Source organism: Acidaminococcus nyctereutis, from assembly GCF_052216985.1.
Lineage (GTDB): Bacteria > Bacillota > Negativicutes > Acidaminococcales > Acidaminococcaceae > Acidaminococcus > Acidaminococcus fermentans_A.
The window spans coordinates 57,447-115,117 of sequence record NZ_JBQOUY010000004.1; the positions used below are offsets into that span (position 1 = coordinate 57,447).

43 protein-coding genes, 6 tRNA genes, 1 pseudogene and 1 other annotated feature (2 of these 51 cut by a window edge) are annotated in these 57,671 nt (G+C 53.7%); of the genes and pseudogenes, 42 read left to right on the forward strand and 8 right to left on the reverse strand.

The annotated features are described in order from the left end of the window. The 28 genes from ACTUHY_RS03550 to ACTUHY_RS03685 form a co-directional block, all read left to right on the forward strand. A protein-coding gene (locus tag ACTUHY_RS03550; RefSeq protein ID WP_442826620.1) for an ESPR-type extended signal peptide-containing protein crosses the window boundary here: on the forward strand, positions 1-112 show its 3' end. 2,705 nt of this gene lie to the left of the window's left edge; 112 of the gene's 2,817 nt are visible here — the last part of the coding sequence; its start codon lies off the left edge, out of view; the stop codon is at positions 110-112. 169 nt (positions 113-281) lie between these two features. Next, positions 282-1,691, forward strand: a complete 1,410-nt coding sequence (locus ACTUHY_RS03555) for a hypothetical protein (protein WP_442826621.1) — start codon at positions 282-284, stop codon at positions 1,689-1,691. A gap of 54 nt (positions 1,692-1,745) precedes the next feature. Beyond that, positions 1,746-2,378: a YSC84-related protein gene (locus ACTUHY_RS03560; protein WP_075578938.1), complete on the forward strand. Its 633-nt coding sequence runs from the start codon at positions 1,746-1,748 to the stop codon at positions 2,376-2,378. Beyond that, positions 2,378-3,079 (forward strand): tRNA (N6-threonylcarbamoyladenosine(37)-N6)-methyltransferase TrmO, encoded by a 702-nt coding sequence (tsaA, locus tag ACTUHY_RS03565; RefSeq protein ID WP_442826622.1) that lies wholly within the window; start codon positions 2,378-2,380, stop codon positions 3,077-3,079. The genes ACTUHY_RS03560 and tsaA overlap by 1 nt, the downstream gene beginning before the upstream one ends. A gap of 179 nt (positions 3,080-3,258) precedes the next feature. Beyond that, positions 3,259-13,497, forward strand: coding sequence for an ESPR-type extended signal peptide-containing protein (locus ACTUHY_RS03570; RefSeq protein WP_442826623.1), 10,239 nt, complete (start codon positions 3,259-3,261; stop codon positions 13,495-13,497). A gap of 178 nt (positions 13,498-13,675) precedes the next feature. Then, positions 13,676-14,296 (forward strand): hypothetical protein, encoded by a 621-nt coding sequence (locus ACTUHY_RS03575; RefSeq protein ID WP_442826624.1) that lies wholly within the window; start codon positions 13,676-13,678, stop codon positions 14,294-14,296. Further along, positions 14,274-15,734, forward strand: a complete 1,461-nt coding sequence (locus tag ACTUHY_RS03580) for a lipase family protein (protein ID WP_442826625.1) — start codon at positions 14,274-14,276, stop codon at positions 15,732-15,734. The genes ACTUHY_RS03575 and ACTUHY_RS03580 overlap by 23 nt, the downstream gene beginning before the upstream one ends. Continuing rightward, a complete protein-coding gene (locus ACTUHY_RS03585; protein WP_442826626.1) occupies positions 15,721-16,614 on the forward strand; it encodes an amidohydrolase family protein in 894 nt (297 codons plus the stop codon). Before ACTUHY_RS03580 ends, ACTUHY_RS03585 begins: the two co-directional genes overlap by 14 nt. Continuing rightward, positions 16,611-17,081 carry a NanQ anomerase/TabA/YiaL family protein gene (locus ACTUHY_RS03590; RefSeq protein WP_442826627.1) on the forward strand — a complete coding sequence of 157 codons (471 nt, stop codon included), beginning with the start codon at positions 16,611-16,613 and terminating at the stop codon, positions 17,079-17,081. Before ACTUHY_RS03585 ends, ACTUHY_RS03590 begins: the two co-directional genes overlap by 4 nt. Positions 17,082-17,287: 206 nt before the next feature. Next, on the forward strand, positions 17,288-18,277 hold the full coding sequence (locus ACTUHY_RS03595; RefSeq protein ID WP_442826628.1) for an ABC transporter substrate-binding protein: 990 nt from the start codon (positions 17,288-17,290) through the stop codon (positions 18,275-18,277). After that, positions 18,274-19,275, forward strand: coding sequence for a FecCD family ABC transporter permease (locus tag ACTUHY_RS03600; protein ID WP_442826629.1), 1,002 nt, complete (start codon positions 18,274-18,276; stop codon positions 19,273-19,275). The genes ACTUHY_RS03595 and ACTUHY_RS03600 overlap by 4 nt, the downstream gene beginning before the upstream one ends. Continuing rightward, entirely contained in the window at positions 19,265-20,044 is a 780-nt protein-coding gene (locus ACTUHY_RS03605; RefSeq protein WP_442826630.1) for an ABC transporter ATP-binding protein, read from the forward strand. The genes ACTUHY_RS03600 and ACTUHY_RS03605 overlap by 11 nt, the downstream gene beginning before the upstream one ends. After that, on the forward strand, positions 20,044-21,780 hold the full coding sequence (locus ACTUHY_RS03610) for an ABC transporter ATP-binding protein (protein ID WP_442826631.1): 1,737 nt from the start codon (positions 20,044-20,046) through the stop codon (positions 21,778-21,780). Before ACTUHY_RS03605 ends, ACTUHY_RS03610 begins: the two co-directional genes overlap by 1 nt. Next, positions 21,777-22,430, forward strand: coding sequence for a MotA/TolQ/ExbB proton channel family protein (locus ACTUHY_RS03615; protein ID WP_442826632.1), 654 nt, complete (start codon positions 21,777-21,779; stop codon positions 22,428-22,430). The genes ACTUHY_RS03610 and ACTUHY_RS03615 overlap by 4 nt, the downstream gene beginning before the upstream one ends. Continuing rightward, positions 22,427-22,849: an ExbD/TolR family protein gene (locus ACTUHY_RS03620; protein WP_442826633.1), complete on the forward strand. Its 423-nt coding sequence runs from the start codon at positions 22,427-22,429 to the stop codon at positions 22,847-22,849. The genes ACTUHY_RS03615 and ACTUHY_RS03620 overlap by 4 nt, the downstream gene beginning before the upstream one ends. Then, positions 22,836-23,618: an energy transducer TonB gene (locus tag ACTUHY_RS03625; protein WP_442826634.1), complete on the forward strand. Its 783-nt coding sequence runs from the start codon at positions 22,836-22,838 to the stop codon at positions 23,616-23,618. Before ACTUHY_RS03620 ends, ACTUHY_RS03625 begins: the two co-directional genes overlap by 14 nt. A 105-nt stretch (positions 23,619-23,723) precedes the next feature. Beyond that, positions 23,724-25,709, forward strand: a complete 1,986-nt coding sequence (locus ACTUHY_RS03630) for a TonB-dependent receptor plug domain-containing protein (RefSeq protein WP_442826635.1) — start codon at positions 23,724-23,726, stop codon at positions 25,707-25,709. An 11-nt stretch (positions 25,710-25,720) separates the two neighbouring features. Further along, positions 25,721-26,248, forward strand: a complete 528-nt coding sequence (locus tag ACTUHY_RS03635) for a flavodoxin family protein (RefSeq protein ID WP_442826636.1) — start codon at positions 25,721-25,723, stop codon at positions 26,246-26,248. Positions 26,249-26,251: 3 nt separating this feature from the next. Next, the gene (gene hutW, locus ACTUHY_RS03640) at positions 26,252-27,655 is read left to right on the forward strand and encodes a heme anaerobic degradation radical SAM methyltransferase ChuW/HutW (protein ID WP_442826637.1); all 1,404 of its coding nucleotides are present in this window, start codon (positions 26,252-26,254) and stop codon (positions 27,653-27,655) included. A 421-nt stretch (positions 27,656-28,076) separates the two neighbouring features. Next, positions 28,077-28,151, forward strand: a tRNA-Asn gene (locus ACTUHY_RS03645). A gap of 3 nt (positions 28,152-28,154) precedes the next feature. Further along, positions 28,155-28,229, forward strand: a tRNA-Glu gene (locus ACTUHY_RS03650). A gap of 10 nt (positions 28,230-28,239) precedes the next feature. Continuing rightward, positions 28,240-28,315: transfer RNA gene (locus ACTUHY_RS03655), tRNA-Val, on the forward strand. 44 nt (positions 28,316-28,359) lie between these two features. Then, positions 28,360-28,436, forward strand: a tRNA-Pro gene (locus ACTUHY_RS03660). Between the two features lie 8 nt (positions 28,437-28,444). Beyond that, positions 28,445-28,518 (forward strand) — tRNA-Gly (locus tag ACTUHY_RS03665). An 8-nt stretch (positions 28,519-28,526) separates the two neighbouring features. After that, positions 28,527-28,603, forward strand: a tRNA-Arg gene (locus tag ACTUHY_RS03670). Positions 28,604-28,743: 140 nt separating this feature from the next. Then, positions 28,744-29,742 (forward strand): permease, encoded by a 999-nt coding sequence (locus tag ACTUHY_RS03675; RefSeq protein WP_442826638.1) that lies wholly within the window; start codon positions 28,744-28,746, stop codon positions 29,740-29,742. Positions 29,743-29,754: 12 nt separating this feature from the next. Continuing rightward, positions 29,755-30,066: an ArsR/SmtB family transcription factor gene (locus ACTUHY_RS03680; protein ID WP_012937784.1), complete on the forward strand. Its 312-nt coding sequence runs from the start codon at positions 29,755-29,757 to the stop codon at positions 30,064-30,066. A gap of 26 nt (positions 30,067-30,092) precedes the next feature. Continuing rightward, positions 30,093-30,323: a thioredoxin family protein gene (locus tag ACTUHY_RS03685; protein ID WP_442826639.1), complete on the forward strand. Its 231-nt coding sequence runs from the start codon at positions 30,093-30,095 to the stop codon at positions 30,321-30,323. A 51-nt stretch (positions 30,324-30,374) separates the two neighbouring features. Here ACTUHY_RS03685 and ACTUHY_RS03690 read toward each other — a convergent pair. Further along, positions 30,375-30,458 (reverse strand): annotated as a pseudogene (locus ACTUHY_RS03690) (transposase); the annotation flags it as partial. A gap of 533 nt (positions 30,459-30,991) precedes the next feature. Here ACTUHY_RS03690 and ACTUHY_RS03695 point away from each other — a divergent pair. The 7 genes from ACTUHY_RS03695 (at position 30,992) to ACTUHY_RS03725 (ending at position 40,576) form a co-directional block, all read left to right on the forward strand. After that, a complete protein-coding gene (locus tag ACTUHY_RS03695) occupies positions 30,992-31,528 on the forward strand; it encodes a 3H domain-containing protein (protein ID WP_442826640.1) in 537 nt (178 codons plus the stop codon). A gap of 162 nt (positions 31,529-31,690) precedes the next feature. Further along, complete coding sequence (locus ACTUHY_RS03700) at positions 31,691-32,143, forward strand: DUF805 domain-containing protein (RefSeq protein WP_442826641.1); 453 nt, start codon at positions 31,691-31,693, stop codon at positions 32,141-32,143. A gap of 135 nt (positions 32,144-32,278) precedes the next feature. Continuing rightward, on the forward strand, positions 32,279-33,193 hold the full coding sequence (locus ACTUHY_RS03705) for an AAA family ATPase (protein WP_442826642.1): 915 nt from the start codon (positions 32,279-32,281) through the stop codon (positions 33,191-33,193). 6 nt (positions 33,194-33,199) lie between these two features. Continuing rightward, positions 33,200-34,924 carry a vWA domain-containing protein gene (locus ACTUHY_RS03710; protein WP_442826643.1) on the forward strand — a complete coding sequence of 575 codons (1,725 nt, stop codon included), beginning with the start codon at positions 33,200-33,202 and terminating at the stop codon, positions 34,922-34,924. 199 nt (positions 34,925-35,123) lie between these two features. After that, positions 35,124-35,323, forward strand: a binding site (T-box leader). A gap of 36 nt (positions 35,324-35,359) precedes the next feature. Beyond that, complete coding sequence (locus ACTUHY_RS03715) at positions 35,360-38,014, forward strand: valine--tRNA ligase (RefSeq protein ID WP_442826644.1); 2,655 nt, start codon at positions 35,360-35,362, stop codon at positions 38,012-38,014. A gap of 19 nt (positions 38,015-38,033) precedes the next feature. After that, the gene (locus ACTUHY_RS03720; RefSeq protein ID WP_442826645.1) at positions 38,034-39,314 is read left to right on the forward strand and encodes a bifunctional folylpolyglutamate synthase/dihydrofolate synthase; all 1,281 of its coding nucleotides are present in this window, start codon (positions 38,034-38,036) and stop codon (positions 39,312-39,314) included. 5 nt (positions 39,315-39,319) lie between these two features. Beyond that, positions 39,320-40,576 carry an O-antigen ligase family protein gene (locus ACTUHY_RS03725; RefSeq protein ID WP_442826646.1) on the forward strand — a complete coding sequence of 419 codons (1,257 nt, stop codon included), beginning with the start codon at positions 39,320-39,322 and terminating at the stop codon, positions 40,574-40,576. A 59-nt stretch (positions 40,577-40,635) separates the two neighbouring features. Here the strand turns inward: ACTUHY_RS03725 and ACTUHY_RS03730 are convergent, their stop codons facing one another. The 5 genes from ACTUHY_RS03730 to citD all read right to left on the reverse strand — a co-directional run bounded on the left by ACTUHY_RS03730 (position 40,636) and on the right by citD (position 46,880). Then, a complete protein-coding gene (locus tag ACTUHY_RS03730; RefSeq protein WP_442826647.1) occupies positions 40,636-41,970 on the reverse strand; it encodes a CitMHS family transporter in 1,335 nt (444 codons plus the stop codon). 327 nt (positions 41,971-42,297) lie between these two features. After that, positions 42,298-43,632, reverse strand: coding sequence for a CitMHS family transporter (locus tag ACTUHY_RS03735; protein ID WP_442826647.1), 1,335 nt, complete (start codon positions 43,630-43,632; stop codon positions 42,298-42,300). Positions 43,633-44,103: 471 nt separating this feature from the next. Next, positions 44,104-45,666, reverse strand: coding sequence for a citrate lyase subunit alpha (gene citF, locus ACTUHY_RS03740; RefSeq protein WP_442826648.1), 1,563 nt, complete (start codon positions 45,664-45,666; stop codon positions 44,104-44,106). Position 45,667: 1 nt separating this feature from the next. Then, positions 45,668-46,579 carry an aldolase/citrate lyase family protein gene (locus ACTUHY_RS03745; RefSeq protein WP_442826649.1) on the reverse strand — a complete coding sequence of 304 codons (912 nt, stop codon included), beginning with the start codon at positions 46,577-46,579 and terminating at the stop codon, positions 45,668-45,670. Position 46,580: 1 nt separating this feature from the next. Next, entirely contained in the window at positions 46,581-46,880 is a 300-nt protein-coding gene (citD, locus tag ACTUHY_RS03750) for a citrate lyase acyl carrier protein (RefSeq protein ID WP_075578914.1), read from the reverse strand. Between the two features lie 240 nt (positions 46,881-47,120). On the opposite strand from citD, the gene ACTUHY_RS03755 reads away from it, so the two are divergent. The 7 genes from ACTUHY_RS03755 to ACTUHY_RS03785 all read left to right on the forward strand — a co-directional run bounded on the left by ACTUHY_RS03755 (position 47,121) and on the right by ACTUHY_RS03785 (position 56,420). Then, complete coding sequence (locus ACTUHY_RS03755) at positions 47,121-48,032, forward strand: LysR family transcriptional regulator (RefSeq protein WP_278676191.1); 912 nt, start codon at positions 47,121-47,123, stop codon at positions 48,030-48,032. Positions 48,033-48,039: 7 nt separating this feature from the next. Next, complete coding sequence (gene citG, locus ACTUHY_RS03760) at positions 48,040-49,419, forward strand: triphosphoribosyl-dephospho-CoA synthase CitG (RefSeq protein WP_442826650.1); 1,380 nt, start codon at positions 48,040-48,042, stop codon at positions 49,417-49,419. 543 nt (positions 49,420-49,962) lie between these two features. Further along, a complete protein-coding gene (locus ACTUHY_RS03765) occupies positions 49,963-51,273 on the forward strand; it encodes a dicarboxylate/amino acid:cation symporter (RefSeq protein WP_442826651.1) in 1,311 nt (436 codons plus the stop codon). A gap of 100 nt (positions 51,274-51,373) precedes the next feature. After that, positions 51,374-52,390: an aminopeptidase gene (locus ACTUHY_RS03770; RefSeq protein WP_270421058.1), complete on the forward strand. Its 1,017-nt coding sequence runs from the start codon at positions 51,374-51,376 to the stop codon at positions 52,388-52,390. A 272-nt stretch (positions 52,391-52,662) separates the two neighbouring features. Next, positions 52,663-53,607: a LysR family transcriptional regulator gene (locus tag ACTUHY_RS03775; RefSeq protein WP_442826652.1), complete on the forward strand. Its 945-nt coding sequence runs from the start codon at positions 52,663-52,665 to the stop codon at positions 53,605-53,607. A gap of 145 nt (positions 53,608-53,752) precedes the next feature. After that, on the forward strand, positions 53,753-55,051 hold the full coding sequence (locus tag ACTUHY_RS03780) for an MATE family efflux transporter (RefSeq protein WP_442826653.1): 1,299 nt from the start codon (positions 53,753-53,755) through the stop codon (positions 55,049-55,051). Between the two features lie 163 nt (positions 55,052-55,214). After that, on the forward strand, positions 55,215-56,420 hold the full coding sequence (locus ACTUHY_RS03785; protein WP_442826654.1) for a DUF401 family protein: 1,206 nt from the start codon (positions 55,215-55,217) through the stop codon (positions 56,418-56,420). Between the two features lie 33 nt (positions 56,421-56,453). On the opposite strand, the gene ACTUHY_RS03790 is transcribed toward ACTUHY_RS03785, so the two are convergent. After that, a complete protein-coding gene (locus ACTUHY_RS03790; protein ID WP_442826655.1) occupies positions 56,454-57,155 on the reverse strand; it encodes a GntR family transcriptional regulator in 702 nt (233 codons plus the stop codon). Between the two features lie 15 nt (positions 57,156-57,170). Then, a protein-coding gene (locus tag ACTUHY_RS03795; protein ID WP_442826656.1) for a C-terminal binding protein crosses the window boundary here: on the reverse strand, positions 57,171-57,671 show its 3' portion. It continues 471 nt past the right edge of the window; 501 of the gene's 972 nt are visible here — the last part of the coding sequence; its start codon lies beyond the right edge, outside the window; it ends in the stop codon at positions 57,171-57,173.

A 57,671-nucleotide genomic window follows, 5' to 3' on the forward strand; every position in this document is an offset into this window, starting at 1 on the left:
GGACAATGACCGGCACAAAGTGGAACGGGTCCGGGTCAACAGCCAAGATAAGAAAGAGAAAAAGGACTATCGAGATGTCTATGGATCCCGGATCCAGCAGGAAGAAAAGTAAAAAGAGAAGTGGCTGCGTAGGCTGCCTAAAGAAAAAAATATACAGAGCGATATATGAAAGCCAGAACTTAAATACCCTTTTCGTGACAAAAGAGTGCCATCGTTTACGGTGACACTCTTTTGCGATATACTATATAGGTAGAAGTTTATACAGGAAAGTAGGGATTCCCATGAAAAGTTCTAAAATCTTAACTTTGGCCGTCCTGGCCTCTTTGCTGACTTCTCCCTGTGCCTGGGCAGCCCATAAGAAAACAGAACCGGCGGCTGAAAAGCCTGCAGCCGTCCAGACGGAAAAAGCGGCCCCTGCCAAAGCGGAAATGGCAGCAGGGAAAGAAGCTCCAGCTGGTGCAGAAGAAACGGCTGCAGAGCCGCTGCCGGCTGATGCCTATGGAGCCGCTAAGATCGTCACGGGAGAAAAGGCAGCTCTGGCAGACAGCTATGCTTCCTTGAAGCCGGATGAAAGTGCTCTGCTGGTAAAAAATGGAGCCGATGTGACACTGTCCCATGGAGCCATCACCAAGAGCGGAGCTACTACAGGCGTGTTGGACAGTAAGTTCCATGGGCTCAATGCTGCTGTCCTGGCTGCAGATGGGGCGCTTTCCATGGATGGCTGTACCATCCGTACGGAAGCGGACGGAGCCAATGCAGTGTTCGCCACTGGAGCTAAGGGAAGCGTAAGGCTCCATGATTCCAACATCCGGACCACCGGGGCTTCTTCCCGGGGCCTGGATGCCACGGAAGGCGGTAAGATCACTGCGGACAACATCAATATCGGTACTGCCGGCCTCCGGTCTGCAGCCCTGGCCACGGAACCTTCCGGAGCCAGTGTCACCGTAAGCAAGAGCACCATCAATACTTCTGGGGAAGGGTCTCCTCTGCTGTATTCCAAGGGAGCCATCAAACTCAGCGAGGCCAAAGGCACGGCTGGGGCCAGTGAAATCGCCGTGGTGGAAGGGAATAATTCCATCCATCTGGAATATGTGGACCTGTCCGGCAACGGAACCCACGGGGTGATGCTCTACCAGAACAAGACCCGTGACAACGGCACCGACGGCAAGGCATTGGGCCGGTTCTCCGCCAAGGGTTCTGCCCTCCGCAGCCTGAAGGAAGGGCCCCTGTTCTATGTGACCAATACTGCAGCCCGGATCTATTCGGAAATGACCACCATGCAGTATCTGGGCGGCACCCTGATCCGGGTGGAAGCCAATCAGTTCGGAGATGAAGGGACCAATGGCGGGGATTTGACCTTCATGGCCAACAACCAAGGACTCTACGGAAATGTGTCCGTGGATGCCAGCAGCACCATCTTGCTGGATCTCCAGAATGGAAGCCACTGGTCCGGCGCCATCAATACGGATAAGACGGCGAAAAAGGCAGATGTGAACCTGGATGCTTCTTCCAGCTGGTCCATTACGGCTGACTGTCATCTGGATGCCTTTACGGACGGGAATCCGGCTATGACCAACCTGAAAGGCAACGGCCATACCATCTATTACAACAGCAGCAATACGGCCAACACATGGCTGGGAGGCAAGACTTACGAACTCCAGGGAGGCGGCTATCTGAAACCGGAGAAGTAAGAGTACAGAGTGTAGAGCGAAGAATGCAGAGTAAAAAGTGAAGAGGGTCAGATCATGAAAAACACGAAAAAAATCACGGCGTCTTTGCTGGCCGCTTTGGCTTTGACAGCTCCCTGCTTTGCTGCGGGGGCGGCCCAACCGGCCAGTGAAAAAACGGCCCAGACGGCCCCTTTGACCAAAGAGGACCGGGAACGGGCGGAACTGCGGACTAAGACCTATAAGGCCCTGCTGGACTTGTACCACAAGAAACCCAAATCCCGGAAGGCCATCCAGAACGCCTTCGGCTATGCGGTGTTCGTGGACACCAGCTACAGCGTGGGACTTTTGGGGGGCGGCCACGGCCGGGGCCGTGCCATCAACCAGCACAGCGGCCGGGAAGTGTTCATGAAGATGGGTGAGATGAAGGTGGGACTGGGCCTGGGGGTCCGGCAGTCCAATATCATCTTTGTGTTCGGCAATGAAGACGCTTTCAATTCTTTCATCACCAAAGGCTGGACCTTTGGGGGCGAAGCGGTGGCTGCTGCCGGCGATGGGGTCAACGGGGATGCCCTGGAAGGATCCTTCCAAGTGGCTCCAGGTATGTGGATGTACCAGGTGACCACCAAGGGCCTGGCTGCGGATCTGACCGTAAAGGGTACCCGGTTCTATGTGGATAAAGATCTGAACGTGGATACGGTGGTCGACTGATGGCGCAAAAGGAACCTGCCGGCCTGCTGACCCTGCGTCCTGTGGCCTGGTACCGGGGCCTGCTGCCGGAAAAATTCGGCCTGCCCAGGCAGAGCGGCTTAGTACCGGAATTGGCCGGACGGGTGGAAATGGCGGAAGGTTTCCGGCAGCGGGAAACCCTCCGGGGCCTGGAAGGCTTTTCCCATGTGTGGCTGATCTGGGGCTTTTCCCAAAACCACACATGGTCGCCCACGGTACGGCCACCCCGGCTGGGGGGCAATGCCCGGCTGGGAGTCTTTGCCACCCGTTCTCCTTTCCGGCCCAATCCTCTGGGACTTTCCCTGGTGGAACTGGACAGGGTGATCTGGGATGGACCTCAGGGTCCGGAACTGTGGGTCAAGGGAGCGGATCTGATGGATGGGACGCCCATCTATGATATCAAGCCTTATGTTCCCTACGCCGATGTCCGGCCGGAAGCCCGGAGCGGCTTTGCCCAGGGAGCGGACAGCACCCTGGAGGTCCAGTGCCCGCCGGAGCTTTTGGCAAAACTGCCGGATTCCCAGCAGGAAGCTCTGCTGGGAATCCTGGCCCAGGATCCCCGGCCCCATTACCAGAAAGATCCTGAGCGGATATATGGGATGGCTTTTGGAGTGTGGAATGTGAAGTTCCAGGTGAATGAAGCAAAAATATATGTCATTGCAGTAGAAAAAATAAACAAATAGATATAAAATGTATAAAAAGACAGCTTCTTACAGCGAATTCTGTACAGAAGCTGTCTTTTTATCTTAATTGAAAGGATTTAGATGATATGTTGAGTTTACAATAAAAGAGAATATAATTTTAATTATTGAGTCATTACATATGCTGACTGGAAAAGTACAGCAGTAAAGGGGCTGTTCGTATGAACAGGATCTTCAAGGTGATTTTTAACCGGAATCGGCACCTGGTCCAGGTGGTTCCGGAATATGCCCGGAACAGGGGAAAAGAGGTGTCTTCTTCTCGAAAAGGGGAAAGCCGAGGATTGTCCCGGGTCCTACTGACATTCCTGGCCACCCTGATGATCGCATCCCCCGGCTATGCGGCGGATTCCACGGAAGGAAACACAGACAGTGGGAATACGACCTATATCACTGATACGAGGACGGACAAGGAGAATATCCAAGCCCTGGACAAGCAGGTGGCCCAGAATGCCCAGGAAATCGCTGCCAGCAGAACCACGACGGATACCAATAAAACCGATATTGCCATAAATAAAGCCGAAATAGAAGCTAACAAAACATCCATTGCTGCCAACAAGACAGCAATAAGCAAGAATACCTCGGATATTGCAAGCAACACAACTTCCATAACTTCCAATAAAACCAGCATTGCCGCCAACGCTTCGGATATTAAGGAACTGAAGGATCTTTCCAATATTACGGATGCCGGGAAAACTGTCATCAAAGAACAGGCCAAACAGGCGGTGAAGGTGGCTGCAGGAGACCGGGTCACGGTAACCCCCGACGGTTCGGAAACTGGGAATGGGACGCTTACTTATACTGTTACTGCTAATAATGATGGGGTAATCTCCATCGGCGATACCAACCTGGTGTCTGGCGGTACACTGTATACGGAACTGCGGCCCTCTGCTGATGGGACCTATCATTACATCAGCACTGCCAATACCACAGCCCAGAACCTGATCAGTCTGGACACCACCCTGAACAAGGCCCTGTCCGCACTGGACATCGATATGACGGACAGTTCTGCCTATAGGTCCAAACTGAGCAAGTATTTCAAAGTCAATCCGGAAGTGACCCCTTCAACGGACGGCAAAACCAAGACGTATGCTCCCGATGCAGCTGCCAACGGCACCAATTCCGTGGCTGTCGGACCCAGCGCCCAAGCCGGGGAAAGCCCCGCCAGTGCCGGGACATCTACAGCCATAGTTACCGGCGGCACCAGCAGTACGGCCATCGGTGACAGTGCCCAGGCAAACGGCAATCAGTCGGTGGCCATGGGGTATCATTCCCAGGTGCTGAATACCACGGATCAGGATGGCAAGACTACCGCAGCCATTGCCGGCAGCACGGCCATCGGCAGCGGAGCCAAAGTAAATGGAGCCGGTGATGCCATGGCTATCGGGACCGGTGCCCAGGTCAATGAAACGGCTGCAGGGGGTATCGCCTTTGGCAAAGAAGCCGTGATCGGCGAAAACAAAGGAACGGTCACTGTGGGGGATACCACCGCCAATGTGGCTGCTGTGGGCGGTGAAAACAGCGTGGCGCTGGGCACTGAGGCCAAGGCCAGCGGCAACACGGCTCTGGCTCTGGGCAATGAAGCCCAGGTCAACAACTATACCACCCAGTCCGGCACCACCGTGACCAAGACGGTGGATTCCGGCAGTACAGCCATCGGCAGTGGGGCTGTCGTTACCGGCGCCAACGATGCTGTGGCTTTCGGGAGCGGGGCAAAAGTCGAAGGTACGGGAACCAATGCTGATGCTTCCCTGGCCATCGGCAAGAGCGCTTCTGTAGCGACGGCCAAAGATGCCATGGCCTTCGGCACCAGTGCGTCCGTTGCCAGCGGGGCAGATAATGCCATAGCATTGGGCAATGCGGCCAAGGCCAATACCTCTAATACCACTGCCATCGGATACAATGCCAGCGCCACCGGCGCAGGAGCGGTGGCCATCGGGGAAAATACATCCACCACCACAGAAGGCGGTATCAGCATCGGCAGCGGTACCAGCGTATCCGGCAGGTCCATTGCCATTGGCTACTCCACCGATGGAGTAACGACGGGGTCTGACAATACTGATGCGGTGGCCATCGGCAACGGGGCCCAGGCTTATGCCAATGATTCCATTTCCATCGGCCACCAGGCAGGAAAGGGAACGAATGAAGGCCGTACCAGCGGTTATGGCTCCCTCATTGCCATCGGCACCAATGCCGGGGGCAATGTGAAAGGCATGCAGAACGTGGCCCTGGGCAGCGGGGCCGGCAGCAACGTCAAGAGCAGCTACAACGTAGCCATCGGATCCAATGCCGGGTCCGGTATCAACTATGCAGCGGCTGCCGATTCCAATCCTCAAAATGGGTTTAACATTTCCATCGGGTATGAAGCCAACTACCAGAGCGCCGATGCCAATGCCAAAAATATTACGGAATCCATTGCCATCGGACACAGTGCCAATGCGGTTTCCAATGCAGCAGCGCTGGGCTATAAGGCCACGGCATCGGGAGATAAATCCCTGGCTCTGGGTTACAGTGCTGCAGCGTCTGATGCGGACAGTATCGCCTTGGGCGACAAAGCCAGTGCCGGAGGCGGCAATATTGCCATTGGCAGCGGTTCCCAAGCCCCAGCTGTCACATCGTATGCCAAAGGATATCTGACCGACAGTTCTTCCGTCAATGGTTATATTTCTGTCGGCGGGTCTGTCAGTGCTGCGGGGACCACGGTCCTGCGCCGGATTTCCAATGTGGCCGATGGGACGGCCGATCAGGATGCGGCTACGGTAGCCCAGTTGAAAGCCGCTTATACGGATCTGGCAGGAACAATCAAGACTACCGATACCAAAATTAGTGATACGTATACGCAGGAAGCCATCAATTCCAAGATTTCTGCGGTGGAAAGCAAGATCACGGCTTCTCAGACCAAGTATTTTTCCATCAACCCATCCGGCGATACCCTGACGGCCAATGTCAATAATGACGGGACCAGTACCAGCGGTGCCGCAGACGCCATGGCCATCGGTCCCAATGCCACCGCTACCAGTGCCAAAGCCGTAGCCATCGGCAACAATGTCTCTGCCAGCGGCAAGGGAAGCATCGCTATGGGTACGGCAGATAACCCGGCCACTACAGGGACAGTGGATGCCGGGAACAATACCAGTGCCAATCCCCATGTGACTTCCGCTGAATGGGCCAACAGTGTTGCTGTCGGTACCTCTGCCATTGCCCAGACGGACAATTCTGTGGCCTTGGGCACCCGTGCCTCTGTTTATACTTCCAACGTGACAGATCCTGCAACCAACACCACAGTCAAAGTGGGGCAGCAGTCCATCGCCATCGGTTACGAAGCAGAAACCCGAAACAGCGCCGCCACCTCCATCGGCAGCGGCGCCAAGGCATACAGCAATGGCTCCACCGCCATTGGTCACAATGCTTATGCCCAGGGAGCTGATTCCGTGGTCATCGGCACGAGTACAGCCTATGGGGCATCTTCCGGCATCGTGGGGAAGAGCAATACCATCAATGGCAGCAATACTTATGCTGTTGGCAGTGAAAACAAGGTCAATGGCAGCTGGGGTGCCGTTACCTACAGCGGGCTTTATGGCAGCAAGAATACGGTGAATCCTGTAGCCGATACGTCCGGCAATACGAAACACGGTATGGACAGCCTTTCCATCACCGGCAACAGCAACACCATCAATCAGGGGTCTTATTCCGATACAGTACAGAATATCTCTATTCTGGGAAACAGCAACAGTGTCACCGGTGCCAGCAGTGATGAAGCCAATGCAGGGACCACGGCCAACATCACTGTGATTGGCGGCAGCAATGCGGTAACCGGTCGTGATGGGACAGGTTCTGATGATATGGGCAAGACCTGGAACCAGCTGACACGGACGATGGTCATCGGCTATAAAAATACAGTCAATCAGGCAACGGCCACCACTTCCCTGGCGGATACCCAGATCCTGGGCAATGATGTGACCGCAACTTTGGGCAATTCCGTTTATCTGGGTACCGGCGCTGCAGCGAAGAATGCCAATGTGGCTGATGCCACTACATTAACGGATGCGGAACAGGCCGCAGTGGATGCGTTGGATACCACAGGCATGACGGATACAGAAAAAGCAGCGGACCAGGCCAAGGCCAAAGCGGCGGCACGGTATGCCACCAATCTGGCAGCCATGAAAAAGAGCGGTACTACGGCAGGCCTACAGTCTCTCAGCACGGATACTACTTACGACGATGGGACCAGCTATACCTATGCCGGCAGCAATCCTACTGGAGTGGTCACCGTAGGTTCTGATGGCAAAGAACGCCGGATCCAGAATGTGGCCGCCGGTCTGGTGAGCGCTGCCAGCACCGACGCGGTGAACGGGTCCCAGCTCTATGCCCTCACCCGGCAGCTCCGGTTCGGCGGGGACGATTCCAGCTTTGGCACTACTACTGTCGATGACAAGAACGTAGTGGCCCGGGGGTCCAATGAAACCCTGTCGATTGTCGGCGGGGCTGCTGCCAGTACGCTTACAGATAACAATATCGGTGTTGTTTCGGATGGCAAAGATACACTGACGGTCAAACTCAGCAAGGATGTGAAGCTCGGGACTGACGGCAGTGTGGTGACGGGAAAGGCAACTCTCGATAACAGCGGCCTCACGATTGCGGGTGGCCCGAAATTCACCAGCAGCGGCATCGATGCAGCCAGCCAGAAGATTATCGGCGTGAAAGCCGGCGAAGCAGATACCGATGCAGCCAATTATGGACAGGTGAAGTCCGCCCGGACCCTGCTGACACAGGGCACCAACACCAAATTGGATGATACGGAAGCAAACGGACACCATACGTATGTGGTGAACGTGGATAATCTGGCGGTGAAAGCCAATGGTACAGGGAATACCACAGTGGAATTGGCCAAGGGCATCAACTTCGTCAATGGCACCAATACTACAGCTGCCGTGGGGACGGACGGCACCGTGACCATCAGTGCCACCCACAACAAGCTCAGTACGGCATCTGCAGCTCCTACAGGGAGGAAGGATGATGTGACCTTGACCTTGACGGATGCAGACGGCCACACAGTTACGTCCATGGGCCTTAAGAATACTTATACCACTGTTACCAAGGACGGGACCAGCCACACCGTCACCTTTGCCCGGAATGATGGGACGAATCAGACTTTGTCACTGAGTGATCTGGATGGGGCTTCCAAGGGGGCCTTGACTGCGGCTGCGGCAAAGGCAAAGGCAACCACGACGGTGATCAAGGGCACCAATGTGGAAAGTGTAGATGATGATACGGTTTCTGCTGACGGGCACCACATCTACAAAGTCAATGTCAGCAACCTGGGGGTCAAGGTGGCCGATGGCCAGAAAAAGAGCGTTGCACTCAGCGAAGGTCTCGTCTTTGGCAATGGAACGAACACCACTGCTTCTGTCGGCGATAATGGCGCCATTACCTTCAATGTGTCCGATGCGGCCATCAAGACGAAAGCCAAAGATGCCATCGATATGGTGAAAGGAAACGATAATGTTACCGTTGGTACTACCACCAGCACCGATGGCACCAAGAAAACTTTTACAATCAGTGCAAAAGACACCTATACTACGGTTACGAAGGATGCTGACAAAAAGACGGTGACATTTGCCCGGAATGACGGAGACAGCCAGATCGTAAGTCTGTCCGATCTGGGCGGTATTACAGCGGCCCAGGACAAATACGTAACTGGCGGCACAGTAACCTATGATGCCAATGGCAACGGCACGGCTGTCCTTACAGGGAACAACGGGCTGACGGCTTCCATCAGAGGCTTGAAAGATACGAAGATTCAATCCGGCGCAGCAACGTATGTGGATTCCCAAGGGAAGGCGACTGTAACAGGCAGTGCAACCCTGACCATGAATGATGGTACCAAAGCCACCCTTTCCGGCCTGAAGGACGACTACATCACCAGTGCGGCCGTCGGCACAGAAAACAACCACGTGACTATGACCCGTCTGGGCGGCGGCACGGTGGATCTGAACTTGAATCCGATCCTGGAGAAATACAGCCTCAGCGACTACCATCTTGTTGGTGCAGGGACGACCCATGACCAGGCATATGCCGTTGACAGCAATGGTACGGTAACGCTGAATGTAGTCGATGATAAAAATCCCACCGGTTCGCCAAAGACCATCCAGATCACCGGTCTGGCATCCCAGTCCGGTGTCAATGCAGGGCGCACGACGATAAAATCTTCTGACAACAGTGTCACCGTATTGGACAGCGTTCCCAACAGCGATACCCATACCTACGATATCAAAGTGGACTACAGCAAGATCCCGGCCAATCTGACCGTTACGTACAACGGTGACAACGGGACGGCAGGCTCCAACACCATGGATGAAGCTACTGCATTCAACGGTACGGCCAATCAGATCGTTACGCAAGCGGGAGATGGCAAAATCTCCTTCAAATTGGCAGATGATATTTCCGGAATCCAGTCCGTCACTACAGGAGATTCCAGATTGGACACCAATGGACTGGAGATTACCGGCGGTCCTAGTGTCTTGAGGAACGGCATCAATGCGGGAGGCAAGATCATTTCCAACTTGGCTGAAGCTGCCCAGGATACCGACGCTGCTACTCTGGGACAGGTGAAGAATGCCCGGACGAAGGTGGCTGCTGGGAACAACGTGGCTGGTGTGGTTTCATCGGAAGATGCAGCTATGCACCAGATGACCTACACGGTGAACGTGGACAATCTTAAAGTAAAGGCCAATGACGGTACCGCCAAAGAAGTGGCACTGAAGACAGGCCTCAATTTCAAGAATGGAAATAATACGACGGCTGTCGTTGGTGACAATGGAGAAGTGAAATATGATTTGAATCCGGCCTTGATTGGACTGACCAGCGTGACCGCAGGAAACAGCACGTTGGATACCAATGGCCTTACTATTTCTGGCGGGCCGAAGTTCACCAAGAATGGCATTGATGCAGGCAGTCAGAAGATTACCGGCGTAGCAAATGGTGAAAGTGCCTATGACGCAGTCAATAAGAGCCAGTTGGATGCTCTCCAGAACCAGGTCAGCGGTGGCTGGAACCTTGCCGGAAAGAATTCGGATGGGACAGCCATTACGGCCAAGATTGGCGCCGGCAAGACGGTAACTTATACGGATGGTACATATACCAAGTCCGTGGTGACGAAGGATGACAGTACTGGCAATGCCACGGTGAAGGTGGATGTGACTACGGGTACATTTGGCTCCGAGGCTGGAAAGGCTACTGTTCAGACGAATGGTCTGGCAACGACCCAGGATGTGGCCAATGCCATCAACAGCACTGCCATCAATGTAGTGGCGGACAATACATCGAATAATGCAAAGCCTGTCAAAGCCGGAGATACCATCCATTTTGCCAAGGATGAGAATCTGACTTTGACGCAGGATGACACGAAGTTTACCTATGGACTGAATAAGGAAATCAGTATTTCCAAAGTCACCACGTCTGATACGACGAAAGGGTCTACGGTTCAGACAGCAGAAGGCATTGCGACAAAAGACGCAGCGGAAAATACCTATATCCAGGATGCCCAGGGGATCACCCTGACACCGTCTGACAAGACCAAGTCTCCTGTGAGACTGACCAACGGCGGCCTGGACAATGGGGGCAACGTCATCAGCAATGTGGCAAAGGGTACGCAGGATACAGATGCGGTCAATGTGTCCCAGCTGAAAGAAGTCCAGGATCAGGTAGGCAGCGGCTGGCAGATTGCTGACAATGACGGCCAGAAGGTGACCGATATCGGTGCAGGCAAGAAAGTCGCTTTTAAGTCGAACAGCCCGTATCTGATGGCTAACACGGCTGCTACTGGAAATGCTGGAGCGAATGTGACTTATGGATTGAAAACCAAAGCCTTGTCTGCAGCTGATGGTAAAGTAGCGAAGATTGAAACAGTGGAGGATGGTCTGGCAACGGCCAAGAATGTGGCAGAAACCATCAGCCAGACTTACTGGACAGCTGATTCCGGGAAATCCGGCAACGGCAGCCAGACGGATGTGACGGTCAAAACTGCGGATAAACAGATCTCGGCAGGAGATACGGTAACCTTCAATGCCGGGAACAACCTGTCCCTGGTCCAGAATGGAGCTTCCTTTACCTATGGGCTCCAGGCGGATCTGGCTGGCATGGATGCCATTGCCTTTACTCCGAGGACTGGTGATAAAGGGCAGACCATCAGCCTGGTCATCGGCAGGCAGAAAGACGGGGTAACTACCCATGAAGGGTACTACATCACTGGCTTGGACAATACTACCTGGAATCAGTCCAACTATGTGAAGGACCGGGCGGCTACGGAGGCCCAGCTGGCTTCGGCCATCCAACAAGTTACTCTGGCTTCTCATTCCGGCGGTTTCAAGCTGTCTGACGATAACAATAAAGAAGTTTCCCAGGTACTGGGCCAGGCTATCGGCGTTGTAGGGGACAGCAATATTACCACTACGGCCGAGACGACGACAACGGATACCAATGGGCATATCAGGATTCGTCTGAACAATACGTTGGATCTGACAAACCAGGGTTCTGTGACCATCGGCTCCAGTACTCTGAGCAATGGCCGGGCAAAAGTGGGCAATGTAGTCGTGGACGGGACGAAGGATATTGTCAGCGGTCTGGCCAATACGGAATGGAATGTGGAAACGGCGGCAGCTGATGGATACAAGGAGTCCAACCAAGCGGCTACTGAAAGCCAGCTGCAGACTGTCTATAACCAGGCTACCAAGACGGCTTCTGAAAATGAACTGCATACACTGGCGAAAGAAGGCGGTTATACCGTCGATGACAATCATCAGGTATCCATGGCTGTGGTCAATGGCAAGGGAGAAAAGAAGGACAGCATAGTCATCAAAGACCTGGCCAAAGCCAGCGAAGTGGGGACTGTGAGTGAAATTGCCGATGATCTCAAGAAAAAAAACGGGGATACAGTCCAGCCCACTTCCGTTGTGGAAGCCATCAACAACTTGAATAATAAGGTGGGCGATAAAAACTATTTGAATGTGAAGGGCGAGGAAATCGCCAATGGCGACAGTTCCACAACTGCTATCGGCAAGCTGAACAACCGGATGAATGACATCTATCAGACGGCAGGTCAGCATACCACGGTTTCCAATGGTGACCAGAATCTAGACATCAAACCCACCACTGACGACAAGGGGAAAACCAATTATGAAATCAACCTGTCCAAGCAGGTCGACCTTGGTAATGTAAAATTTAATGGAGATAAAGGTTTCATCGAAGCCAAATCCATTAAAGCAGATTCCGTTACTTCCGGTTCCACTGTGGTCAACAACGACGGTGTCCAGGTGGGCAAGGGAACGGCACTGACCAGCGATTCTTTAAAGGTTGGCAATAAGACCTACATCTCCAGCGACGGTCTCGACGCCAACAGCCAGAAGATCACCAACGTGGCCGCCGGCAGTGCGGACACCGATGCGGTGAACGTGAAACAGGTGAACGATCTGGCAGCCCAGCAGGATGCGGCTATCAATCAGAATGCCCAGAACATCACCCAGCTGGGCCGGGAAGTGGATAAGCTGGATTCCCGAATCGACCGGGTGGGCGCCGGGGCTGCGGCTCTGGCAGCTCTCCATCCGGGAGCCTATGATCCCAACGACAAGGTGGACTTTTCCGCCGGGTACGGCAATTATCGGGGCGCCAGCGCTGCGGCCGTGGGCATGTATTACCATCCGGATGAACGGACCATCCTGTCCATGGGGGTTGCCATGGGCGGCGGAGAAAACATGGTGAATGCCGGAGTGACCTGGAAACTGGGCCGGCGGACACCTGCCGCTCCCCAGCCGGCGCCGGTGAAGGCAGCTCCTGCAGCACCGACCTTAGTGCCTGTTTCCACGGCAGCCACGGCACCGGTCCGTCCTGCGGAGACCGTTCCAGCAGTGAAACCGGCAGTGGTACGGATACCTGTACGGCCAGTGGAAACGGTGGCTGCAGCACCGGTGACGGCTCCTGTGGCGACGGTACAGGTCCGGCCGGCACGCACGCCGGAACCGGCAGCAGCTCCGGCCAAACCAGCGGAATCCAATGCCCAGCTGATGGAACTCCTGGCTCGGCAGACCGCCATCCTGGAGAAATTGGCGGAACAGAAGATGGCTCCGGCTGTTGCACCGGCCGTGAACGGGGACGACCTGTTCACCGATGTGCCGGAAAACCACTGGGCCTATGATTGTGTCCGGAAGCTGGAACAGGCCGGGGCGCTGAAAGGCCTTACGGGGCTCCAGGTGGAGGGGAATCCTTTCCTGACCCGGAAGGACTTCGCCCGGATCCTTTACACGGCCTTGAAGAACGGGGCCACTACCAATCCGGCTCTGAACCAGGACAACAGCCTGAACCGGATGGCCAGCGAGTTCCGGGCGGAGTTGAAGGAAGTGAGAGGGTAAGAGCCCAGGGCCCATCAGAGCTGCGTTTCCTGTAAGAGAAACCCGTCTGCCACGGGTTTCTTCCTTTTTTGGCCAGTGATAAGTGGCCAGTGACGAGGTGGTGTGAAAAACGCGTTTTTTCACACCACCTCTTTTTATGTTATACTAGGGCTATTAAAGGAAAAAGGAGTGTGGAACCATGTTCAAAAAAGCGACTCTGGCAGCTCTGGCCCTTTGCCTCAGCCTGTCCGTCCCGGCTTTCGCTGAGGTGGAAAGTGAACAGGCCCAAGTGGGGAACCTGGAGATGACCTGGCCGGTTGTCCATACGAAAAATAAAAAAGCCGACACCCTGATCAACAAGGATATCAAGACCTTCATGGATGATTTCCGGGGTGGTTTTGTAGACCGGAAATTCACTTCCGGCCGTACCTGGTATGAGAAAAAATATGAGGATACCCAGCTGGTTTCTCTGGTACTCAGCGACCTGCGCACCCAGGGCAGCGACAATAAAGTCAAGACCACCGGTGTGGTCTATGAATTGGCCAGCGGCCAGAGGCTGCCTTTGTCTGCCTTTGTCCGGGTCACCGTCAATGACCTGAACGGATATTTGGCTAGCCAATGCTACAACAGCGGTGATGTGAAGATCCATCCGGAGAAAAAAGTGACCCGGGTGCCGGAAGATTTCTTCCTGAACCAGGACGGCAGCATCTCCATCCTGTTCCAGACCGATGAATTGGGCACCCTGCTGGATGGTCCGGTCTATATCCGGCTGACCCAGCCAGATCTCCGGGAACTGAATGCCCGGAATCCTCGTGTTTGACCGGAACAGCTGGAAGCGGCTGGGCCGGGCGCTGATGACTGGATTCTGTACGGCTGTATGGGGTCTTCCCCTGGCAGCATGGGCCGCAGCCCCGGTACCTTCGGATTATCCGGTGCATCAGGCAGCCATGACGGCCATGGCTGCGGCTGTGTGCGCTGGCAGCTACCATCCGGAAAACAGCCGGGAAATCCGTTATCTGGAAGATTATGGCTGGACTATGACCCCTTATACCCTGAAGGACGGGGGGACAGAAGTGAACTTCACTCTGGCCCGGCAAAAGGGGCTGCTCCGGGGCAAAAATTGGACCGTAATGGCGTTCCGGGGCAGTGCCACCCGGGACGACTGGAAGCTGAACATGAAGATGAAGGCAGTCCCTTATCCAGAAGGAGCCAAAGACCGGAAGGACCAGGGAGAAGAGGCAGAGAAAGGCTCCGCCGTCCATGAAGGATTCCTTCGGTATGCCCGGGCAGCGCTTTCCCAGCCTCTGGACGTGGATGGGGACGGCCGAAAGGAAACCCTGGCGGCCTATCTGAAGGAGCATCCCAAAGAAAAAATGGTGCTCACCGGCCACAGCCTGGGGGGAGCCGGTGCCACCTTGGTGGGAGAAGAACTAGTCCGCCAAGGGGTGGACAAAAAACAGATCCCGGTGATTACCTTCGGGGCCCCGGCAGTGGGGAACCGAGCTTTTGCCCGGACCTACGGATCCCAAATCGATCTGTTCCGGGTAGTGACCTCCCTGGACCCGGTGCCTGGTGCTCTCCAGACGGTGACCCGGTCCGGGTACCAGCAGTTCGGGGAGAAGAAGGAATATGCCCTGTCCGGCAACTACACCGATTACCAGCATCCCATTTCCTATTATCTGGATCTGGCGGTGCAGGATTATTACCGGCAGCGGAACCAGGCGGAAAAAGATGGCCTGTGGGCCCCGGTGCCTCTGGAACAGAGAAAAGGGAAGGGGCCGTTGGCCGCCCTGGCGGTGCTGTGCCTGGACAATGGGGCGGATACCCGGTATTCCCCGGATCTGGGGCAGTTCCTGCTGGACGAATACAGAGGGGCACTGCCCCGGTATGTGGTACTGGTCTACGGGCACACCGCCGGCAGCAATCTTCCTGCCTTCCAGGAAGAGCTGCGACAGAAGGCACGGAAAGCTGGAGCCGATGTGCTGGTGACCGCTCAGGTGGAACGGCAGCGTCTGGGACAGACGGATAAATGGTCCATCCTGCTGGGGCAGGAAGTGGTGAGCCTCCGGCCGGGGGGCGTCCATTCCGTCACCGCTGGCAGTACCCAGGTACGCTTCGAACAGGGGGTCATCCAAAGCCTCTTGAGCCTGTGGGAAGAACAGAAAAAAGAACTGGAGAAGGCTCTGCCGGAAACCAGGGACCAGGAACCATTGTGGATATTTTTACGAGAAGAGGGGAATTGGGATGAAAATCATTGATGCCCATATGCATTTTTTCCGGTACGCCGGATTCGACCAGGTGGCTAAAACTGCCGGTCATGAAAACACAGTGGAGAACTATCTCCAGGCCTGCCGGGAGAACCATGTAGTGCTGTCCGTGGCTATGGGCAACGCCCCATTGGGGCTCAGCCGATTCGGAGGTGTGGTGCCCCGGGTGCCGGATCTGGCGGGTCCCTGCATCTTGGAACCCTATAACCAGCCGGCGGAGATCGCTTTCTGCGCCGGGCTGGAAAGCAACGGCCTGACGAAGGAGAACTGTGAAAAGACCGCCTTGGAATTCGAACCGGTGGTCCGGAACCCCCATTGTGTGGGCATCAAGATCTATACCGGCTACAACCAGGTCTATGCGTACGATCCCCTCCACTACCCCTTGTACGAATTGGCTGAAGCCTATCAGGTACCAGTGGTGTTCCATACCGGGGATACGGCCGGAGGCCATGGGATGCTGAAATACGCCCATCCTCTTACCATCGATGAAGTGGCCGGAAAGTTTCCTCAGGTGAAATTCGTCATCGCCCACTGTGGCAATCCCTGGATCCTGGACGCCATGGAAGTGGTGGCCAAGAACCCCAATGTGTATGTGGATCTGTCCGGGCTCCTGGAAGGGAAGTTCGACGGGGCCCTCTTCTATGAAAGGCACCGGGATTATTTCCGCTATATCCGGATGTGGCTGGATTACGTGGACCGGTACGACAAGGTGCTCTACGGCACTGACTGGCCTTTGATCAACATCCACAGTTATATCGAAAACATGAAATTGGTGGTGCCGGAAGCCCATCATGAAGACTTTTTCTATAAAAATGCCCTGCGGGTCTATACCAAACTGCTGGGGCTGCTGCCTAAGGAGGAAAAACCATGATTACAGGTAATCTTGCCCATTTGGAACGGCTGGCCGGTCAGCTCACCGGTCCGGTAAAAAAAGCCTTGGAACTTCTGGTGGAACGGGATGTGACGGAACTCCCGGCAGGGAAGACCCCGCTGGCCGGAGAAGATATCTTTGCCAGCGTCAATGTCTATGAAACGGAACCGGCAGCGGACCGCCGGCCGGAGAAACACTTCCAGTACATCGATATCCAGGTCCTAGGTGCCGGAAGAGAAAAAATCGGCTATACGGATATGGAAAATGCCGGAGAAATCACGGAAGACCGAAGTGAACCCAACGATGTGGTGTTTTACGGCAAGGTGGAGAAGGAGAACTTTGTCCAGCTGGAAAAAGGGGACTTTGCCATTTTCTTTCCTTGGGAAGTCCATCGGCCCAACTGTCAATTTGAGGGGAAGGCGGAAAAAGTGAAGAAAATCGTAGTCAAGGTACGGATGGATCAATGATAGGCAGTGGGCTGCTGCCTACGTGGCAGCCTTTTTATGACAAACCTGCAACATCTGTGGCAAAGATATTGCAGGTTTTTTGTTGACAATTTTTCTTCAGCATGCTATCTTTTTTACGAAACTAGTTATATATAACTAACTAAATACGAATATAACGTGAAAAAATTATGTAAAACAGCAAAATTAAGTTAGGAGAAACTAATAACATGGTAAAAAGATGGATCCTACTGATGCTTTCCTGTTTCCTGCTGCTGGTTTTGGCCGGCTGCGTTCCCCAAGCCCAGGAAGCCGCTCCTAAAGAAAAAACAGCGGTGACCCTGCCCTATCCCAGAGCCCTGGAAAAATACGGCATCACCGGCAGCGTAACCCTGGCCAAAAAACCGGAACGGGTGGTGGCCCTGACCAATACACCGGTGCTGACCCTCCATGCCTTGGGAGTGAACCTGGTGGGGATCCCCGCCACCAAGATCGTCCAGTGGCCGGAAGATCTGAAGCAGCATGCAAAGGAATTCCAGACCGGGATGCGCTCCAATATCGATCTGGAAGGAGTCATCGCGCTCCAGCCGGATCTGGTGATCGTGGGCTACCATGCTCGAGACACCTACGGCAAGATCCTGGAACGGGAAAAGATCCCGGTCTATTACGTGGATGCAGGTCCGACGGTTTCCTATGATTCCATCAAAGAACTGACCCTGATCCTGGTAGATGCTTTCGGAAAAGAGTCAGAGGCAGGGTTGAGAATCAAGGAACGGTTCCAGCAGGTGGAAAAAGAAATGGAAAATGCCCGGCAGCAGAACCAGGGAAAGAGAGTCATGGTCCTCCAGGCTGCGCCGCCCCGTTTCTATCTCCAGAACAAAAATGGCACTGTGGGATCCATGCTCCAGCTGCTGGGCTTTACCAACGTGGCTCCGGAAATGGGGGGCTCCATGGTCCCCATGGATCAGGAAAAGGCACTTTCCTATCAGCCTGATCTGGTGGTCTGTGTTTCGGCCATGGCGGGGGAAAATGAGCAGCGGGAAGCCATGGAACAGGAATTTCGGGATCATGCCTCCTATTGGGATCATTTTGCTGCCATCCGGGAAGGCCAGGTCATTTATCTGCCCAAGTGGTTCGCAGTGTCCGGGGGCCTGGATGAATTGGACCAGATCCAGGACTTGATCCGCCGGCTGGATAGCCTGAAAGAAGGCAAGGCATGAATCGGGCATTTCGCGGTTCCCGGACCGCAGGGATCTGTCTCCTGCTATTTTGCTTCCTGGGGATCTTGGCTTTATTCGCCTTGGGGCTAGGCAGTGCCTGGTTCGCTCCGGCCCGGATCCTTACGGGATTGTGGGAACAGGATCGGACCATCCAGGTGGTGATCCTGAATCTGCGGCTGCCCCGGATCCTTATGGCCATCCTGGTAGGGGCCTCTCTTTCAGTGTCGGGAGCACTGCTCCAGGCCGTCATGCGGAACCCCCTGGCAGACCCAGGTATCATCGGAGTTTCTGCCGGAGCTGCTACGGCGGCCACTTCCGTCATGCTGCTGGCTCCCACTCTGCTTTCTTCCGTCCCCCTCTTTGCTTTCGGGGGCGCTCTAGTGGCCTGTGTGCTGATCTATGCCATGGCTTGGAAGAACGGGGTGGATCCAGTGCGGATCGTCCTTTCTGGGGTGGCTATCAACACCGTCCTGGGAGCTTATACCTCCTTCCTGCAGCTGCTCAATGCGGACAATCTGTCCAATGTGCTGGGTTTCCTTAACGGGAGCCTTTCCGGCCGGGGTTGGGAACATGTGGCCACTGTGGCTCTTTATGCTGGGGTGGGATTACTCTTGGCCGCCGGCTGCATCAAAAGTGCCAATATCCTCCAGCTGGGGGACGAAATGGCTTCCAGCCTGGGGGTCAATGTGGACCTCCTGCGAATCGTTATTTCTGCTGTGGGGGCCTTCCTGGCGGCGGCTACAGTAGCCATGGCTGGGATGATCGGCTTTGTGGGACTTGTAGTCCCCCATATGGCCCGGATCCTGGGCGGTGCGGATTACCGGTCCCTGCTGCCGATTTCCGCTCTGCTGGGCGGTGTCATCCTGTTGGCAGCAGATACCATGGGGCGGATCCTGATTCCAGGGATGGAAATCCCAGTGGGGGTCATCATGGCTATGACAGGAGGACCTTTTTTCCTATATATGCTGCGAAAAGGAGGCAAAGTCCGTGGAAATTAAAGGTGTGAAACTGGGTCTGGGATATGAAGGGCGGATGGTCCTGCAAGATTTTGACATTGAGATCCGCCAGGGGGAAATCACCACCTTTGTGGGACCCAACGGATCGGGGAAATCCACGGTGCTCAAGACACTGACCCGTCTCTTGCCCTGCCGGCAGGGAACGGTACTCTGCAATGGGAAACCCTTCCCCCAGATCGCTTCCCGGGCTTTTGCCCAGAAAGTGGGGATCCTGCCTCAACAGCATCTGGCACCTCCGGATTTTTCCGTACGGCAGCTGGTCAGCTTTGGCCGGGTCCCCTATCAAGACTGGCACAGCGGAAATTCACCGGAAGATGATGCAGTGGTGGAATGGGCCATGGAAGCCACCGGAGTGAAGAAACTCCGGGACAAACGGATCTGCGACTGCTCCGGGGGCGAGGCCCAGCGGGTATGGATCGCAGCGGTACTGGCCCAGCAGCCGGATCTCCTGTTCCTGGATGAGCCTACAACCTTTCTGGATATTTCCTATCAATACGAAGTGATGCAGCTGGTGAAGAAACTGAACCGGGAAAATGGACTGGGCATCATCATGGTTCTCCATGATTTGGGGCAGGCTCTGGAAGTCAGCGATCGGGTGGTGGTGATCAAAGACGGGAAGAAATATGCCGAGGGACCGCCGGAAGCAGTGATCACCTCCCGGATGCTCCGGGAAGTCTACCAGGTGGACTGTGATGTGGTCCGGCTGCCGGGCCGGAAACGGCCCATCCTGGCCTATGGGGAGATCAGCTGATGCTTCGCTGTTTTTTGTCCTATTACCGCAGATATCGGATGCTGACAGGGCTGCTCGCCTTGGGAGCTATCCTGGGAGCTCTGCTGGAACTGCTGTTTCCCTGGGGCGTGCGGCATATCCTGCAGACGGAACTGCCCAGTGGGGAATGGAACCGGATCCTCCGCTGGTGCTTCTGGCTGGGCATGGCTTACTGCCTGAATTTCCTATTGCTCTTTGCCGTTTCTTGGGGAAGTGGGATCCTGAGCGCAGGTATGGAGAATGATATGCGGAAAGATCTTTTTGCCCATCTCCAGAAGCTGCCTTTTGCTTTTTTCGACCATGCCCATACCGGACAGTTGCTGGCCACCCTTACTGGGGATGTGGCGGAAGCGGGGGAACTGGCGTCTCGGATCCCCAATGATCTGCTGGTCTGCTGCTTCAGCCTGACGGGCACGGCTTTCCTGCTAGTGACCTTGGACCCTTACCTGGGAAGCGCTGTTGTCCTTCTGATGGGCGCCAAGACCATCCATACTGCATGGATCAACCTGAAGCTCCGGGACAGTTTCCAGGCGGTGCGGCAAGAGTATGGACGGCTTTCCGCTCTGGGAGAAGAAAACCTCAACGGCATCCGGATGGTGAAGGCCTTCACGGCGGAAACCCACAACCGGCGTTCTTTTGCCCGGGCTGCAGGAAAATACTTCCAGGCCAGACGGAAATCTTTCCAGATCCGGGCTTATTTCAATGCCAGCATCAATCTCTTCACCAATTCCATCAACCTGCTGATCCTTCTCCTAGGGGCCTGGCGCATCCGTCAGGGAGCCATGGATCTGGGGGATCTGGTGGCTTTTTTCCTCTATGTGGGGGTGTTCCTGAAACCAGTGATGAAACTGACCCTGTTCGTGGAAACCTACCAGAAAAGCATGGCTGGGTTCCGGCGGTTTTATGGGCTCCTGGAAGAACCAGAGGAAAGCGGGGGGAATCTTCCTGGGCTGCCGCCCCTCCGGGGCCGGATCGAGTTCCGGGATGTGTCCTTCCAATACCCGGGAGGAAGGCCTATCCTCCGGCACATCTCCTTCATCCTGGAACCGGGGACGAAGGCGGCTTTTGTAGGGGCCACCGGTGCCGGCAAGACCACTCTGGTGAGCCTGATCCTCCGATTCTATGAACCTACGGAAGGCTGCATCCTGGTGGACGGATTGGATATCCGCCAGTACAGCCGGGAAAGCCTGAGAAAGCAGATTGGACTGGTTTCCCAGGACGTGTTCCTGTTTTCCGATTCCATCCGGCACAACATCGCTTACGGTGATTTCAGCAAACCGGCAGAGGCCATTGGGGAAGCGGCAGAAGCGGCCCGGGCCCTGGATTTCATCCAAGATCTCCCTGCTGCCTTTGCCACGGAAATCGGGGAACGAGGTGTGCGGCTTTCGGGAGGCCAGCGTCAGCGTCTGGCTCTGGCCCGGGCTTTCCTGAAGGATGCTCCCATTGTGGTGCTGGATGAAGCTACTTCCGCCTTGGACAATATCACCGAACGGCAGATCCAAGGGGAACTGGAAAAACTGGCCCGGGGCAGGACTACCTTGATGGTGGCCCATCGGCTCAGCACAGTGAGCCAGGCCGATACCATCCTGGTCCTGGACCAGGGACGGATCGTGGAAAAAGGCCCTCCAGCAGAACTGCTGCAGCGTCAGGGCCTTTATTATGCATTATGGAAGAAAGAAGCCGGGATACCAACGGCTGGAAAGAGGGAAGGAAAATGAACATCTTGACTGCAGGCGTGGATTATTTCATCAAAGGAGGATGGGTCATGTGGCCTCTCCTTGTCTGTTCCATTGCTGTCCTGGCCATTGGGGTGGAACGGATGCTGTTCTTCCGGAAGGCGGAAAGCGGACGGCATTTTACCAAACAGTTCTGCCAGTGTGTGGAAAACAACGACTGGAACCAGGCCAAGGAACTGGCGGACCGGACCCAGGGAGAAATCGCCAAGCTGGCCACCATCGTCATGGAACGCCATGATAACTATGAATATCTGGAGAACTTCATCAGCTATCGGGCAGAACGGGCCCTGGACAAATTCAAGAACCACCTGCCCTATCTGAATATCATCGTCACTTTGGCACCGGTCCTGGGGCTTTTGGGGACGGTGACCGGGATGATGGGGGCATTCAACCACATCACACAGCGGATGACCAACCCCATGGGGGTCACATCCGGGTTGGCCGAAGCCTTGATCACCACTGTGTTCGGTTTGTGTATTTCCATCGTGGCAGTGGTATTCCACGGCTACTTTGAGCGGCGGATGAAGCTCATCACCTTGAACATCGAAGAAATGGGCAATACCCTCTTGGAAGCCGTACGGAAAAAGGAAACCTGCAGCGTGTGCTGCCATCCGGAACGGAGGCGGGCATGATCAAGCTGAAGAACCGGAAAAAGAATGAAATCGGGATCATGATCAGCCCCATGATCGATATGAGCTTCCTGCTGCTGGTGTTTTTCATCGTCACCACCATGAACATGAGCGAAGTACAGACCGTTCCGGTGCAACTGCCGGCTGCCACCCAGGCGCAGACCCAGCAGGAAAGCCGGTTCAATGTGGCGGTCCGGGAAGATGGAAGCCTGTACCTGGGGACAAAGCCCATTACCCGGGAGGCGCTGCTGGCCCAGGCCAAACAGGCGGCTGCCAAAGATCCTCAGTTTTCTCTGGTCATCTATGGGGATGGCAGAGCTGCCTATCAGACCATCCTGAGCCTGCTGGACGACTGCAAAGCAGCCGGGATCGTCCGGGTGGGGCTGGCGGCAGAGAAGGCGGATACCCATGGAAATCTGTGACAGCAGCAAAGGACTGCTGGTGTCCCTGGGAGCCCATTTGATTTTCTTCCTGCTGGTGGGAGCTGCCGGCTACCAGGCTTACCAGAAGCAGCAGGTCCAGGATCCGATCTACACGGTGGAAATCGTTTCCGGCAGTCCCTATCACGGCTATGGGGAAGTGCCGGGAGCCCATCTGGGGAACGGGAATCCTCCAGTATCTGCTGCAGCCCAGCAGACAGCCCCCCAGGAAGGTGCTCCCGCACCGGTGATGCAGCCAGTCCCTCAGGATGTGATCCCCGATGGACAGGTGGCAGAGGACCGTCCTACGGCAGCGGCCTCCTCTGTCAGCTCGGCAGCAGCTGGAGCGGCAGCCCGGCCCGGGACGGCTGCCCAGGGGGATCCGGAGGGGGGGAGTCCGGACGGAGTTCCCAATGGGGGCAATCCGGCAGGAAGTCCGGGAGAACCTCCGGGACCGGCAGGAGGTGACGGGCCTGGCTTTGATACGGAAGCGGTCCAGTCCGACGTATCCGCTAGTTTCCTAGGGGGACCGGATCCGGAATATCCTTCAGCCCTGCAGAATCACGGCATCCAGGGCTCCGTCCGGGTCCGGATGATCGTAGGCAAGGACGGCACCGTGGAAAGTGCTTCGGTGATTTCTGGATCCGGCTATGGCCAGATGGATCAGGCGGCTCTGGATGCGGCTTATGGATATCAGTTCGAACCGGCGTATAAGGAAGGGTACCCGGTCCGGTGCTATGCCACGAAAACGTTTACCTTCCGGTTGAACTGAAACAGGGAGACTGGACGCGGCCTTTGGGCGGACCGGTCTCCCAGGGGGAATCTGTGGAATGCGGAAAGGAATGACTTGCAAAATAAAGTGTAAAGGAGCGTTACGATGGATCAAGCATGGTTGAAGAGAAGGATCCTGCTGGCGGTAAGCCTGGCAGCCGTACTGGGCGGAGCCCAGTTGTGCAGTGCTGCGGAAGCATCAGGGGATGCGATGGAGAACCTGGAACTGGGAGAGACAGTGGTCACCGCCACCCGGAGCAAGCTGGAAGAAAAGAAAGTCCCCATGGCTGTCCAGGTCATCAGGGGAGATGAAATGAAGAAGAAAGGGGCCTACAATGTCCGGGATGCCATCAAGAATGCTACGGGCATCGACGTATCCCGGAACGGAACCTCCATGGTGGGGAACAATGTCAGCGTCCGGGGCATGGGCACCACAGAAACACTGATCCTGGTGGACGGCCGCCGGATTGCCGGAGAAGACTCCGCCAGCACTATGAATGCGTATGAGCTGGACCGGATCAATGTGAACCAGATCGACCGGATCGAAATCCTCCGAGGCTCCGGGTCCGCTGTCTGGGGCAGTGATGCCACCGGCGGGGTGATCAACATCATCACCAAAAAGAACCGGAAACAGGGCGGCTATGCCGGCACCCGCACCGGCAGCCTGGAATCTTCCGTATACGGGGGCGTTTCCACCGGGGATATGGGGAAGCTGAACATGGATTTCGATTTCAATCTGACCCGGGTACGGAAAGAAGAAAACAAGGGAAGCACCAATATGTACGGTCCCCGGCGGAATTTTTCCGTGAACGGCAATTATCGGTTCAATGACCACAGCGGCCTGGATTTTGGAGCCGGCTTTATGAAGGAACAGCTCACCAGCCTGTCTGCCAGCACTACCGCAGGGACCACCACCAGCTATTACGACAACAACCGCTCCGACTATCATGTGAAATATTACGGCTTCGACCGGAAAAACGACTGGGAAGTCCAGTCCTATTACAGCCGGCTGGGGAAAGTGGGCCGGACCCGGACCGTGAAGGCGTGGAACGACTTCAACCATGCCCGGTATTCCACCTGGGTCAACGAAGCCAAGAACACCTATAAGATGGATAAGAATAACACCCTGACCTACGGTATGGAAGTGAAGAACCAGAAAGCCGGGGGGACCCGCTTTGCCAATCCGGGGGGCGGTACAAGGACGGAGTATTATCTGGGCATGAGCAGTCCTTATGGCTCAGCCAGTCAGAATTCCTATGCTTTCTATGTGGAAGATGAGATGAAGCTGGGGGATAAATTGATGTTCATCCCGTCTGTGCGGTTCGACCATCATGACAGTTTCGGCAGCGAATGGTCTCCCCGAGCCGGGCTCACCTATAGCTTCAGCAAGGCCAGCCGTCTGAAAATCAATTATGGTAAAGCTTTCCGGGCTCCTACCATCTTCGAACTGTATTCCCAGATGATCCATTCCCCCATTGCCTCTATGCGGGTGATCGTGGAAGGAAATCCGGACCTGCAGCCGGAAAAATCCACCAACTTCGATATCAGCCTGGAAGGAGAAAAGGGAAAAGCCACGGGAAAACTCACCTATTTCCACAATAAAATCTCCAACCTGATCGATTCGGAAAGCGTATCCCGGAGCTTCAGCGGCGGTGCCATGACTTTCCTCTACCGGTATCGGAATGTGGACAAAGCCACTTTCAACGGGGTGGAAGCGGAAACCAAGTACAAATTCGACAAACACTGGAGCGCTCGGGCCAATTACACCTACCTGGATGCCAGGGATGGGAACACCAACAAGCGGCTCACGGGACGGGCTCTTAATACCGGCACTGTGGAACTGTCTTGGACCGATGCCAAAAAGGATCCCTGGACGGCCACTCTCTATAACCAGTGGTACCAGAACTATCTGACCAGTGCCAACGACAAATCTTATTCTTACAGCCTGACCAACTTCGTTGTCACAAAGGATATCGGGAAGATGTCCCTGTATGCCGGCATCGACAACCTGTTCAACAAGAAATTCGACAGCAGCGACAGCATCTGGACCGACGGCCGTGTTTGGAGAGCCGGCGTTGAATGGAAATTCTAAGGAGGAAGCCCATGAAAACCATCGTACTGTATTCCAGCCGTACCGGCAATACCCGCAAGGTGGCAGAAGCCATTGCTTCCGCCCTGTCAGAAGGGACACCCTGCCTGGATCTGAACCGGGACCTGCCGGATGACTTGGCTGCCTATGACTGCGTATTCCTAGGGTACTGGGTGGATAAAGGAACTGCTGATGCAGCGGCTCAGAAAGTCCTGCCTAGGCTCCACAACCCCCATGTGGCTCTCTTTGCAACCTTAGGAGCCAATCCTCACAGCGATCATGCCCGGAAATCTCTGGAAAACGGAGCCGCTCTGCTGCCGGAGGGAGTGGAGCCGGTGGACTGCTTCATCTGTCAGGGGAAGGTGGATCCCCAGCTCATCGAAGCCATGTACAAACGCTTCCCGCCGGAAAGCCTCCATGGCCGCAATCCCCAGAGCGAAGCCAGGCACAAAGCGGCTGCCACCCATCCCGATGCCCAGGACTTAGAAGCGGCGGCCACTTTCGCCAGAAGCGTGCTGGGAAAGCTGGAAGGGAACGGGTGAGCCATGGATCTGGAAACGTATTTTTTACAACTGTCTCCAGAAGAGCAGGTGCTCCAGTTCGGACGGAAAAGCCCGGATCCTCTGGCTCTGGCTTTTGACCGAAAGCGAGTGATCCATGCGGGAATGAAGGGGAAAATGATCCCGCCGCCCCTGGCCCAGGGTGTATGGCAGAAGACTCTCCAGGGAGCACCCCAGGGCCGGCCTACCCAAATGGCCTATTTCCATATTCCCTTCTGCAAGACCAAATGCCTGTACTGCGGATTTTTCCAGAATGGAACCAGCCAGGAAGCCGAAGACCGCTATGTGGACCTCTTGATCCGGGAATTGGAACAGGATGCTGGGCAGCCTCGGCTCCAGGCGGCCCCCATCCAGGCGGTGTTCATCGGCGGCGGTACGCCTACTTCTCTGACCCCGGAAAATGCCCGGAAGCTCCTTTCCGCCATACGCCGGTGCCTGCCCTTGGCCAATGACTGTGAACTGACCCTGGAAGGTCGGATCCATGACCTGGTACCAGAAAAGATGGAAGTGTGGTTTGTGGAAGGGGTCAATCGAATGTCCTTGGGGGTCCAGTCCTTCGATACCAAAGTCCGCCAGCAGGTGGGCCGGATCGATGACCAGGATACTGTGCTGGAAAGACTCCGGGCTCTTTCTGCCTGGAACCAGTGTGCCGTGGTCATCGATCTGATGTACGGGCTGCCGGATCAGACAACGGAAATCTGGAAAAAAGATGTGGAATTGCTGGTCCAGTCCGGTGTGGATGGAGCGGACCTGTACCAGCTGGATGTGTTCGAGAAAAGCGACCTGGCCCTTTCCATCCAAAAGGGCAGATTGTCACCGGCGGCTACTACCCAGCAGCAGACGGCTCTCTTTGCTTGGGGGAAAGGCTACCTGGATGCCCAGGGCTGGAAACGGCTCAGCTTCTGTCACTGGGCCCGGAACAACCGAGAACGGAGCCTGTATAACACCCTGGCCCGGGGCGGAGTCCATCTGTTCCCCTTCGGCTGCGGGGCTGGAGGCCATGTGGACGGTGTTTCTACCATGCTCCACCGGGCCCTGCCCATGTACGAAAAAATGGTATCCGCTGGCCAGAAACCCCTTATGTTCCTCCAGCAGGAATCTCCTTATGCCCGGATCGCTGACCGGATCCAGGCTCAGCTGAACCAGTGCCGTTTGGATCTGGAAGACTTGGCCCGTATGGACAGCCGTCTTTCCGGCCTCCAGTGGCTGGGTGACCTATGGGAAGAGTATGGGCTCTGGAAGCACAATGGATATCTGTATCATCTTACTGAAGCTGGACAGTTCTGGGAAGTGAACATGACCCAGACGGTCCTGGAATGTGTGGAACTGCTCCTGGAAGGAGCGGAGCAGAGGAAAGTAGCGGAGGCAAGGGTGGCGGAGCAGGGCTGAGGCTACCATTACTTCTATCGCATAACCCAGGCGCACGATATGGATCCAGCTGCTTTGTCAGCGGGGATTTTCGAAAGCGACATGTACCATTTAGTACTATGCCACATTCGAAAATCCCCGCTTTCGCGCATCTGGACCCATCTCGTGTGCCTGGAAAAAATCGGGGGAATGCCGCACGGACCAAATCTTTTCTTTCGTGCATTGGGGCCTTCTTGTGTGCAGGGAAAGAAATAGGAGGGCTTCCGGCTCATCGCAAACAAGCTGACGTCTGATCTCTGAAAGTCCTGTAAAGGCCGTTCTGACTTCTTTCTTTAGTGTGAGGAGAGGTATCTAAAATTTTCTTGAAAAAATTTTAGGAATCCTGTTGACATTTTGTACCATATTTAATATAATAATCCTCGCAACGCATAAGCGTCTAAATTCCCCGATAGCTCAATGGTAGAGCACTCGACTGTTAATCGAGTTGTTGTAAGTTCGAGTCTTACTCGGGGAGCCATGTGGCCGGATGGTCAAGCGGTTAAGACACCGCCCTTTCACGGCGGTATCGGGGGTTCGATTCCCCCTCCGGTCACCACATTTTTTTCGGGCGCTTAGCTCAGCTGGGAGAGCGTCTGCCTTACAAGCAGAATGTCAGCAGTTCGATCCTGTTAGCGCCCACCACTATTGTTGCAAAATTTTTACATATCAATGATATTGCAGTGCGACGGGGCGTAGCTCAGTTTGGTAGAGCACCTGCCTTGGGAGCAGGGGGTCGTAGGTTCAAATCCTGTCGCTCCGACCAATAATAATGCGGGTGTAGCTCAATGGTAGAGCCCTAGCCTTCCAAGCTAGTTACGTGGGTTCGATTCCCATCACCCGCTCCATTTTATTTGGCCCTGTAGCTCAGCTGGATAGAGCAACGGCCTTCTAAGCCGTGTGTCGAGTGTTCGAATCACTCCAGGGTCACCACTTGGAACAGCAGAAGCTGTGAGAAAATGAGAAATCATTTTCCACAGCTTCTTTTTTATTTTTTTTATATTGACAATCATCTATATTATGCTATACTGATATCAGATAGATGACAGTCAATACGATGGAGGCGGAAACAAATGTGGACATTCATACAAAATGAAATCCTGGGAATGCAGTGGCTGAACCATCTGATTGGGGTCGGTCTTGGGGCGGCAGGGATGGATCTGGGTTCTCGGCTGGGGGGCAGTGTGCAGTTTTTCCTGTACGATGTGATCAAGATCTCTGTGTTGCTGGTAGTACTGATTTTCTGTGTCTCCTATATCCAGAGCTACTTCCCGCCGGAACGGAGCCGACAGATCCTGGGCCGATTCCATGGGTTGGGGGCCAATCTGATCGGGGCCCTTCTGGGAACGGTGACACCGTTCTGCTCCTGCTCCTCCATTCCCCTTTTCATGGGATTTACCAGCGCCGGCTTGTCCCAGGGGGTTACCTTTTCTTTCCTGATTTCTTCTCCCATGGTAGATCTGGGGAGCCTGGTACTGCTGATGGGAGTATTCGGTTATAAAATCGCCCTGGCCTATGTGGTGATGGGACTGGTGATTGCCGTGGCCGGCGGGACTCTGATCGAACATCTCCATATGGAGGATCAGGTGGCGGATTTCATTCGGCAGGCCCGGATAGAAACCAGCCTGGCTCCGGAACAGCTGACGGTCGGGCAGCGGACCGCTTTTGCCCGGGAGCAGGTGGAAAACACCTTCCGGAAAGTCTTTCCCTATATTCTCCTGGGGGTGGGCATCGGGGCAGTGATCCATGAATGGGTTCCGGAACATCTGGTAACGGCTGTACTTGGGAGTCGGAACTCCTTTGGAGTGGTGCTGGCCACACTGGTGGGGGTACCCATGTATGCGGACATTTTCGGCACCATACCGGTGGCGGAGGCATTGCTGGGAAAAGGAGCCCAGCTGGGGACAGTACTGAGCTTCATGATGGCGGTGACCACCCTGAGCCTGCCCTCCATGATCATGCTGGGCAAGGCGGTGAAACCCAAACTGTTGCGGACGTTTGTGGCCATCTGTACGGCGGGGATCATTGCCGTAGGATATGGATTCAATCTGTTCCAGGCCTGGCTGCTGTAAGGAGGTGAAGACATGAATGCAATGGACGCGGCAGTGATCTGCAAGGCCCTGGGGGATTCCAACCGGATCCGGATCGTGGAGCTGCTGACCCAGGGGGAACTGTGTGGCTGCAAACTGCTGGAGTATTTTAACATTACCCAGCCTACCCTGTCCCACCATATGAAGGTACTGGCAGAATGTGGGTTGATCTGCAGCCGGAAGGAATGGAAGAATACCTATTATTCCCTGAACTGTGAAACCCTCACGGCATTCAGGAATTATATAGGAACGCTGACCTGCCGAAAAGGGAGAGCCTGTAGCTGCATGGATGAAAGCGGAAGATAGAAAGCAATAAGAAAGGATGAGAAAACATGGTTATTCAAGTCATGGGCGGAGGATGCAGCAAATGTGAAACGCTGCTGGAAAATGTCAAGGAAGCGGTGGCCCATACGGGGAAAACGGCGGAAATCCAATATATTACGGATTTTGCCGTCATTGCTGGCAAGGGTATTATGAGCACCCCGGCACTGGTTATCGATGGCCGGGTGGTATCCACCGGCCGGGTATTGAAAACCAAAGAAGTGGAGGATTTGCTGGGGTAAGGAAAAGAGGACTGGAGCTGTGAAGAAATGAGAAACCATTTCTTCACAGCTTTCTTTTTTCATTGAATCCATACCTCTTCGGACAATCCGGTCATACTCCCGGTCGTTCTTCATTACTCCGAAAATAGCTTCTGCCTAGATTGCAAGGTTCCTTTTCTCCGTCCTTTTTTTCCAGACCCAGGAATACTTGTTGGCATTGGCTTCGAATTTCAACATATTGACGGGATTATATCTGATTCTTCCAAACTTATGTTCAAGGGACTATTATTTCACCTTTTCTTTTTGTTTGCCCTTTTCCAGATTGCACAACATTTTGTCAAGAAGATGCTGAAAAAATAATATAAAATATTTTTATTGATTTTTCAATCCTGTACAGAAGGGGATCAGGAAAAATGGTGCTCTAGACTGCAACTTTGCAGGGCAAGGGATAACTTTTCCTGCTTCTTCGTCTAATTTTCATCTAATCTTCATGATTCGGAAACATACTACTGTATTGACAGTCCTTCGGCAGTGAGCATACAGAACGATTCATCATGAATTTAATTTAGACATTCATAACCAAATATGATAAAATACAGCTGAAAAACTTTGGACTATACTGCCCTGCCAAGGATAGAAAGAGATGGATACAGGGAATCCAAAAGAAGAATCTGTATGGGAGGGGTATCATGAAGAATCAAGAACGAAGAAAGAAAATACTGGAAATCCTGCGGAACAGCAGGAGCCCGGTGACGGGAGATCAGCTGGCCAAGGATCTGGATGTTTCCCGCCAGGTCATTGTATTGGATATGGCTCTCCTGCGGAGTGCTGGGACGGCCATTGTTTCCACCCGGAGAGGCTACCAGATCAACGGACGGAGCCTGACCATGGATTTTGAATGCCGGTACAAAGCCATGGATACGGATGGAGTCATGGAAGAGATGAACATTGTGGTGGACAATGGGGGGATGATTGTTAGTATCACCCTACTGCCGGATTTCTGCGGACCAATCCAGGCGTTCCTGAATCTGAAGAACCGGCGGGATGTGAAGCAGTATCTGGAAAATTTCCGGACCTACAATATCCCCTTGATCGCTACCCTGTCTAAAGGGATCCATACGCTGACGGTAGCGGCTGATTCCCAGGATGAACTGGAAGCCATCCGGCAAAGCCTGCAAGAAGCGGGAATCTTGATTTCTGAAGAACCGGCCCCCAACGGAAAATAGAAATGATGCGCATTTTATGAGCGATGCTCTTTTTGCCAATAAAATGCGTATTTTTTGTGTCCTGGCCTCTTTCTTTTCTCGGCAAAAATGGATATAATATCTTTCGACTGAAAATATAGGAAAAGCTGAGGGTAAGGAGGCTGTATGGATTTGAATGTTGGAATGCCAGAAATGAAAGAAGCTAAGATTTCTCCCTACCAGTGGATGGAACGGCATTTTTTTGCCCGGCAGATCCCTCGGGATTGGAGCTCGCTCCTGGATCTGTACCTGAATTTCCATGGCCGGCTGGGACGGGTGGAATTGGCCCTGCGGGGAGCTCTGCTCCTTGGAGGGACCAGCTGCCTGACTTTCTTCCTGCTAGGATGTGTCTTCCTCTTTACCCTGTTTGAGAGTGGAGTGGGGGCTATTGCCCTGATGGGTCTGTGGCTGTTGACGTATTTTGTCATGTTCCTGTGCGGACTTTCCCTGCTGGCCCGCCGGTTCCACGATATGGACAAAAGCGGCTGGTGGGTGCTGCTGATCCTGGTCCCCATCCTGAATCTGGCCACGTATATTTATCTGTTGATCAAAAAAGGGACAAACGGGGCCAACCGGTTCGGAGCGGTACCGGAGTGAAGGAGCGGGAAGCACACAGCGGCTAGTCTCCAGACTTCCCGAAAAGGGGTGTGTTGCACAGCACGTGCAGCACACCCCTTTTGTGCTATAATAAGGGATGATTCAATGAATTGTTAATCGAGGGGAGCCGCTGTCATGCTGAGCTTTTTAAAGGAAGAGAAAATCAACCCGGATTTGATCCAGGGCGTGGAAAATTATCGGAAGGAGTTCCCGGCGCTGCCGGAACTGCAGTCCCGTATCCCTGTGCCCCATTTCCATTATTATGGGAAGGACATCTGGGAAGAAGCCATTGCGGCTTTGCTGTGTGGGCAGAACCTGCTGCTGGCAGGGCCGAAAGCCACGGGCAAGAACGTGCTGGCCGAGAATCTTGCGGCAGCATTCGGCCGGCCCATGTGGAATGTCTCTTTCCATATCAATATGGATGCGACCGGGATGCTGGGCACGGATACCTTCAAAAACGGAGAAGTAGAATTCCGGCCGGGACCTGTGTACCAGTGTGCAGTCAAAGGGGGCTTCGGAGTCTTCGATGAAATCAACATGGCCCGGAACGAAGCCATGGCCGTGCTCCATTCTCTGCTGGATTTCCGGCATACGGTGGATATCCCCGGCTATGATCTGCTCCATGCGGACAAAGCCTGCCGGTTCATTGCTACCATGAACTATGGTTACTCCGGTACCCGGGAACTGAACGAAGCCCTGGCCTCTCGGTTTGCGGTGATCCAGCTGCCGACTATTTCCCTGGAATCCCTGGAACGGCTGCTTCGGAACGAATTCCCTGCCATCCGGAAAAATGCACTGAAGGCTTTCTGCCAGATCTTCAAGGACCTGGAAAAGAAATGCCAGGAAAGCGAAATTTCCGAAAAAGCCCTGGACCTGCGGGGGATGCTGGATGCCATCCATCTGATGGAAGCTGGGCTGGAAGCCCACAAGGCCCTGGATCTGGGAATCGTGAACAAATCCTTTGACGAATACGAACCGGGGCTGATCCGGGACGTGATCAATCTCCATATCCCCGGCAATTACACCAAAGAAAAAATCTTCGAGGGATGATGGATCATGGCGAAACTGAAGTACGATGCCAAACGCCGCCGGGCTTTGAATATCGTATGGGATGTATCCTGGGATTACCATTTCGATCCGGATTTCCTGGCTTATACGGAAAGCGGCACCCCGGATCTGTACCTGAATGCGGTGGTAGGCTTTACCCGGAAATATTATGATGTGAAATTGATCCACCAGATGTTCGAAGAGATGGCAGACAGCGCCCTCCGGGATACTTTTACCGACCTGTTCTGGCTGGGGCTGGAATATGCCACCTATGCCAAAGAGGCTCCGGTACGGCCGGTGCTGCCGTATTTGCGGAAGCAGCATGCCCGGGCCTATTTCGACGGTACCAAACTGGATAAGACGGGAGTGGCCCATGAGATGCAGGCGGCTCGCTGGCATGAAGTATTGGGGGAAGGGCTGGATCTCCACGACCCCTGGGCCAAGGGGCTCTATGCCAACCTGTGCTTCGATCCTTCCTGGGATACCCAGCAGCTGTGCGATCATTTCCGGAAACTCACCAAGAAGTATTTCGTCTCCCATTTCCTGGTCCGGGAAAGCCTGGAAAAAGTGATCATCAGCAAAGGGCTGGGAGATTTCCTAGACTGGCTCCTGCCCCATGTGTTCCGGAAGCAGGAAAGCGTGTTCAACTTCCTGTATTCCAAGAAGCAGGCCCTGGATATCCTGGCCGGGAAAAAGGCCCATAACGGGCTGATGGCTTTCATCACCGGCCAGACAGCGGCTGAAAACTACCAGTACATCATCGACTGTTTCGGGGCCAGCATCTATCCGCCCCGGAAAATGCTGGATATCGACCAGGCCTGGTGCAACGGGCCCCATCGGGGCTGCCATCTGCACTTTACCCGAGGCCGGCTGGGGAGCAAAGGAGCCACAGGGGAAGCTTCCCGCTGGCTCCAGGGAGCCCATGCCCAGCGGGTGAAGAACCTGGCCTACTACAAGGACCATGGGGAACAGTGCCGGAAGAGCATCGCCCGGCTGACCCATCAGCTGCGGAGTGTCATGCGGATGGCCCAGACCCGGCTGCCGGTGCCGGCCAAGGAAGGAGAGCTGGTGCCGGGCCTGGTGTGGCGGGCCTTGAAGGTAAACGACAGCCGGGTGTTCTTTGAACGGGAAACGGTTTCCAGCCCGGATTTCACGGTGGACCTGATGCTGGATGCCTCGGCTTCCCGGGGAGAATACCAGCAGGTGATCGCCTCCCAGGCCTATGTGATCGCCGAAAGCCTAAGACAATGCGGGATCCCTTACCAGGTATATTCCTTCTGCACCCTGCGGAATTATACGGTGCTGACCCTGTTCAAGGATTACGCCGACAAGAAGCGGTGCACCAGCCTCTTCAACTATGTGGCAACTGGCTGGAACCGGGATGGATTGGCTCTCCGAGGGGCTCGGCAGCTGATGGGGGATTTCACCCAGACAAAGAAGATCCTCATCATGCTTACCGATGCGGAACCCAATGATGACAAGCCTCTGGTGGGGGACGGACTGTTCAGCTCATCAGAATACCGGGATGAAAAAGCCGTGGCTAACACCGCGGACGAAGCGGCCAGCCTCCGCCGGGAAGGGATCCGGATCATCGGCCTCATCAATGGAGAGAACCAACACATCATGAAGGATGCCCGGAAGATCTTCGGGGAGGACTGCGTGGAAGTCCGGGACCTGGACAAAATGGCCGACAGCGTGGGCAAGATGCTGTGCCGGCAGATCGAGAGTTTGTAAAGACGGTCAGATACGGCCCCAAGGGGCCTGGAGACATCGGACGTCAGCTTTGTTCGAATTAGAGGCAGGTCCGAACTGTTTATTGCAGGCAAGCTGAAGTCTGACTTCTGAAAGGCCTGTCAGGGCCGGTCTGACCTCTTCCATTTCCCATTGACAAAAAAATCTCCCCTTGTTACAATGACTCCATACAACCATACAGTCAAAGGCTATGAAGGGAAGGAGTACAGCGCCCCTTGCACCGGCAGAGAGGATGCGGTTGGTGGAAGCATCCGGGCAATGCGCTGGAAGTCATCCGGGAGCCGGTACGGTGAAGAGCCGTATCCGTTTGGGCACGTTACGCCTTTAAGGTGCTCAAGCAATTGAGAATGTAGGTGGTACCGCGAACAACTCGTCCTATACAGCAGGACGGGTTTATTTTTTTAAGGAGGCAGATTTATGGCAGAAGAAAACAACATCCCCAAGGTCTATGATCCGGCCGCCGTGGAAAAGAAATGGTATGCATATTGGATGGAACAGGGCTTTTTCCATCAGCCAGTGGACAAGAGCCGGCAACCTTTCAGTGTAGTGATCCCGCCTCCCAACATCACCGGCAAGCTCCACATGGGCCATGCCCTGGACAATACCCTTCAGGACATCCTGGTGCGCTGGCACCGGATGATGGGGGACAATACCTGCTGGCTCCCCGGTTATGACCATGCCGGTCTGGCCACCCAGATCAAAGTGGAAGAGGAACTGAAGAAAAAAGAAGGACTGACCCGCTATGACCTGGGCCGGGAAGAATTCGTGAAACGGGTGTGGAAATGGAAGGAAGCCTATGGGGACGAAATCGTCACTCAGCTGAAATCCCTGGGGATCTCCTGCGATTGGGACCGGCAGCGGTTTACCATGGATGAGGGACTGAGCCGGGCTGTCCGGGAAGCTTTTGTGAGCCTCTATGAAAAAGGCTTGATCTACAAAGGGACCCGGATGATCAACTGGTGCGTCAACTGTCGCACGGCCCTTTCTGATGTGGAAGTGGAACACCAGGATGATTCCGGTGCCCTGTGGTACATCAAATACCCCATCGTGGGAGAAAAGGACCAATACCTGACCATTGCTACCAGCCGTCCGGAAACCATCCCCGGAGATACAGCCGTAGCTGTGAACCCCAAGGATGAACGGTATGGAAAGCTGGTAGGGAAGAAAATCGCCCTGCCCACCACCAACCGGGAAATCCCCATCATCGCCGATGAATATGTGGACCTGGAATTCGGTACGGGTGCCGTGAAGATCACCCCGGCCCATGACCCTAACGACTATGAAGTGGGTGAACGGCACAATCTGGAAAAAATCGTGGTCATCGGCCTGGACGGGAAAATGACCAAAGAAGCCGGCAAATATGAAGGGGAAGACCGGTACGAATGCCGGAAGCATATCGTCCAAGACCTGAAAGACCTGGGACTCCTGGTGAAGATCGAAGACGCACCCCACTCGGTAGGCCATTGCCAGCGCTGCCATCATGTGGTGGAACCCATGGTCTCCACCCAGTGGTTCGTGAAGATGAAACCCCTGGCGGAAGCCGCCATCAAATGCGTCACCGAAGGTAACACAGAATTCGTGCCCAGCCGGTTCACCAAGACCTATCTCCAGTGGATGGAAAACATCCATGACTGGTGCATTTCCCGGCAGATCTGGTGGGGCCATCGGATCCCAGTCTGGTATTGCGACGACTGCGGAGAAGTGGCCGCTTCTCGGACGGATCTGACGGAATGCCCCAAATGCGGTAGTAAGCACATCCATCAGGATGAAGATGCCCTGGATACCTGGTTCAGCTCCGGCCTGTGGCCATTCTCCACCTTCGGCTGGCCGGACAAGACAGAAGAGTTGGAACAGTGGTATCCTACCAGCGTGCTGGTCACTGGCTATGATATCATCTTCTTCTGGGTGGCCCGGATGATCACCATGGGTGAGGAATTCATGGGCAAGGAACCCTTCAAGCACGTGTTCATCCATGGCCTGGTCCGGGATGAACAGGGCCGGAAGATGAGTAAATCCCTGGGTAACGGGATCGATCCTCTGGAAGTGGTGAACAAGTACGGGGCGGATACCCTGCGCTTCATGCTGATCACCGGCAATACCCCGGGCAACGACATGCGGTTCTACTGGAACCGGATCGAAAGCACCCGGAATTTTGCCAATAAGATCTGGAACGCATCCCGGTTCGCTCTCATGAACCTGGATGGCTATGACAAGGATGCAGAAAAAGCACCGCTCACCCTGGCGGACAAATGGATCTTGTCCCGGCTCCAGCACACCATCCAGGATGTATCCAGTTATCTGGAAAAATTCGAATTGGGCGAAGCCGGACGGCTGATCTACGACTTCATCTGGGGTGAAGTGTGCGACTGGTACATCGAACTGGCCAAACCCCGTCTGTACGACCGGGAAAACGCCGCGGCACGGGCTACGGCCCAGACGGTGCTGTGCCGGGTGCTGGGAGATGCCATGAAACTGCTCCATCCCTACATGCCTTTCATTACGGAAGAAATCTGGCAGCACCTGCCCCATGAAGGCCAGAGCATCATGATCGCTCCCTGGCCGGTGGCAGACGGAAACCTGATCGATGATACGGTGGAAAAACAGATGACTGCCGTCATGGACGTGATCAAGGCGATCCGGAATATGCGGGCGGAAGTGAATGCCGCTCCTGGCCATAAGGCACCGGCAACGGTATTGGTGGAAGAAGAGCTGAAAGCGGTCTTTGCGGCTAATGGAGATTATATCCGGCAGCTGGGCACGGTGGATGCCCTGACTTTAGGCGGCATGGAAGATGCAGCTCCGGAAAACGCCATGGCGGCTGTGGTCAATGGCGCTAAAGTATATCTGCCCCTGAAGGGCCTGATTGACGTAGAGAAGGAACTGGCCCGTCTCCAGAAGGAATTGGACGGGGCGGAAAAGGAAGCCAAACGGGCTGCCGGGAAGCTGAGCAACCAGAACTTCCTGGCCAAGGCTCCTGCGGAAGTGGTAGAAAAGGAAAAGACCAAGCAAACAGAGATCCTGGCGCGGATCGCTGGCCTGAAAGAACGGATCACGACCCTGCGCAGCCTGTAAAAGGGAAAGGAGCAGACCTATGGACTATACAGCCGCAGTCGCATATGTAGAAAGCATGGGCAAGTTCGGCATCCATCTGGGCATGGAACGGATCCAGGGGCTGGCGGCGCTTTTGGACCATCCGGAACGGAAGATCCGGACCATCCATGTAACTGGGACCAACGGCAAGGGCAGTGTCACCACGTTCCTGGCCAATATGCTCCAGCAGGCGGGGAAAAAGGTGGGGAGCTATACCTCTCCCCATTTTGTCCGTTACAATGAACGGATCTGTTTGGACGGCGCCGATATTTCCGATGAGGATTTCGCTGCCGTGACGGAACGGACCAAAGCGGCTCTGGACCGATATCTGGCAGCCGGAGGCGAACAGCCCACCCAATTCGAATTCCTCACTGCCATGGCCTTTCTGTATTTTGCGGAAAAACAGGTGGACTATGCGGTGATCGAAGTGGGGATGGGGGGCCTGTGGGACTCCACCAACATCATCACGCCGGAAGTCTCAGTGATCACCAATGTGACCCTGGAACATACGGAACGGCTAGGCAAGACCATCGAGGCCATTGCCACCCAGAAAGCCGGGATCATTAAGCCCGGGGTGCCGGTGGTGACGGAAGCGGAAGGCGAGGCTCTCACGGTGATCCGGGCTGCAGCAGAAGCCAATCATGCACCTCTCTATGTCTATGGAGAGGATTTCACAGCAAAAAAACTGACCAGCTCTATGGATGCCCAGACTTTCCTGTATCGCCTGGGAGAAAAGGAATTGGAGGCCGTCATCCATCTGCCCGGGGAACATCAGATCCTCAATGGGGCGGCTGCCCTTACAGCGGCAGAGATCCTCCGGGAGAAAGAGGGTACGCCGGATGAAGCGGCTATGCTCCGAGGCATGGAAGCAGCCCGGTGGCCGGGACGGCTGGAACGGATCCGCCACAATCCGGACATCATCCTGGATGGGGCCCATAACCCGTCTGGAGTCACGGTGCTCCGGAAAGCCCTGGATGAATACTATCCCAAAGCACGGCGGCTCTTCGTGTTCGGCATGATGGCGGACAAGGATGTGAGCCAGGTCTCGGATATCCTGTTCCGGCCGGAGGACACCATCTATACGGTACTGGCCCACGAAGGGGATCGATCGGAGAAACCGGAAAAATTGGCCCAGCGGCTCCACAAGAATGCGGTTCCCATGGAGGACCTGACGGCTGCCTACCGCCGGGCGGTGGAAGAAGCCGGCCCAGGGGATGTGGTGATCGTCTGCGGGTCTCTGTATCTCATCGGGACCTTCAAGGAACTGGGATTGGACCGGTAAGGATCATGGAGCGACCGAGAGGCTGGGGCCTCCCAGCATCCTGGAACCTGAACCAAATCACTTTCGGGGTCCTTTGCGTACTGTTTTTCGTGCTGCCTCTGCACCAGCTGGGGGCGGGGATCGTATTCGGGATCTGCTTCCTGCTGAATCTGGCGAATATCTGGAAGAGCGGTCAGTTTTGGCCGGCCATCCAGATCCCTCGGATCATCAGCCGGCCCTTGTGGGCTCTATTCCTACTCAGTGGGGTCAGCACCCTGTGGTCGGCCGATCCGGCGGCCTGTGCCCTGAATTGGCTGTGGGTGGTGGGCCAGGAGGCGGGCATCTTTTATCTGGTGCTCCGGTATGCCAGTACGGGACGCAGATCTCTATTCCTGATCAAAATCTTCATGATTTCTGCCGGGGTGGTGGCTGCATTTGGCATCTGGCAGTATTTCTTCGGCAGCAGTCTCCAGAACCTGGAGTGGATCGACCATCAGGCCTTTAAACATTTGTCCCGGAGGGCAATTTCCACCCTGGTGAACCCCAATATCCTGGGGACTTTCCTGGTGACCACGGTGGCCTACTGTGAAGGCCTCTTTGCTCCTCTCAAAGGAGGGAAGACACGCTGGGCCCTGGTAGGGATCTTCCTTTTGGCCACGGCCTGTTTGATCCTGACCTTTTCCCGGGGCAACTGGGTGGCCTATTTCTGGGTACTGTTCATTTTTGCCGGAGCCTTCTATCACAAGGCATTCCTGCCTTTTATCGGCGGCGGGCTGGGGGTGCTGTATCTGTTCTGGAACCAGCTGGCGGAACGGCTCATGTCGATTTTTTCCGTCCATGATACCTCGGCGGAACTCCGGTTCTTCTATCTGGAAAGTTCCCTGGACATGATCCGGGATCATCCTTTTGGGGTAGGCTGGTATGGATATGGCTATGCCTTTCCTGATTACAACTTTTTCATTGCAGAAGATGTGTTCATGTACCACAGCCATAATCTGCTGCTGAATGTGACGGCAGAGCTGGGGATCCCCGGGCTGTTGCTGTTCCTGTTTATCATGATCCAGCTGTTCCGGCTGGCCCGGGAAATCCGCCACCGGCAGCGGACCCGTCCCTGGATCCGGGGCGTAGCCTGCGGCTATATGGCGTCCCTGGTAGGTATCTTCATCAGCGGGCTGACGGATCATACCCTGTTCAACAGCCAGCTGGGCATGTTGTTCTGGGCCGGGAATGCCATCCTCCTGATCGTGGATCAGCTGAGCCGGGAACGGAAGAAAAGGATATAATGAAAAATGGGCTGTGAAGAAATGAGGATTCATTTCTTCACAGCCCATTTTTATAATTCTTACAGATGGAACAGACCAAGTACCAGGCCGCAGGCCAGGGAGATCCAGGACAGGACCCACAGGCGGGGAGCACAGAAGGTGAGCAGTTCTTTGATGGAGATACCAGCCAGGCCGCAGGCCAGGAAGGTAGTAGCAGCGTGAGGAGTGACCATGACGCCATAGTTCTTCCCGATCAGCATGGCCATGGCCATGTTGTGAGGATCAACGCCGAACTGCTGGCCGACGCCGATGGCCAGAGGCAGCAGACCGAAGAAGTAGGAGTCGGTACCCAGCATCATGCCGATGGGCACAGCGAAGAACCCGAACACATCCTGCAGATGGGGCCCCAGAGCAGCCGGGACAATGTTGATCAGCATCTGGGCCATGGCCTTCATCATGCCGGTCTTGGACAGCACACCCAGGAACACGCCGGAAGCCAGCAGGATCATGGGCATGCTCAGAGCGGTAGCAGCGTGCATCTTAATGGCACGAGCCTGGTCCTTGGCAGTGTGGAAGTTGGCAATCAAGGCCACAGCCAGACCGAACATAAATGCACCGTACAGAGGGATCTTGGTGAAGCACAGCAGGCCGATGACGAACAGGGTCAGGATGCCGTTGAACCAGATCATCTTGGGACGGCGCATGAAAGCGGCGTCATCAGCGGACAGATCATCGTCAGCGGATTTTTCATCTTCATCCTCAGATAATTCCGCAGCTTTACCGGTAGGATTCAGGCCGGCGCCCCGTTTCTTTTCCATCATGCCCATGTAAGCAGCGAAGATCAGCAGGATGATCAGACCGGCACCCTGCAGAGGCAGCAGCTGTTGCCACAGAACGTTAACGTCCGCATTCAGCACTACACCGGTACGGGCCACAGGGCCGCCCCAGGGCAGCAGGTTCATGATGGACATAGCGGCACCGATGATGCAGACCAGCACCACAGGACGCATATGCAGCTTCTTGTAGATGGGGAGCATAGCGGGGATGGTGATCAGCAGGGTGGAAGCCAGAGCGCCGTCCAGGTGGGAAATGACGGCGATGCAGGCGGTAGCCACGGTCACCAAGACGATGTTGTCACCGGCTTTTTTAACCAGCCAGTTCACCATGGGGTCGAACAGCCCCATATCACCCATCATGGAGAAGTAAACGATGGAGAAGATGAACAGTACAGCAGTGGACCAGGTCTTGGTCACACCGGCTTTCACGAAACCAAAGATTTCAGCAGGAGAGAATCCGCAGATCAAAGCTGCGATGACAGGTACCATCACGAACAGAGGTACCGGGTTGGATTTGCCGCGGATCAGGGCCGCCACAATGATCACAACCATCAGGAAACCAACAACGCCCAAGAACATAATGCATTTCCTCCTTTGGATTTGACTGGTGCTTCCGGGGCGGGCAGGCCGCCGGAAGCGGATTGGATGAATCCTTTTTTCTATGGCTCAATAGTAACATATGAACTTTCTGAAAACTAATATAAATAAGAGTATAAAAGATATAAGAAAATTCTTATAAAAAGGGTGTGAAGCAAGGCAGGATGCGGGGGAACGGGAATGAGAACAATTATCTGAAGTAATCGGAAATAAAAATAACTTGGGAAAGTCCGGGTGCCTTCCTTCGTTCAGTGACCATAGACCAGTGACAAAAAAGCCACCCCCAAAGGGATGGCTTTTCTATGAATCTTACAGATGGAACAGACCCAGCACCAGGCCGCAGGCCAGGGAGATCCAGGACAGGACCCACAGGCGGGGAGCACAGAAGGTGAGCAGTTCTTTGATGGAGATACCAGCCAGGCCGCAGGCCAGGAAGGTGGTGGCAGCGTGAGGAGTGACCATGACGCCGTAGTTCTTCCCGATCAGCATGGCCATGGCCATGTTGTGAGGATCAACGCCGAACTGCTGGCCGACGCCGATGGCCAGAGGCAGCAGACCGAAGAAGTAGGAGTCGGTACCCAGCATCATGCCGATGGGCACAGCGAAGAACCCGAACACATCCTGCAGATGGGGCCCCAGAGCAGCCGGGACAATGTTGATCAGCATCTGGGCCATGGCCTTCATCATGCCGGTCTTGGACAGCACACCCAGGAACACGCCGGAAGCCAGCAGGATCATGGGCATGCTCAGAGCGGTAGCAGCGTGCATCTTAATGGCACGAGCCTGGTCCTTGGCAGTGTGGAAGTTGGCAATCAAGGCCACAGCCAGACCGAACATAAATGCACCGTACAGAGGGATCTTGGTGAAGCACAGCAGGCCGATGACGAACAGGGTCAGGATGCCGTTGAACCAGATCATCTTGGGACGGCGCATGAAAGCGGCGTCATCAGCGGACAGATCATCGTCAGCGGATTTTTCATCTTCATCCTCAGATAATTCCGCAGCTTTACCGGTAGGATTCAGGCCGGCGCCCCGTTTCTTTTCCATCATGCCCATGTAAGCAGCGAAGATCAGCAGGATGATCAGACCGGCACCCTGCAGAGGCAGCAGCTGTTGCCACAGAACGTTAACGTCCGCATTCAGCACTACACCGGTACGGGCCACAGGGCCGCCCCAGGGCAGCAGGTTCATGATGGACATAGCGGCACCGATGATGCAGACCAGCACCACAGGACGCATATGCAGCTTCTTGTAGATGGGGAGCATAGCGGGGATGGTGATCAGCAGGGTGGAAGCCAGAGCGCCGTCCAGGTGGGAAATGACGGCGATGCAGGCGGTAGCCACGGTCACCAAGACGATGTTGTCACCGGCTTTTTTAACCAGCCAGTTCACCATGGGGTCGAACAGCCCCATATCACCCATCATGGAGAAGTAAACGATGGAGAAGATGAACAGTACAGCAGTGGACCAGGTCTTGGTCACACCGGCTTTCACGAAGCCGAAGATTTCGGCGGGAGAGAACCCGCAGATCAGAGCAGCGATGACGGGAACCATCACGAACAGAGGAACCGGGTTGGATTTACCACGGATCAGAGCTGCCACGATGATGACAACCATCAAGAAACCAACAACGCCCAAAAACATAGTGCAATTTCCTCCTTTGGAAATAAAATGGGGTGTCCCCGAGACGGGCCGGCCTCGGAAACCGGAAAATAGAGTGCAACAAACACCACTACATAGTACCATAGGAACATTCTGAAAACGAATATAAAAATCAAAATGAAACTCATAAGCATATGCTTATAGAATACCTATAAAGCCAGTCTGGATGCGGGTTTCCAGCAGAAAACAAAATTGTTTCATTTGAACATAAATAGAGATAATTTGAGAAAATTTTAATAAACAGGGAGGCTGTTGCATGCGCAACAGCCTGTCATAAGTCATACGCCGATGGAAGCCAGCTTTGCTGGCGACGAACGCAAGAAAACCTTTTGAATCCTTTATTAAATTTTAAAATCAATTTGCTAAAATTGATTTCCATAAGCGTATGACGTATGACGACTGACGTATGACAAAAAAGCCACCCCGGTCGGGATGGCTTTTTTATCGATTCAATCAGAATTCAGCTTTCTTCACTTGACGGACCACGTCCATGATGGAACCGTCACGGGCTTCGATGATGCCCACGACCCGGTCGCCGAACTGTACAGGGTCAGGAGTGCCCACCATCTTGTAAGCGGTATCCCGCAGTTCTTCGATGGTGCAGATGGGCAGATCGGTGTCTTTTACTGCATCGATAATGTCCTGCCGACGGGGATTGATGGCGATGCCGTAGTCGGTGACCACCACGTCAACGGTCTCGCCCGGAGTGGTGACCGTGGTACATTCGGTGCAGATAGCCGGGATACGGCCTTGCAGCAGCGGAGCGATGACGATGGTGCATTTGGCACCGGCAGCGGTATCCGGATGGCCGCCCTGAGCCCCGGTGATCACGCCGTCAGAGCCCACGACCACGTTGACGTTGAAGTGGGTATCTACTTCCAGTGCGCCCAGGATGACATAATCCAGCTTATTCACATAAGCACCCTTGTTGAAGGGGTCAGCATACTGAGAAGTGGTGATTTCGTAATGGTTGGGGTTGGTCTTGATGTCTTCGATGGAAGCCATATCGAAATCCTGGGTATCGGCAATCTTGTCGATCAGGCCTTCATGCTGGAGTTCGCAGATGGCCTGGGCAATGCCGCCCATGGCAACCCCGATATGGATGTTATCTTTCCGCAGATGTTCAGCCAGGAACTTGGTGGAAGCGATGGAAGCACCGCCCACGCCGGTCTGGTAGATGAAGCCGTCTTTGTACCAGGGCGTATGCACCATGAAATCAGCAGCATACTTGGCCATCAGGAGCTTTCTCTGGTCAGTGGTGGGTTTGGCAGCACCGGTAGCGATCTTGGTGGGGTCGCCGATGGCGTCCACTTTGACTACATAGTCTACGTTAGTCATGTCGATGGAAGCAGGTACGTTGGGGAAGGGGACCAGGGTATCGGTCACCACGACCACTTTGTCCGCATACTGGGCATCCACAGCAGCATAGCCCAATACGCCGCAGTCAGCACCATTCTGGCTGCCGATGGCACGGCAGTTGCCCATATCATCCGCACTGGGAGCCCCGATGAAAGCGATATCGATGTGGGTTTCGCCGGTTTCAATGGCACGGACACGGCCGCCGTGGCCCCGCATGATGGCCAGGCCTTTCAGTTTGCCGTTGGAGATGGCTTCCCCGATTTTGCCCCGGACGCCGGAAGACTGGATGTTGGTGATGGTCCCGTCTTCAATCATGGGAACGATGGGGTTTTGGGCCTTCCCCAGAGAGGAAGCGCAGATGGTCAGGTCTTTGATGCCCATCTTGTGGATGGCTTCCATGACCATATTGACCACATAATCCCCTTCCCGGAAATGGTGATGGAAGGACAGGGTCATACCGTCTTTGATGCCGCATTTCTTCAGCACTTCTTCAATGGAATCCACTACTTTGCTGTAGCTGGGATCCATCACAGGAGCCACCGTATGGGTAGCTGCCTTGTATGCGGCCAGATGGTTCACGAAGCTTCCCTTGAAAACGTCTTTCCCGGTCTGCTTCAGGATTTCTTCAGGAATTTCTCTACCTACTGCGTTCTTCATCTTATAAATCCCCCTTATAGACACCGGCAGCCTTGGCCATGGAAATGGTTCTCTTGGCGCCGTCATAGAAGGCGATATCCAGCATCTTACCGTTCAGCTGGAACACACCGATACCCATAGCTTTCTTGGTATCGATTTCCCGGACAACCGCTTCAGCCCAGCAGATCTGTTTTTCAGTCGGGGTGAATACGTCATGGCAGACAGGGATCTGGCGCGGGTTGATGATGGATTTCCCATCGAAGCCCATTTGTTTGATCATTTCCACATCCTTGCGGAAGCCGTCCATATCGTCCAGGTCGGTGTAAACCGTATCGAAGCACATACGGCCGGTAGCCCGGGCAGTGATCACCATCTGCTGACGGGCACCCATCAGTTCCACACCGCTCTTGGAAATGCTGGTCTGCAGGTCACGGGTATAGTCCCCGCCAGACAGGGCGATCCCAAACAGACGGTCGGAAGAGGTGCAGATGTCATACAGGTTCAGCATGCCTTTGGTGGATTCGATGGCAGCCATGATCAGGGTGCTGCCAATGGGACGATGGAATTCTTTTTCTGCAGCCAGGATATGTTCTTCTACGATTTTGATATCTTTACCGGATTCAGTCTTGGCCAGACGGATGGCGTCGCAGCCGCCGGCGACGGAAACACGGATATCTTCTTTCCAGTGAGGAGTTTCCAGGCCGTTGATCCGGACGACTCTTTCACAGCCATGATAATCGATTTCTTTCAGGGCATGGAACAGGGAGTACCGGGCAGCATCCTTCTGGTTTTCGGCAACAGCATCTTCCAGGTCAAGCATGATGGAATCGGGTTTATATACATACGGGTCTTTGACCAGGCTCGGTTTCTGAGCGTTCAGGAACATCATGGATCTTCTCAGACGCTTGAAATTCGGATTCGTATTGATAACCATATTACAGCACCTCCCAGGGATTCGGCGTATCAGGATCCTCGTTGACAGAACGGAATACTGCGCCTTCCACGCGTGCTTTTAAAGTGCAGTCCAGAGCGCCCTTGTCCACGACAGAAACCTTTGCGTTGGTCACGTCCAGCTTCTTCAGGGTATCCAGGACAACAGCCTTGATCTGCCGTCCATATTGATGGATGACGCTGCTTTCAACAGTGAGCTCAATGCCGTTGGAACCGGGTTCTACGGTGATTTGGGCATCGGAAGACTCAACAGTGCCAGCCATGGCTGCCTTCTTCAATTCCATGTAAAATCACTCCTTCTAAACAGTTGTACAATGTACATTATGATGCACTTTGATAGTAACACAGGAAAAAATGGAAATCGAATATAAATAATGATATAATCTCTATAAGACATTCCTTATCAAATGCTGGAGACCCCCACAGGATGCGGGACTCAGGAATTGCAGGAATTATGTCAAATTATATGAAATTAAAATTTCTTTGGAAATAATGGATTGCAGGGAAAAGAAAAGGAGGGGCATATGAACCTGAAACATGCGCAGTATATCATGGAGATCATCAAGGAGGGAAGCATCACCAACGCTTCCAAGACCATGCATGTCTCCCAGCCGGCGCTGAGCCAGACCATCAAAGCGGTGGAGAAATATCTGGGGGCGCCGATTTTTTTGCGGAATACCAATCCCATCGTCCTGACGGAAGCGGGAAAAAAATATATCGCTGCGGTGAAACAGGTCATCACCATCAGTTCCAACCTACTCCATGAAGTGGCGGATATCCAGTACGAAGGGTACGGGACCCTGCGGCTGGGCATCCCCATCCAGCGGGCCATGCAGATGCTGCCGGCGGTGATGCCGGTGTTCCGGCAGCGCTATCCCCATATCAAGCTCCAGATCCACGAAGCGGGCAGCAATATCACGGAAAACGAAGTCCTGAATGGGGGAGTGGACCTGGCCATCCTGACCACCACCCCCACCAATGACGAACTGAAATATGAACTGGTGGAAACGGAAGATGTGGTGCTGGTGGCCAATAAGATGACTACTTTGGCCCAGCGGGTGAAGGCAGGGACTCCCATCCACATCACAGAGGCCCGGAACGAAGAGTTCATTTCCATTACCGAAGGCCATAATGTGCGCCGGGTCCAGGATACCCTGTTCAGTGTCTATGAAATCAAACCCAACGTGATCCTGGAGACGTCCAGCATCGAAGTGGGGAAACGGCTGGTTTCTGCCATGGAAGCCGTATTCATCTGCCCGGATGTGTACCTGGACGAATACTTCTTGTCACAGGATAAGTGTGTGTTGTATCCTTTATTGGGTGTGGCCAATAAGCGGTACTGCTATGTATGCTGCCGCAAGGACGCCTATCTCAGCCCTTATGCCCGGGCCTTCATCGAATTGATCCGGACATTGGGCAAGAAAAGGAAGGAATAAAGAAATCATGAAAGAAACTGTCATCCGTCTGGCAGGCCCCCAGGTGGAAGTGCCGGATATGCTCTTGGCCCGTGACGGCCGGGCAGCGGCCCAGAGAAAACTCCTGGAACGGTACCGCCGTCCTTTGCTGTTCTTCACCCAGAATATCCCCGGACCGGTGAAGACTTCTGCCTTGATCCATCTGGGCTTCCTGGAGGGGATCCGCAGGTTGGAAAGGGCCCTCCAGGAAGCCGGGATCCCCATCCTCTTCCAGAAAACCATCGATTGGAAAACTGGTTATGAAAAATACTATGTACTGGATGGAAATGCCCTGGCCATCAAAAAAATCACCTGTGCCATCGAGAACCAGGACCGGCTGGGACGGCTCTATGACATGGATGTGCTGGCGGAAGACGGACACAAGATCTCCCGGACGGATATCGGGCTGCCAGGCCGTCTGTGCCTGGTGTGCTCCCAGCCGGCCCAGGCCTGTGCCCGGAGCCGGAAACACAGCGTGCCGGTGCTGGTGCGGAACGTCCATCGGGTACTGGAAAGTTTCCTGTTGGACTGGGTGGAAAATGCCCTGCACCAGGGACTCCAGGGAGAAGTGGATGCCACGCCCAAGCCCGGGCTGGTGGATAAGGACAATCCCGGTGCCCACCAGGATATGGATTGGCATACCTTTGCCCGAAGCACCGAGGCCATCGTGCCCCATCTCCGGCAGATGGCGGAAAAAGGCTGGGATTGGGAAGGGTCTGGGGAGGACTTGTTTTCAACTCTGCGCCCCATGGGCGCGGCTGCGGAAAAGGCCATGTTCCGGGCTACAGGAAATGTGAATACCCATAAGGGCATCATCTTTTCCCTGGGCCTGGTGACCAGTTTCACCCTGTGGCACCTGGCTCGGACCGGAAAGGTGGAAAGCGAGATGGTGCTCCAAGAAATCGGAGAAGCGGTGACACCGCTCCTGGAAAAGGATTTTGTCAAGATCGACCGGTACCATCCCCATACCCACGGAGAAGTGCTCTATGTGGAGCAGGGCTGCCGGGGCATCCGGGGAGAAGCCATGGAAGGGTTCCCGGCGGTGAGCCGGATCGCCCTGCCGGCCTTGCGCCAGTTCCGCAAAGAAGGCAGACCGGAAAATGAGGCCTATATCCAGACCTTACTGCTCCTTTTGAGCCAGGTGGAAGACACCAACATCCTCAGCCGATCCGACCGGCCCACCCTGGCAGCGGCCCAAGCAGCGGCCAGGGAAGTGCTGGCTAAAGGAGGCGCTTTCATCGAAGAAGGCATGGAAGCGGTGTGGACACTGAACGAAAGTTTCGTGGAAAAGAATATCAGTCCAGGAGGCTGCGCTGATCTCCTGATCTTGGCCATCTTCTTGGAAAAGATGGAAGGGCTGATGGAATGAAGAAAGGGATTGTTGCACGTTGATGGGTGATGAGCCCCTCTGGTCGCGGGTCGCGAGTCGTGAGTCGCGAGCTTGTTGGTGCAGACCGAAAATCCAATTTTGCAAATCCCAACCGATTTTCTCTTATCATCCTATAGAAAAAGAACAAATGACTTAAACGTCCAGGCTCGCGACCCGCGACCGGGGGTGTGAATTTTTTCACACCCCCTTTCTTTTTTTACGCTCCGCTCAAGGGGCGTTCAGGGGTACCCTGGCTGGCTCTGGGCAGATTGTATGCCTTTGCTCATAGTAGGGAATGGATCTTGGGCCCCAAAGAGAAAAAAACTGACGGAGCGTCTGCCAAAAGGGTGATACAGAAAAGTTATAATTTGGATTTCCGAGATGAATTCTTTATGACAGGTTTTCTATTCTCAGCCTATGTTGACTTATAGCCAATGAGTTATGGTCCATATCGATTTTACATAACTTTTGAGATTTCTGTTCAACTTTTGTACTATGGAATCAGACCTCATGAGGAACGGAAAATGAGAAGGAGGAATCAACATGGCGGACAGGAAACAACGGGCACAGCCTAAAAAATCCATGCCATTGTATGGACGAATCTTTATCGCTCTGGGTGTGGGAATTGCTTTCGGCTATATCCTCAATGCCATAGGGGGAACCCATCAGCCAGTGATCAACAATCATATTCTACCTTTTCTACAGTTTCTCGGAGATTTTTTTATTAAATTGATCAAAATGGTGGTGGTTCCCTTAGTCTTTTTCTGTATCGTGGATGCAGCACTGTCACTGGGAGACATCAACAAACTGAAAAGTGTAGGTGTGACTACCATAATCTGGTTCTTGGCAACCGGGATGCTTTCAGCCATGATCGGACTCTTCTGGGTTAACTTGATCCAACCGGGAAGAGGGCTGCAGCTGGGAACGGTAGGAAATGGAGTAAAAACAAAAGCACTGCCAGGGATGTATCAGACAATCCTTGATTTCATTCCAACCAATCCATTTGAATCTCTTACATCCGGATCCATGATGCAAATCATTGTATTTTCTTTATTCATTGGATTTGCCATTATTTCTCTGGGAGAAAAGGCGGAACCGTTGGGCAAAATCTTCAGCATGCTGTCTATGGTTATGTTTAAGATTGTAGATTATGTGATTGCCATCATTCCAGTTGGTGTTTTTGGGCTGATGTCTACTACCATGACTAAATATGGCACAGCCATTTTCGGACCAGTACTGAAATTCATTCTGACTGATTACCTAGCATGTCTTTCTACTACTTTTGGCGTCTATACTCTGCTATTGATTTTCATAGGCCATGTCAACGTGTTTACCTTCTGGAAAAAAGCTTTTGCCAGTTGGTTGGTTGCTTTCAGTACTTGTACTTCCAGTGCAGCACTGCCAGTGTCTATGGATATTGCGCCTAACAAAATGGGGGCACCAAAAGATATTTCCAGTTTTATCCTTCCTTTGGGCTGTACAGCCCAGATGAACGGAACCTGTGCTTATTTTGCTGTGGTCATCCTTTTTGCGGCACAGCTCTACGGAGTTGAACTGAGCCTGCCGCAACAGATTCTCCTTTGCGTACAAGCTACTTTTCTCAGTGTGGGATGTGCAGCCACTCCACAGATTGGGTTAGTCATCAGCTTGACACTGATGACACAGATGGGTTTGCCTTTGGATGGCTATTCTCTAGTAGCAGGAATCTACCGAATTGTGGATCAAATCCATACGGCAACCAATTCCGTAGGAGATTTGGTTGCAACGGTCTGTATTTCTAATCTGCAGAATGAATTGGACCATGAGAAATTCGATGATCTAACCTTGCTTGATCAGAAGGATGGAGCTTCATGAGACTTTTTGAAAAATGACTGCGGGCATATGGCAAGTAATATGATAATGACGAGGACGAAAGAAAAGAACCAATGGTATCAAGGAAAGGAGTGCAAGAAAAATGGCAGACAACAGGATCATTGAATGCATGGAACGGGCGCAGTATATTTTAGGAACTCTGATGGCAGTGAAGCCTGGAGAAGAGGTGTTGATCGTAGTAGATCCCCAGACTGACGAGCGGATGACACAGGCTATGGCGGCTGCTGCCTTGAACTGTGGGGCAGAATATGGTGTTTATATGATGCCAATCCGAGGAAAAGACAAGGCTACGATCTTTCCGAAATCTTTGGAACTTGGGATGGATGCCTGTGATGTATTTGTTGGGATGACCACAGCGTCAGGAGCGGCTATCTATAATAACCATCTAAAGGAATTGATTACCCAGAAAAAACTTCGGGAAGTATCTATTTGTCTGAGAAATATTGATAATTTCACGCGGGGAGGAGCCCTAGCGGACTATGAAAAAGTTTATCAGGATGGGCAGCGGCTGCAGGCCATCTGGAGAGGGAAGAAGACCGCTCATATTACCACTCCAGCAGGTACCGATCTGTACATGGAGATGAACCAGATGGAACCGATTATTGAGTGTGGGATTGCTCGGAATCCTGGGGATGCTATGGCTTGGTCAGATGGGGAAGTATCCTTGGGACCAGTAATCGGCACTACCCATGGTACATTGGTCATTGATGGCCCCATCTGCTATTATGGCTGCCCAACAATTCCTGTGGAACTGCGGATTGAAGGCGGACGGATTGTAGAAGTGGCAGGCGGAGATCAAAAAATCTGCAAAGAAATCCGTCGGCAAATTGCTGAAATCAAAGACAGTGACAATATTGCTGAAATTGGAATCGGACTCAATCCGGTATGCCTCTACAACGGAGATTTTGAAGAAGAGAAAAAGGCACGGGGAACCTGCCACATTGCAATGGGGAACGGATTCTATTATGGACAGCCTGCAAGAAGTACAGTCCATATTGACATGGTCCAGTATAATCCCACGATTGTGTTTGATGAAGGGTCTTCTACAGAAACACTGATTGTAAAAGACGGTAAAGTCGTCTGTCTGGGCGATAAATAACTCTTTCGAAGAACCGTATATCGTAAAAATCCATCTATGGGTTATTTACCACTGCTTGGAATGGAAAATATTCTTTCCTTTGCTTTGGAATATCAGCCTATAGATGGATTTTTTATAGTGATTCCAGGATTTGTAACTAATATTTCACATTTCATAGGAAATACATCAATGTAAGAAAAGAGTAAAATGATAGAAAGGAGGGAAAAAATGGACAGATATTTCCTTTCTGCCCAAAGACGGCGAACTGTTTTCATGAGATAAGGGGAAACAAAATGCTTGAAAAAATTGAATATGTTTACGCTGTCTACCAGGAAAGAAGTTTTTCAAAAGCAGCGAAAAAAATGTTTATCAGTCAGCCGGCCCTCAGTAAAATGATCCGAAAGGCAGAACAGGATATCGGTGTCCCTATTTTTGATAGAAGTACTATTCCCATTACTTTAACGCCCGAAGGGAAAAAATATATAGAAGCCATAAAAGCCATCTATCAAATAGAAAATAATGTGCTGAGGTATTTTAAAGATTTGAAAGAATTGAAGACGGGAACGCTGTCTTTAGGCGGATCATCCTATTTTTGTTCTTTTGTATTTCCAGATTTGATCAGCCGTTTTAATGATCTTTACCCAGGCATCCAGTGTGATTTGACCGAGGGAAACGTGCAGGAGCTGCGAAAAGGGCTGCTGGACGGACGATTTGATCTGGTATTGGAGACAGGTCTTCAGGAAGATCGTGATATTAAAAATATCTATTATCGAATGGAAAGGATTATCCTAGCAGTCCCCAAAAACTATAGCGTGAATGTAGGACTGGAAAAATACCAGATTCTCCGGGAAAGTATTAACAGCCAAGCCTTCTTGGGGCTTTCTGTACCAGCGGTACCTTTGGAATTGTTTCGGGATACGCCTTTTGTCAAGATGAAACCCGGCAATGATATGTTTGGCCGTTCTACACAGATTTGCCTGGATGCTGGTTTCGCAATGAAAGTAAAAATCTATGTGGATCAGGTTATGACATCGCTGAATATTGCTTCTGCAGGGATGGGGGCTCTGTTCATCAGGGCGGATATTGTACAATGTTTGTCCCAGTCTGATAATCTATATTTTTACAAATTGGGACATCCTCTGGCAGTGCGGGAAATCAACTGGGCTGTCAAAAAAGGGTCTTATCTGTCTAAAGCCTCTCGGGCTTTTATTGAACTAGCTAATTTTTCCCGTAAGTAGGTGAAAACAAAAGGCAGAACCGCGTGATAAACCTAAAGTATTATTGAGAAAGAAGGTCTTTATCATAGTTCCTAAAACTGGAAGCCAACCGGGAGAAACTTTCTTTATCAAAGAAAAAGGCTTTTTTTATGGCTGGGCTTCTTTGATGGCTCTGATCGCTTCCCAGAATTTGGTGGCTTACAGTGTGAATATGGCAGACAATGTGATGCTGGGGAGTTACAGCCAGTCCGCTCTGTCAGGGTCGGCCATCGTCAACCAGATCTTTTTTGTGGTGCAGTTCCTGGCCAATGCGCTGGGGGAAGGAATCGTGGTTCTGGGCTCCCAGTATTGGGGGAAAAAGGATCTTCCGCCCATCCGGCGTTGCATCGGCATAGCTTTGCGGCTGGGCGCACTGGCTGGAAGCACTGTCCTGGCTTTATGCCTCCTGTGGCCACGGGGTCTTCTCAGCCTGTTTACTTTGGATCCGGTGATCTTGCTGGAAGCACAGGAATACCTCCAGATCCTGCAGTTCACTTTTCCTATTTTCATCCTTTCCACTATTCTCTATGCTGGGCTGCGTTCCATCGGCAGTGTAAAGATTGCTTTCTATAATTCGGTCCTTTCCCTGGGTATCAATGTGGTCTGTAATTATCTTTTTATTTATGGGAATTTTGGCTGTCCAGAAATGGGCATCCGGGGAGCGGCTGTAGGGACGGTCATCGCCCGGATCGCTGAATTGGCCATTGTGCTCCTGTATTTAGCCGGGGAGTCCCGCCTCCGGCTGTTTTCCCAAAAGCTATTTGTCCGGGATCCCCAACTGGAAAAAGACTATTTCCGGGTGACTATGCCCATTTTGGGAGCCCAGTTGCTATGGGCCTTGACCACGCCCATCCAGACAGCCATTTTGGGACATCTTTCGGCAGATGCCATTGCGGCCAATTCCGTAGCAACCACTTTTTATCAATACTTGAAAGTGATTGTCCAGGCCATGTGCTCAGCCACCGCAGTGACCATCGGCTGTATCGTAGGCAAAGGGGATTTGTGCCGGGTCAGGGAAGCCGGCCGGACTTTATCCGTGATTTTTGTGTTGGTGGGGCTTGTCCTGGGGGCAGGGCTCTATCTGCTGCGGCTGCCCCTTTTGTCTTTTTATGAATTGAACCCTCAGGCAATGGAGCTGGCTGACCAGCTGATGGCCCTCATGAGCGTGGTGATGGTGGGCATGTCCTACCAGATGCCGGTCAGCTCCGGGATCATCCGGGGCGGTGGCGATCCTCGGTACGGTTTTGTGACCAATCTGATCAGTACCTGGGGAATCGTCATGCCTCTGTCCTTTCTAGGGGCTTTTGTCTGGAGGCTTCCGGTGGTCCAAGTGGTCATGCTCCTCCAATCGGATCAGATCTTCAAAGTCATCCCGGCGTTCTGCTGGTACAGGAGTTACAGGTGGATCCGGAAACTGACCCGATAAAAAGGGCAAAGCCCTCTATGCAGGATTCTCCCTCCTAATTTTTATCTGAGTCCCTTTCAAAAAGCAGCTTTTTTCGATACAATAGAAGTATAGATAGCTGTCTTTTTCTCTGCCTTTTCTAATTTATCGAAAAAGACAGGGAAAGGAGGAGAGGAGGATCCCCATGACACCGTTATTGTATTTATTGTTGGTTTTCCTTGCCATTGTCATCCTTCTGGCCGTGGGACGGCCTCTTTATCAGGCCATTTTGGGAGGGCTCTGCCTGACCGCGGCGCTGTATCGGATCAGCCCGGGAGAAATCTTTCATCTTGTGGGGAATGTCTTTATCCACTGGGGGTCGCTGTCGGTCTTATTGTCCCTGTATCTCATTACCTATCTCCAGCGCATGCTGGAAGCTCGGCAGCAGATCAAGCTGGCCCAGCAGGACTTGAATGGATTGTTCCACAACCGGCGGGTGAATGCGGGAATCGCCCCCATGTTCATTGGCCTGCTGCCTTCTGCGGCGGCTATGATTCTGTGCGGAGATATCGTGAAGGAAGCAACGGATGGATACCTGGAACCGGAGGAGCAAGCTTTCGTCACCAGCTGGTTCCGTCATATTCCGGAAAGTTCCCTGCCCACCTATGCCAGTGTCTTGCTGTTGATGAACCTGGCCAATGCCCAGCTGCCGCCTTATATGCTGGCCATGGTGGGACCCGCGTGTGCTTTGATGGCCATAGGGTATTTCCGGTATCTCCGCCGTCTGCCCAAAGAACCGGGGACACCGGCCAGTACGGATAAAAAGGCCGACGCCATCCACTTGTTCCAGCACCTTTGGTCCCTGCTGCTGATCATCGGGGTCATCCTGGTCTTCAAAGTGTCCGTGGTCACGGCTGTTCTGCTCAGCATTTTCCTGAGTTTGATCGTTTATCGGTTTTCGTTCCAGGAAGTCAGGGCTATGGTGGTCAGCGCTTTTGAAAAGAAGTTGATCTTGAATACTTTCCTGGTCCTGGTCCTGAAGGAGTTCATCCAGTTCACCGGTGTGCTCCTGATCCTGCCCCAAGTCATCAGCCAGCTGCCCATCCCTCCTTTCCTGACTTTTGCCATCCTGTTTTTCCTGGGGGGGATCATCAGCGGAGCCCAAGGCATCATTGCCCTGGGGACGCCTCTGGCCATGGCTTCTCTCCAGGGAGGGATCCCGACCTTAGTCTTGCTCATGGGGATGGCCCATGCGGCCAGCCAGGTTTCGCCCACCCATGTATGCCTGGTAGTGGCCTCCGATTACTATCATGTCACTCTAGGGCAGCTGGTGAAGAAGACCCTGCCCAATTCCCTGCTGTTCTGCTTCTTCATCTTGGCGTATTATCTGCTGCTGCGGTGGGTGCTGTGAAAAGGGGCTGTTGCGCATGCAACAGCCCCTCTCTTATGCCTTCTTTTTCCCGCTCTTGACCATGGCTTCGAACATGACCTTGTAGGACCATTCCAAATGGGCCTGGAGAAGGCGTTTGGCTTCCGGCAGGTCTTTGGCTTCCAGGGCATCGATGATCTCCAGGTGCTGGAGGGTACTTGTTTCGAAGGTATCCGTCATGATGTAGGCCTGGAGCTGGCCCAGCTGGATCCGTTCCGAAATGCTGGGCATCAGTTTGCGGATATAATGGTTGGAAGTATGCTCGATGAACAAATTGTGGAACATATTGTCCAGATGATACATATCTTCTGCCGAAAGGGAAGACTTATCCTTTTTGTAATCCTTGTAGGCATCCACGAAAACCTGGCGGATCTCCTCCAGATCTTTGGATGAAAAATGATTGATGGCCGTATCCAGTGCCAGCAGTTCCAGCACGATGCGGACATTGTAGATATCCCGCATATCCGCGATGGATAAGACATTGACCAGAGTGCCTCGGCCGCTGAGGGTCGTTACGAAATTTTCATTTTCCAGCCGGCTCAGGGCATTCTTGACCGGTGTACGGCTGATATGCAGGATATCCGCAACCGTCTGTTCTGTGATCACATCTCCTTGGCGGATATGGCCGGATAAGATCTGCTCTTTTAAGTAGCAGTACGCTTCATCGGCCAGAGAGCGGTGTTTGATTTTTCCGAGACGATATGGGATCTTTGTCATAGGGCCGTCCTTTTCTCAATTGACCAAATCGCGGGGGGGCTTTCCTTCTAGCATATTTTCCAGATTTTCCAGGGCCCGTTCTTTCAGAGCCCGGAACGATTCTACAGAAATGTAGGATACATGGGGAGTTACATAGATGCCCGGGCAGTGGAGGATGGGTTCTTCTCCAGTGGGCGGTTCCGTCTTGATCACGTCCAGGACGGCACCGGCGATCTTTTTCTCTTTGACGGCCGCAATCAGGGCCGCTTCATCTACCACTTTGCCCCGGGAAGTGTTGATCAGCCAGGCAGTGGGCTTCATCAGAGAAAGCAGGGGGGTGCTGATCTTATCCTGGTTTTCGTCACAGCCTTTCAGGTTGATGCTGACATAATCGGCCCGGCGGAAGCCTTCTTCCCAGTCCACTTTTTCCACTTGGAGAGCTGCCATATCTTCTTTGGAAACGAAATCATCGCAAGCGATGACTTTGATCCCCAGGCTCTGGGCACGGGCGGCTACCGTCTTGCCGATGACGCCCAG

What these genes read in the sequence shown, in the direction of transcription:
- ACTUHY_RS03625 (WP_442826634.1), top strand. Translation starts at nt 22,836, where the DNA reads ATGGAAATCTGTGACAGCAGCAAAGGACTGCTGGTGTCCCTGGGAGCC.
- ACTUHY_RS03710 (WP_442826643.1), top strand. Translation starts at nt 33,200, where the DNA reads ATGGCGAAACTGAAGTACGATGCCAAACGCCGCCGGGCTTTGAATATC.
- hutW (WP_442826637.1), top strand. Translation starts at nt 26,252, where the DNA reads ATGGATCTGGAAACGTATTTTTTACAACTGTCTCCAGAAGAGCAGGTG.
- ACTUHY_RS03735 (WP_442826647.1), bottom strand. Translation starts at nt 43,632, where the DNA reads ATGTTTTTGGGCGTTGTTGGTTTCTTGATGGTTGTCATCATCGTGGCA.
- ACTUHY_RS03705 (WP_442826642.1), top strand. Translation starts at nt 32,279, where the DNA reads ATGCTGAGCTTTTTAAAGGAAGAGAAAATCAACCCGGATTTGATCCAG.
- ACTUHY_RS03765 (WP_442826651.1), top strand. Translation starts at nt 49,963, where the DNA reads ATGGCGGACAGGAAACAACGGGCACAGCCTAAAAAATCCATGCCATTG.
- ACTUHY_RS03720 (WP_442826645.1), top strand. Translation starts at nt 38,034, where the DNA reads ATGGACTATACAGCCGCAGTCGCATATGTAGAAAGCATGGGCAAGTTC.
- ACTUHY_RS03725 (WP_442826646.1), top strand. Translation starts at nt 39,320, where the DNA reads ATGGAGCGACCGAGAGGCTGGGGCCTCCCAGCATCCTGGAACCTGAAC.
- ACTUHY_RS03600 (WP_442826629.1), top strand. Translation starts at nt 18,274, where the DNA reads ATGAATCGGGCATTTCGCGGTTCCCGGACCGCAGGGATCTGTCTCCTG.
- ACTUHY_RS03785 (WP_442826654.1), top strand. Translation starts at nt 55,215, where the DNA reads ATGACACCGTTATTGTATTTATTGTTGGTTTTCCTTGCCATTGTCATC.
- ACTUHY_RS03745 (WP_442826649.1), bottom strand. Translation starts at nt 46,579, where the DNA reads ATGGTTATCAATACGAATCCGAATTTCAAGCGTCTGAGAAGATCCATG.
- ACTUHY_RS03635 (WP_442826636.1), top strand. Translation starts at nt 25,721, where the DNA reads ATGAAAACCATCGTACTGTATTCCAGCCGTACCGGCAATACCCGCAAG.
- ACTUHY_RS03610 (WP_442826631.1), top strand. Translation starts at nt 20,044, where the DNA reads ATGCTTCGCTGTTTTTTGTCCTATTACCGCAGATATCGGATGCTGACA.
- ACTUHY_RS03630 (WP_442826635.1), top strand. Translation starts at nt 23,724, where the DNA reads ATGGATCAAGCATGGTTGAAGAGAAGGATCCTGCTGGCGGTAAGCCTG.
- citD (WP_075578914.1), bottom strand. Translation starts at nt 46,880, where the DNA reads ATGGAATTGAAGAAGGCAGCCATGGCTGGCACTGTTGAGTCTTCCGAT.
- ACTUHY_RS03675 (WP_442826638.1), top strand. Translation starts at nt 28,744, where the DNA reads ATGTGGACATTCATACAAAATGAAATCCTGGGAATGCAGTGGCTGAAC.
- ACTUHY_RS03680 (WP_012937784.1), top strand. Translation starts at nt 29,755, where the DNA reads ATGAATGCAATGGACGCGGCAGTGATCTGCAAGGCCCTGGGGGATTCC.
- ACTUHY_RS03575 (WP_442826624.1), top strand. Translation starts at nt 13,676, where the DNA reads ATGTTCAAAAAAGCGACTCTGGCAGCTCTGGCCCTTTGCCTCAGCCTG.
- tsaA (WP_442826622.1), top strand. Translation starts at nt 2,378, where the DNA reads ATGGCGCAAAAGGAACCTGCCGGCCTGCTGACCCTGCGTCCTGTGGCC.
- ACTUHY_RS03755 (WP_278676191.1), top strand. Translation starts at nt 47,121, where the DNA reads ATGAACCTGAAACATGCGCAGTATATCATGGAGATCATCAAGGAGGGA.
- ACTUHY_RS03700 (WP_442826641.1), top strand. Translation starts at nt 31,691, where the DNA reads ATGCCAGAAATGAAAGAAGCTAAGATTTCTCCCTACCAGTGGATGGAA.
- ACTUHY_RS03620 (WP_442826633.1), top strand. Translation starts at nt 22,427, where the DNA reads ATGATCAAGCTGAAGAACCGGAAAAAGAATGAAATCGGGATCATGATC.
- ACTUHY_RS03590 (WP_442826627.1), top strand. Translation starts at nt 16,611, where the DNA reads ATGATTACAGGTAATCTTGCCCATTTGGAACGGCTGGCCGGTCAGCTC.
- ACTUHY_RS03580 (WP_442826625.1), top strand. Translation starts at nt 14,274, where the DNA reads ATGCCCGGAATCCTCGTGTTTGACCGGAACAGCTGGAAGCGGCTGGGC.
- ACTUHY_RS03695 (WP_442826640.1), top strand. Translation starts at nt 30,992, where the DNA reads ATGAAGAATCAAGAACGAAGAAAGAAAATACTGGAAATCCTGCGGAAC.
- ACTUHY_RS03615 (WP_442826632.1), top strand. Translation starts at nt 21,777, where the DNA reads ATGAACATCTTGACTGCAGGCGTGGATTATTTCATCAAAGGAGGATGG.
- ACTUHY_RS03775 (WP_442826652.1), top strand. Translation starts at nt 52,663, where the DNA reads ATGCTTGAAAAAATTGAATATGTTTACGCTGTCTACCAGGAAAGAAGT.
- ACTUHY_RS03730 (WP_442826647.1), bottom strand. Translation starts at nt 41,970, where the DNA reads ATGTTCTTGGGCGTTGTTGGTTTCCTGATGGTTGTGATCATTGTGGCG.
- ACTUHY_RS03555 (WP_442826621.1), top strand. Translation starts at nt 282, where the DNA reads ATGAAAAGTTCTAAAATCTTAACTTTGGCCGTCCTGGCCTCTTTGCTG.
- ACTUHY_RS03770 (WP_270421058.1), top strand. Translation starts at nt 51,374, where the DNA reads ATGGCAGACAACAGGATCATTGAATGCATGGAACGGGCGCAGTATATT.
- ACTUHY_RS03570 (WP_442826623.1), top strand. Translation starts at nt 3,259, where the DNA reads ATGAACAGGATCTTCAAGGTGATTTTTAACCGGAATCGGCACCTGGTC.
- ACTUHY_RS03780 (WP_442826653.1), top strand. Translation starts at nt 53,753, where the DNA reads ATGGCTCTGATCGCTTCCCAGAATTTGGTGGCTTACAGTGTGAATATG.
- ACTUHY_RS03715 (WP_442826644.1), top strand. Translation starts at nt 35,360, where the DNA reads ATGGCAGAAGAAAACAACATCCCCAAGGTCTATGATCCGGCCGCCGTG.
- citG (WP_442826650.1), top strand. Translation starts at nt 48,040, where the DNA reads ATGAAAGAAACTGTCATCCGTCTGGCAGGCCCCCAGGTGGAAGTGCCG.
- ACTUHY_RS03790 (WP_442826655.1), bottom strand. Translation starts at nt 57,155, where the DNA reads ATGACAAAGATCCCATATCGTCTCGGAAAAATCAAACACCGCTCTCTG.
- ACTUHY_RS03585 (WP_442826626.1), top strand. Translation starts at nt 15,721, where the DNA reads ATGAAAATCATTGATGCCCATATGCATTTTTTCCGGTACGCCGGATTC.
- ACTUHY_RS03685 (WP_442826639.1), top strand. Translation starts at nt 30,093, where the DNA reads ATGGTTATTCAAGTCATGGGCGGAGGATGCAGCAAATGTGAAACGCTG.
- citF (WP_442826648.1), bottom strand. Translation starts at nt 45,666, where the DNA reads ATGAAGAACGCAGTAGGTAGAGAAATTCCTGAAGAAATCCTGAAGCAG.
- ACTUHY_RS03560 (WP_075578938.1), top strand. Translation starts at nt 1,746, where the DNA reads ATGAAAAACACGAAAAAAATCACGGCGTCTTTGCTGGCCGCTTTGGCT.
- ACTUHY_RS03595 (WP_442826628.1), top strand. Translation starts at nt 17,288, where the DNA reads ATGGTAAAAAGATGGATCCTACTGATGCTTTCCTGTTTCCTGCTGCTG.